At 43.5% G+C, this 57,671-nt stretch carries 53 protein-coding genes (2 of these 53 only partly in view); 5 read left to right on the plus strand and 48 right to left on the minus strand.

The features are described from left to right. From whiA to K7887_RS19370, 22 genes are all read right to left on the minus strand, one after another. Positions 1-697 carry the 5' portion of a DNA-binding protein WhiA gene (gene whiA / locus K7887_RS19265; protein ID WP_223491228.1) on the minus strand. The gene continues 248 nt to the left of window position 1, outside the view, so 697 of the gene's 945 nt are visible here — the first part of the coding sequence; its start codon is at positions 695-697; its stop codon lies off the left edge, out of view. Between the two features lie 88 nt (positions 698-785). Further along, positions 786-1,754, minus strand: a complete 969-nt coding sequence (locus K7887_RS19270; RefSeq protein WP_223491229.1) for a gluconeogenesis factor YvcK family protein — start codon at positions 1,752-1,754, stop codon at positions 786-788. Continuing rightward, complete coding sequence (gene rapZ, locus K7887_RS19275; RefSeq protein WP_148979173.1) at positions 1,754-2,644, minus strand: RNase adapter RapZ; 891 nt, start codon at positions 2,642-2,644, stop codon at positions 1,754-1,756. Before rapZ ends, K7887_RS19270 begins: the two co-directional genes overlap by 1 nt. A 27-nt stretch (positions 2,645-2,671) precedes the next feature. After that, positions 2,672-3,130: an 8-oxo-dGTP diphosphatase gene (locus tag K7887_RS19280; protein ID WP_223491230.1), complete on the minus strand. Its 459-nt coding sequence runs from the start codon at positions 3,128-3,130 to the stop codon at positions 2,672-2,674. A gap of 912 nt (positions 3,131-4,042) precedes the next feature. Beyond that, positions 4,043-4,999: a thioredoxin-disulfide reductase gene (gene trxB / locus K7887_RS19285; protein ID WP_223491231.1), complete on the minus strand. Its 957-nt coding sequence runs from the start codon at positions 4,997-4,999 to the stop codon at positions 4,043-4,045. Positions 5,000-5,189: 190 nt separating this feature from the next. Then, positions 5,190-6,617 (minus strand): tetratricopeptide repeat protein, encoded by a 1,428-nt coding sequence (locus K7887_RS19290; RefSeq protein ID WP_223491232.1) that lies wholly within the window; start codon positions 6,615-6,617, stop codon positions 5,190-5,192. Between the two features lie 144 nt (positions 6,618-6,761). Then, positions 6,762-7,436: a bifunctional phosphoribosyl-AMP cyclohydrolase/phosphoribosyl-ATP diphosphatase HisIE gene (gene hisIE / locus K7887_RS19295; protein WP_399208755.1), complete on the minus strand. Its 675-nt coding sequence runs from the start codon at positions 7,434-7,436 to the stop codon at positions 6,762-6,764. Further along, entirely contained in the window at positions 7,433-8,191 is a 759-nt protein-coding gene (gene hisF, locus K7887_RS19300; RefSeq protein ID WP_223491233.1) for an imidazole glycerol phosphate synthase subunit HisF, read from the minus strand. Before hisF ends, hisIE begins: the two co-directional genes overlap by 4 nt. Continuing rightward, the gene (hisA, locus tag K7887_RS19305) at positions 8,192-8,920 is read right to left on the minus strand and encodes a 1-(5-phosphoribosyl)-5-[(5-phosphoribosylamino)methylideneamino]imidazole-4-carboxamide isomerase (protein ID WP_223491234.1); all 729 of its coding nucleotides are present in this window, start codon (positions 8,918-8,920) and stop codon (positions 8,192-8,194) included. A gap of 1 nt (position 8,921) precedes the next feature. Then, the gene (hisH, locus tag K7887_RS19310) at positions 8,922-9,554 is read right to left on the minus strand and encodes an imidazole glycerol phosphate synthase subunit HisH (RefSeq protein WP_223491235.1); all 633 of its coding nucleotides are present in this window, start codon (positions 9,552-9,554) and stop codon (positions 8,922-8,924) included. A 3-nt stretch (positions 9,555-9,557) separates the two neighbouring features. Beyond that, positions 9,558-10,145, minus strand: coding sequence for an imidazoleglycerol-phosphate dehydratase HisB (gene hisB, locus K7887_RS19315; protein WP_223491236.1), 588 nt, complete (start codon positions 10,143-10,145; stop codon positions 9,558-9,560). Between the two features lie 12 nt (positions 10,146-10,157). Continuing rightward, positions 10,158-11,435 carry a histidinol dehydrogenase gene (gene hisD / locus K7887_RS19320; RefSeq protein ID WP_223491237.1) on the minus strand — a complete coding sequence of 426 codons (1,278 nt, stop codon included), beginning with the start codon at positions 11,433-11,435 and terminating at the stop codon, positions 10,158-10,160. 5 nt (positions 11,436-11,440) lie between these two features. Then, positions 11,441-12,070 carry an ATP phosphoribosyltransferase gene (gene hisG / locus K7887_RS19325; protein ID WP_168862829.1) on the minus strand — a complete coding sequence of 210 codons (630 nt, stop codon included), beginning with the start codon at positions 12,068-12,070 and terminating at the stop codon, positions 11,441-11,443. Next, positions 12,067-13,260 carry an ATP phosphoribosyltransferase regulatory subunit gene (locus K7887_RS19330; protein ID WP_223491238.1) on the minus strand — a complete coding sequence of 398 codons (1,194 nt, stop codon included), beginning with the start codon at positions 13,258-13,260 and terminating at the stop codon, positions 12,067-12,069. The genes hisG and K7887_RS19330 overlap by 4 nt, the downstream gene beginning before the upstream one ends. 415 nt (positions 13,261-13,675) lie before the next feature. Next, entirely contained in the window at positions 13,676-14,188 is a 513-nt protein-coding gene (locus K7887_RS19335; protein ID WP_223491239.1) for an acyltransferase, read from the minus strand. Next, on the minus strand, positions 14,181-14,831 hold the full coding sequence (ppaX, locus tag K7887_RS19340; protein ID WP_223491240.1) for a pyrophosphatase PpaX: 651 nt from the start codon (positions 14,829-14,831) through the stop codon (positions 14,181-14,183). Before ppaX ends, K7887_RS19335 begins: the two co-directional genes overlap by 8 nt. Beyond that, a complete protein-coding gene (locus K7887_RS19345; protein ID WP_223491241.1) occupies positions 14,821-15,765 on the minus strand; it encodes a nucleoside recognition domain-containing protein in 945 nt (314 codons plus the stop codon). The genes ppaX and K7887_RS19345 overlap by 11 nt, the downstream gene beginning before the upstream one ends. 56 nt (positions 15,766-15,821) lie before the next feature. Beyond that, positions 15,822-16,688: a prolipoprotein diacylglyceryl transferase gene (lgt, locus tag K7887_RS19350; RefSeq protein ID WP_223491242.1), complete on the minus strand. Its 867-nt coding sequence runs from the start codon at positions 16,686-16,688 to the stop codon at positions 15,822-15,824. Positions 16,689-16,710: 22 nt separating this feature from the next. Further along, positions 16,711-17,649, minus strand: a complete 939-nt coding sequence (gene hprK / locus K7887_RS19355; protein ID WP_060664420.1) for an HPr(Ser) kinase/phosphatase — start codon at positions 17,647-17,649, stop codon at positions 16,711-16,713. Positions 17,650-17,998: 349 nt separating this feature from the next. After that, positions 17,999-18,361, minus strand: a complete 363-nt coding sequence (locus K7887_RS19360) for a phage holin family protein (protein WP_223493708.1) — start codon at positions 18,359-18,361, stop codon at positions 17,999-18,001. Continuing rightward, on the minus strand, positions 18,358-18,558 hold the full coding sequence (locus K7887_RS19365) for a PspC domain-containing protein (RefSeq protein WP_088019498.1): 201 nt from the start codon (positions 18,556-18,558) through the stop codon (positions 18,358-18,360). The genes K7887_RS19360 and K7887_RS19365 overlap by 4 nt, the downstream gene beginning before the upstream one ends. A 1-nt stretch (position 18,559) precedes the next feature. Further along, positions 18,560-19,774 (minus strand): DUF4097 family beta strand repeat-containing protein, encoded by a 1,215-nt coding sequence (locus K7887_RS19370; protein WP_223491243.1) that lies wholly within the window; start codon positions 19,772-19,774, stop codon positions 18,560-18,562. Between the two features lie 318 nt (positions 19,775-20,092). On the opposite strand from K7887_RS19370, the gene K7887_RS19375 reads away from it, so the two are divergent. Continuing rightward, positions 20,093-20,500, plus strand: coding sequence for a hypothetical protein (locus tag K7887_RS19375; protein WP_223491244.1), 408 nt, complete (start codon positions 20,093-20,095; stop codon positions 20,498-20,500). A gap of 65 nt (positions 20,501-20,565) precedes the next feature. Here K7887_RS19375 and uvrA read toward each other — a convergent pair whose 3' ends face one another. Together uvrA and uvrB are read right to left on the minus strand one after the other, a co-directional pair. After that, a complete protein-coding gene (gene uvrA / locus K7887_RS19380) occupies positions 20,566-23,442 on the minus strand; it encodes an excinuclease ABC subunit UvrA (protein WP_223491245.1) in 2,877 nt (958 codons plus the stop codon). A 7-nt stretch (positions 23,443-23,449) separates the two neighbouring features. After that, positions 23,450-25,429 carry an excinuclease ABC subunit UvrB gene (uvrB, locus tag K7887_RS19385; protein WP_223491246.1) on the minus strand — a complete coding sequence of 660 codons (1,980 nt, stop codon included), beginning with the start codon at positions 25,427-25,429 and terminating at the stop codon, positions 23,450-23,452. 214 nt (positions 25,430-25,643) lie between these two features. On the opposite strand from uvrB, the gene K7887_RS19390 reads away from it, so the two are divergent. Next, positions 25,644-26,150, plus strand: a complete 507-nt coding sequence (locus K7887_RS19390; protein ID WP_223491247.1) for a hypothetical protein — start codon at positions 25,644-25,646, stop codon at positions 26,148-26,150. Between the two features lie 23 nt (positions 26,151-26,173). On the opposite strand, the gene K7887_RS19395 is transcribed toward K7887_RS19390, so the two are convergent. The 3 genes from K7887_RS19395 to K7887_RS19405 form a co-directional block, all read right to left on the minus strand. Next, positions 26,174-26,398, minus strand: coding sequence for a DUF2198 family protein (locus tag K7887_RS19395; RefSeq protein WP_223491248.1), 225 nt, complete (start codon positions 26,396-26,398; stop codon positions 26,174-26,176). A 54-nt stretch (positions 26,399-26,452) separates the two neighbouring features. After that, positions 26,453-26,875, minus strand: coding sequence for a hypothetical protein (locus K7887_RS19400; RefSeq protein WP_223491249.1), 423 nt, complete (start codon positions 26,873-26,875; stop codon positions 26,453-26,455). 316 nt (positions 26,876-27,191) lie between these two features. Then, positions 27,192-28,769: a peptide chain release factor 3 gene (locus K7887_RS19405; protein ID WP_223491250.1), complete on the minus strand. Its 1,578-nt coding sequence runs from the start codon at positions 28,767-28,769 to the stop codon at positions 27,192-27,194. 150 nt (positions 28,770-28,919) lie between these two features. Between K7887_RS19405 and K7887_RS19410 the strand changes: the two genes are divergently transcribed. Then, on the plus strand, positions 28,920-29,189 hold the full coding sequence (locus tag K7887_RS19410; RefSeq protein ID WP_223491251.1) for a hypothetical protein: 270 nt from the start codon (positions 28,920-28,922) through the stop codon (positions 29,187-29,189). 93 nt (positions 29,190-29,282) lie between these two features. On the opposite strand, the gene gntK is transcribed toward K7887_RS19410, so the two are convergent. The 3 genes from gntK to gnd all read right to left on the minus strand — a co-directional run bounded on the left by gntK (position 29,283) and on the right by gnd (position 33,362). Beyond that, entirely contained in the window at positions 29,283-30,821 is a 1,539-nt protein-coding gene (gntK, locus tag K7887_RS19415) for a gluconokinase (RefSeq protein WP_223493709.1), read from the minus strand. A 60-nt stretch (positions 30,822-30,881) separates the two neighbouring features. Next, positions 30,882-32,228, minus strand: a complete 1,347-nt coding sequence (locus K7887_RS19420; protein WP_223491252.1) for a GntP family permease — start codon at positions 32,226-32,228, stop codon at positions 30,882-30,884. A gap of 237 nt (positions 32,229-32,465) precedes the next feature. Continuing rightward, the gene (gnd, locus tag K7887_RS19425; RefSeq protein WP_223491253.1) at positions 32,466-33,362 is read right to left on the minus strand and encodes a phosphogluconate dehydrogenase (NAD(+)-dependent, decarboxylating); all 897 of its coding nucleotides are present in this window, start codon (positions 33,360-33,362) and stop codon (positions 32,466-32,468) included. A gap of 174 nt (positions 33,363-33,536) precedes the next feature. Here gnd and K7887_RS19430 point away from each other — a divergent pair, with 174 nt between their 5' ends. Beyond that, positions 33,537-34,394 carry a MurR/RpiR family transcriptional regulator gene (locus K7887_RS19430; RefSeq protein WP_223491254.1) on the plus strand — a complete coding sequence of 286 codons (858 nt, stop codon included), beginning with the start codon at positions 33,537-33,539 and terminating at the stop codon, positions 34,392-34,394. A gap of 56 nt (positions 34,395-34,450) precedes the next feature. Here K7887_RS19430 and K7887_RS19435 read toward each other — a convergent pair whose 3' ends face one another. The 11 genes from K7887_RS19435 to secA form a co-directional block, all read right to left on the minus strand. Beyond that, the gene (locus K7887_RS19435) at positions 34,451-35,458 is read right to left on the minus strand and encodes a DUF1646 family protein (RefSeq protein WP_223491255.1); all 1,008 of its coding nucleotides are present in this window, start codon (positions 35,456-35,458) and stop codon (positions 34,451-34,453) included. A gap of 130 nt (positions 35,459-35,588) precedes the next feature. Next, positions 35,589-36,785: a PDZ domain-containing protein gene (locus tag K7887_RS19440; protein WP_223491256.1), complete on the minus strand. Its 1,197-nt coding sequence runs from the start codon at positions 36,783-36,785 to the stop codon at positions 35,589-35,591. 90 nt (positions 36,786-36,875) lie between these two features. Further along, the gene (locus K7887_RS19445) at positions 36,876-38,354 is read right to left on the minus strand and encodes a S41 family peptidase (protein WP_223491257.1); all 1,479 of its coding nucleotides are present in this window, start codon (positions 38,352-38,354) and stop codon (positions 36,876-36,878) included. A gap of 319 nt (positions 38,355-38,673) precedes the next feature. After that, a complete protein-coding gene (locus K7887_RS19450) occupies positions 38,674-40,017 on the minus strand; it encodes a murein hydrolase activator EnvC family protein (protein ID WP_223491258.1) in 1,344 nt (447 codons plus the stop codon). A gap of 105 nt (positions 40,018-40,122) precedes the next feature. After that, positions 40,123-41,016, minus strand: a complete 894-nt coding sequence (gene ftsX / locus K7887_RS19455; RefSeq protein WP_223491259.1) for a permease-like cell division protein FtsX — start codon at positions 41,014-41,016, stop codon at positions 40,123-40,125. Next, complete coding sequence (gene ftsE / locus K7887_RS19460; protein WP_223491260.1) at positions 41,006-41,692, minus strand: cell division ATP-binding protein FtsE; 687 nt, start codon at positions 41,690-41,692, stop codon at positions 41,006-41,008. Before ftsE ends, ftsX begins: the two co-directional genes overlap by 11 nt. A 386-nt stretch (positions 41,693-42,078) precedes the next feature. Further along, on the minus strand, positions 42,079-44,490 hold the full coding sequence (locus K7887_RS19465) for a S8 family serine peptidase (protein ID WP_399208768.1): 2,412 nt from the start codon (positions 44,488-44,490) through the stop codon (positions 42,079-42,081). Positions 44,491-44,796: 306 nt separating this feature from the next. Continuing rightward, positions 44,797-45,129 carry a cytochrome c551 gene (gene cccB / locus K7887_RS19470; RefSeq protein WP_010196951.1) on the minus strand — a complete coding sequence of 111 codons (333 nt, stop codon included), beginning with the start codon at positions 45,127-45,129 and terminating at the stop codon, positions 44,797-44,799. Positions 45,130-45,189: 60 nt separating this feature from the next. After that, the gene (locus K7887_RS19475) at positions 45,190-46,059 is read right to left on the minus strand and encodes a YitT family protein (RefSeq protein WP_223491261.1); all 870 of its coding nucleotides are present in this window, start codon (positions 46,057-46,059) and stop codon (positions 45,190-45,192) included. A 372-nt stretch (positions 46,060-46,431) separates the two neighbouring features. After that, a protein-coding gene (gene prfB / locus K7887_RS19480) for a peptide chain release factor 2 (protein ID WP_223491262.1) occupies positions 46,432-47,530 on the minus strand; the annotation gives its coding sequence in 2 pieces (ribosomal slippage) (positions 46,432-47,457 and positions 47,459-47,530; 1,098 coding nt in all). 500 nt (positions 47,531-48,030) lie between these two features. Then, positions 48,031-50,544, minus strand: a complete 2,514-nt coding sequence (gene secA, locus K7887_RS19485; protein ID WP_223491263.1) for a preprotein translocase subunit SecA — start codon at positions 50,542-50,544, stop codon at positions 48,031-48,033. A gap of 245 nt (positions 50,545-50,789) precedes the next feature. Between secA and K7887_RS19490 the strand changes: the two genes are divergently transcribed. Then, positions 50,790-52,262: a cell wall-binding repeat-containing protein gene (locus K7887_RS19490; protein WP_223491264.1), complete on the plus strand. Its 1,473-nt coding sequence runs from the start codon at positions 50,790-50,792 to the stop codon at positions 52,260-52,262. Between the two features lie 49 nt (positions 52,263-52,311). Here the strand turns inward: K7887_RS19490 and K7887_RS19495 are convergent, their stop codons facing one another. From K7887_RS19495 to flaG, 7 genes are all read right to left on the minus strand, one after another. Further along, positions 52,312-53,181: a DUF6843 domain-containing protein gene (locus tag K7887_RS19495; protein ID WP_223491265.1), complete on the minus strand. Its 870-nt coding sequence runs from the start codon at positions 53,179-53,181 to the stop codon at positions 52,312-52,314. Between the two features lie 176 nt (positions 53,182-53,357). Further along, positions 53,358-53,918 (minus strand): ribosome hibernation-promoting factor, HPF/YfiA family, encoded by a 561-nt coding sequence (gene hpf, locus K7887_RS19500; protein ID WP_010196969.1) that lies wholly within the window; start codon positions 53,916-53,918, stop codon positions 53,358-53,360. Positions 53,919-54,389: 471 nt separating this feature from the next. Continuing rightward, positions 54,390-54,776: a DUF8042 domain-containing protein gene (locus tag K7887_RS19505; RefSeq protein ID WP_223491266.1), complete on the minus strand. Its 387-nt coding sequence runs from the start codon at positions 54,774-54,776 to the stop codon at positions 54,390-54,392. A 9-nt stretch (positions 54,777-54,785) separates the two neighbouring features. Continuing rightward, positions 54,786-55,139, minus strand: a complete 354-nt coding sequence (locus K7887_RS19510; protein WP_223491267.1) for a flagellar protein FliT — start codon at positions 55,137-55,139, stop codon at positions 54,786-54,788. Continuing rightward, positions 55,139-55,540: a flagellar export chaperone FliS gene (gene fliS / locus K7887_RS19515; RefSeq protein ID WP_223491268.1), complete on the minus strand. Its 402-nt coding sequence runs from the start codon at positions 55,538-55,540 to the stop codon at positions 55,139-55,141. The genes K7887_RS19510 and fliS overlap by 1 nt, the downstream gene beginning before the upstream one ends. Positions 55,541-55,559: 19 nt before the next feature. Then, positions 55,560-57,314, minus strand: coding sequence for a flagellar hook-associated protein 2 (locus tag K7887_RS19520; RefSeq protein WP_223491269.1), 1,755 nt, complete (start codon positions 57,312-57,314; stop codon positions 55,560-55,562). Between the two features lie 12 nt (positions 57,315-57,326). Further along, positions 57,327-57,671: the 3' portion of a flagellar protein FlaG gene (flaG, locus tag K7887_RS19525; RefSeq protein WP_223491270.1), read on the minus strand. It continues 3 nt past the right edge of the window; 345 of the gene's 348 nt are visible here — the last part of the coding sequence; the start codon falls outside the window, past its right edge; its stop codon occupies positions 57,327-57,329.

Genomic DNA, 57,671 nt, shown 5'->3' on the forward strand with positions numbered 1-57,671 from the left:
TATTGAGGTTGGCAGTTTCACAGTTCACAAGGCGATTGACCGAGTTACGCATATCACGCACAATCCGGATGTCCTCAAACTTCAGCAGTGCCTGATGGGCCCCGATGATGCTTAAGAATTCAGCAATCTTTTCGGCCTCTTTCAGGTATGTGATATAGCCCTTTTTCCGCTCCAATGTTTTACTGTTTAAGTGAAACATATTCATCAGTTCACACAAAGATTCGTTGTGTTCATGGTAGAGCGAAAAGATTTCAAGATGATAGGAAGACGTTTCTGGATTGTTTACAGATCCTCCAGCCAGGAATGCTCCTCGTAAATAAGATCGCTTGCAGCATTTTTTGCTGATCAGGTCTTCGGAAATATCACGAACGAACGTGAATCCATCCTTTAAGATCTTCAACTGATCCAAAATATAGTGCGCCTGCTCGGCATAACGAACGATATAGACGTTATTCTTCTTTAGTCTCATCTTCTTTCGTACAAGCAATTCGACACGCACATCATAAATCCTTTTTGTTAACGTGTAGATTCGGCGGGCAATTGCGGCATTTTCCGTTTGTATATCCAAAATCAGTTTGCGATTAGAAAAGGATAGAGAGCCGTTCATACGGATCAGCGCTGCAAGTTCAGCCTTGACGCAACAGTCTTTTGTTTCAATGGTGGTTAATTCTTTTTTTGTTTCAGAAGCGTAGGACATTGTTTTCACCTCCATTGTGAAAGTACTTGGTGTCTGCGAGGTGATGAAACCTTATCCCCTTACCACCAGCAATGATTCCGTTTGCATCCTAATTTTCGTCCAATTTTATCATGGAGTACAATAGCGCCGCTACCTTTTGGGTGTCATGACGTATCACTCCATCTTCGTATCGGATGATTTTATCATGGACGATTTCAAGTCCTAAATTAGACAAGGCGGCAATATCATATACAACAGGAGTTGCATATTCTTTTTTATAGCGAAGGGCTATTTCATCAGGAATTCCTTCTTCATTTACAAGAATGGTATCCATGAAACGGCAGCCCAAATGGTCATAGAGTGCCTTAACATGATCACTTGCCGTGTATTCGAGCGTTTCACCGGCTTGCGTCATGACATTACATATATACACTTTTTTGGCGTGCGCGTTACACACAGCTTCTCCTATTTTCGGAACAAGAAGGTTTGGCAGGATGCTGGTATAAAGACTTCCAGGGCCGACAATGATTAGATCTGCCCTTTCTATCTCTTCCACTGACTCTTGCAAAGGCTCCACTTTATCCGGGGTTAGGAACACGCGCTTTATTTTCTGCCCGTTTGCCGGGATCTTAGATTCACCCGTAACAATCGATCCATCTTCCATTTCCGCATGTAAAATAACACTTTGGTTGGCGGCAGGAAGAACTTTGCCTCGAACGTTCAACACTTTGCTCATCTCACGAATGGCATGGACAAAGTCACCTGTGATGGTCGTCATCGCTGCTAAGAGCAAGTTACCGAGTGAATGCCCTGAAAGTCCGTTGCCTGTTGCAAAACGATGCTGGAAGAGATCCTCAATCAACGGCTCCACATCTGATAAGGCGGCAAGCACGTTTCTGACATCTCCAGGCGGTGGAATATGAAGTTCATCGCGCAATCTGCCTGAGCTCCCACCGTCATCGGCAACTGTCACAACCGCGGTAATATCCACATCATAGTGCTTGAGGCCACGGAGTAAAACAGGCAGTCCGGTTCCTCCTCCTATGATGACGATTTTAGGTACTTTTTGACGTCTCATCAGTGTTTACCCTTCCGTTTCTCAATATCTCGGTGTGTTAGGAGTGTATCATACTCATCCTTGAAATGCTTGGCAAAATACTCTGCCAAGGTTACAGAACGGTGCTGCCCTCCCGTACATCCGATTGCAAGGACCAGCTGGCTCTTTCCTTCCCGCTTGTAGTAAGGAAGCATGAAAGTCAACAAATCCGTAAGCTTTTCTATAAATTTCTGTGTTTCTGTCCACTTCAACACATAGGAAGAAACCTCTTCATCAAGCCCCGTCATCGGTCTCATATGGTCAATATAATGAGGATTTGGTAAAAAGCGTACATCAAACACAAGATCTGCATCTATAGGAAGTCCATATTTAAAACCGAAGGAAACGACATTCAATTTAAAAGTCTGTTTGGAGTGTGTGGCAAATTGTTTGAGGATTTTCTCTCTAAGTTCACGTGGCTTTAAGTTGGAAGTGTCCAAAATCAGTTGGGCACGGCCTTTCAGCTCTTCTAACAACTCGCGTTCATGTTCGATCCCTTCAAGCGGCAAGCCTGATTTTGCCAATGGATGCGATCTTCTTGTTTCTTTATAACGTGTCACTAGAACAGAATCCTTGGCATCAAGGAATAAAATTTGCGGTGTCACCCATGATAATTCCGAAATATCATCTAGCGCTTCAAACAGGCTGTCAAAAAATTCACGGCCGCGTAAATCCATTACCAACGCCACTTTATTCATCTTATTGCCTGACTCCTCCATCAGCTCCAAAAACTTTGGTAGTAAAGTCGGCGGCAAATTATCGACACAGAAAAATCCGAGATCCTCTAAACTCTGAATGGCCACTGTTTTCCCGGCTCCACTCATTCCAGTGATAATAACTAATTCTACATCACTGCTCGTACCTGTACTCATGTTTCTTCCACTCCCTTTATTGTCTAATCAGTTCGGATCAAGACGGTAGGACAATAGTTCAAAATCCGGCGTATAGGTAAACGTTCCAAAAATCATGCCAGATCCTTTAATAAGGTAATCAAGAATATGAAAATCGCCAGGTGCCATTGGAAGCTTTGCGATATCTTCCTGCTTATGCCACTCGATTTTTCCTTCTTCCGATTCTTTCACATTTTGTCCGTCATACTCCGTTGCAAGGAATGTGAACATCATCCATTCGGATACGATATCCTTGCCTTCTTTTATCACAAATGTAAAAACACCCTTTAGGGCAGGATTTTTTAAGTAAATGCCAGTTTCTTCACGATATTCGCGCACGACCGTATCTTTAACTGATTCTCCGTGCTCCATTTTTCCACCAGGTGCAACCCACCATCCACGACGCGGCTTTTGCAATAGTAGCACTTGGTCATCTTTCACTAGCACACAATTTGTTACTCTTTGCATGGTTACAACCCCTTTTGAGCTTGGCTGATTGAATTTTATATCTCTAATGCTGTTTGCGGAAATCAACAACGGCGTAAAAATTAAAACTAGCCAAGTGTATCATTTTTTATTTTACAGCAAAAGCATTGAATAAGACACAGTAAAGTTCTACAAAATAGCGAACTCTGTGTCAGGATTTCTTACAGGTATCGATTCCAGTTTGGGAATAGTCACTTGTAAACGCTTTACTTTTTAAGTATATCATAGCTCTCTTGGGTATAGTAAACAAGCTGTAATGGGTGGTGGTTTGTGAGGGGGCCCTTATTGGGGAATTCGGTTCTATAGTACTTTTCCGCTTGGAGATCACTTGCTTGGGGCGTATAGAGCGAATCTATCTGACTTTTCGAATTAAAAATCCCTCGCTTCGGGCGTATAGAACGTCTCTATATGACCTTTCTTCTTAAAATCCACTTGCTTCGGGCGTATAGAACGCTTCTATTTGACCTTTCCACTTGAAAATCACTTGCTTCGGGCGTATAGAACGCTTCTATTTGACCTTTCTGCCTGAATACCACTTCCTTCGGGCGTATAGAACGCTTCTATTTGACCTTTTGACTTGAAAACCACTCGCTTCGGGCGTATAGAACGTCTCTATATGACCTTTCCACTTAAAATGCATCAGCTTCGGGTGTATAGACAAGGGCATACAGCATTCCACACGAAAAAAAGACATAAAAAAAGGACACGGGAAAAAGGGAACCCGTGTCATCCACTATATTTATAAAAGGGGGTCAATTACTATTTATATAATAACCGATTATTGTTTCAAAGCTGTTACAGATGCGTTAAGGCGCAGTTACGTTTTGGTTAAAGGAAGATTTCGACAATCCCCTTTATAGTTCGACATACCTAGCATCCCTATCCTTTAGCCCATTATTTTGCTGCGTTCGCTTTTAACTCCTCAACAAGTTCTTCTATATAATGTTGAGCACTTTGAGCAGCGATGCTTCCGTCACCTGTTGCCGTAACAATTTGGCGTAGAGTTTTCTCGCGAATATCTCCCGCTGCAAAAATACCAGGGACTTTTGTTTCCATGCGTTCGTTTGTTTCAATGTACCCCATGTCGTTTGTGATCCCAAGGTTTAAGAACGGCTTCGTTAGTGGAAGCATTCCTACATAGATGAAAACGCCGTCTGTCTTGAATTCTTGCTCTTCGCCATCTTTTGTGCTGACAAGTGTCACACTGCCAACCTTGCCGTCTTTTTCGTTAATTTCTTTAACGGTGTTGCTCCAGATGAAGTCAATTTTGTCGTTGTCAAATGCACGTTGCTGAAGGATCTTTTGCGCACGAAGCTCATCGCGACGGTGAACAATCGTCACTTTGGATGCAAAGCGAGTCAGGTAAACACCCTCTTCTACAGCAGAGTCCCCTCCACCAACAACAACTAATTCTTTATTTTTGAAAAACGCTCCGTCACATACTGCACAGTAGGAAACCCCACGTCCGCCAAGCTCTTTTTCACCAGGTACGCCGATTTTTTTGTATTCAGCTCCACTTGAAATGATAACCGTGCGACCTTTGTAAGACTTGCTTCCTGCGTTCACTGTTTTATATTCTTTTCCATCGATTACTTCTTTAACGTCACCATATGCATATTCTGCACCGAATTTCTTCGCATGCTCGAACATTTTAGTGGAAAGCTCAGGGCCTAAAATATGGTCAAATCCAGGGTAGTTTTCAACTTCCTCTGTATTTGCCATCTGCCCGCCAGGCATTCCGCGTTCAATCATCAACGTGCTCAAATTTGCACGAGATGTGTAAACTGCAGATGTCATTCCCGCAGGTCCAGCTCCGATAATAATCACATCATAAATTTTTTCTTCTGTCATGTTGCCCACTCCTTTAACTCAATTGTTGCTTTTTATGATAACCCTATTTTCATCCAATTTTAGATATATATTTACAGAATACCTTTAAAAGTATTCCCAGTTACTATCCTATATAACATGGCGGTTGTCCGTCCAATTTTTTGCTCATGGGAAAACAGCAAAAAAACCGAGCACCATCTCAGCCCGGTTTTTAAGAAAGTAGATCTTCTACTTTTTTAATATATTTTCTTAACGTGCTTGCGGAAACTTCATATGTTTCCACCAATTCTTTCTGTGTCACAGCATAGCCGTTTCCTTTGCTCCAGACATAGGCAAATGCGGCTGCCCATGCTGGTGCGTTCGTAAAAGTGACAGCTTGTTTTAATGCTCGAGCATATAAATCAAACCATTCTTTTACAATCATATCGGCTTGTTTTGTATTTAATAATGACGCAATTTCATACCCATTCACAACATTTACAGGCACATCTTTTCTATTCAATAAGGCAAACATGGCAAATTCACGGACAGTCGCCGTGACAAAGGATTGTTCCAGAACATTTTTAATCGTGGTCTTGCTTGAAGTACTTGATTGGAAAATATGAAAAAGCTGTTCTGCTTCTTCTTCCTCCACCGTTTTATCTTCTACATGATTCCAAGGCTCTGTTCCTGCCTTTTCAGGATTCATTTCAAGCACTTTTGACCATGCCTGTTCAGCAACAGTGAAACGCTCTGTTTGATAGGCTGCATTTGCCAACCAGAAATAGAACGTCCCGTCCCCTTGGAAACCATTTTTCTGCAAAGAACGCAGCCACTTGTAGGACAACTCGTGTCGACCAATCAACCCGAAAGTCGCTCCAAGTTTATAACGGTGTTCCACCAAAATAGGTGTGACCTTCTCAAGGCGGTTTGCCAGTTCGTTCATTTCCTTCACATTATTTTCATAATGGAAGAACACGAGCAAGTTACAAAGCGCATGCAGATTACCTGGGTTCTTTTCCAGAACTTCTTCCAAGACATCCCGGGCTTCTGTTAAGTTCCCTTTGTAGAAATAGGCTAATGCGAGATTATTATATGCCGACCAGAATTGTGGATACTCCTCGATAATCTCTTCGAGCAGCGCCAACGCTTCATCCAGTTCCCCTTTTTCAAGCAGGCCTCTTGCATTTTCCTGCATCACAATAAGGTGGTCCTGACCATCCACATAATCTTCCGCTTCATCTGCCTCTATTTCCAAAAGATCAATCAAATCCTCGGTGTCCTCGACAAATTCCCCGTCCGGCTCCATCGTCAAATATTCTTCGGCATGCTTTCTAGCCTCTTGAAACAATCCCAAGTAGGCATAGTTGTTGGCCAAAAAATAATGACAATCATGCATGTCCGGTGCCAAATCTTCTATAATATCTTCTAAAAGTTCATTAGAACGCTGATAGTCACCAAGTTCGGTAAGGACAATCGCCAACTGACACATAATAGATGCATCACTAGGTTTCATGGCCTCCGCACGTTGGAGCCATTTTCTTGCCTTATATAAATCCCGCTTCCGATAAGCACGGATTCCTTTTTGAAAAAAATAATCGCCATTCTGCGCAAATGGGATGATCTTCGCAACTTGTTTCACATTCGGATTTTTTCCCATTATAGCCTCCATACAAACTTACTTACCGTTCGTAGTATAACATAAGAGAGGTTGGAAAGAATAGGTGGGAAATTTTGAGGTGTGCTTTATTTGCAAATAAAAAACACTTTCCTAGTTTTAAACTAGAAAAGTGCTGAAACATCGTTATTTTCCCTGTTCATCAGACGGCTTTTTCGTATGCCGCTCCTCTAATACCGCCAACACTTCATCCAAACTCACTTCTTGCTCACGCAATAACACCATCACATGGAAAAAGAGATCGGCAACCTCCCAAGTGAGCTCTGCGCGGTCACGGTTTTTCGCCGCAATAATTACTTCTGCCGCTTCCTCGCCCACTTTCTTCAGAATCTTATCCACACCTTCTTCAAAAAGATAAGTTGTATAAGATCCCGCTGGCTTATCCACAGCACGGGAGGATATGACAGACTCTAAGCGTGATAAAATTGCCGTTGTCTCTGAAGCCGAGGCACCGACTTGACCAGCCACATCAGATTCCGTCCCCAACACCACTTCATGAAAACAAGTCTTCTCACCCGTATGACATGCCGGACCATTCGGCTCCACCAACACGAGCACCGCATCCTGATCACAGTCATAACGCATTTCTACCACACGCTGCGTATTACCGGAAGTCGCCCCCTTATGCCAAAGCTCCGCACGGGAACGGCTCCAAAACCATGTCTCCCGAGTCTCGACCGTTTTCACGAGTGACTCTCCGTTCATATATGCCAGTGTCAGCACTTCCTTCGTAGAAACATCCTGCACAATCGCTGGGACAAGCCCTTTTTCATCAAACTTCACCGCTTCTAAATTGATCATCGAACCTGCACCCCTTTCTCTTTTAAATAGCTTTTCACTTCTTTTACACTCGTTTCTTTGTAGTGAAAAATGGAGGCTGCTAATGCTGCATCAGCAGCTCCTTCTTCAAACGCATCCAGAAAATGAGAAGCTTCGCCAGCTCCACCAGAGGCGATGACAGGAACCGAGACAGCCGAACTTACCGCCTTAGTCAAAGCAAGGTTGAAGCCTTTTTTCTCTCCATCACTGTCCATGCTTGTCAGCAAAATTTCTCCGGCTCCCAATTTGACAGCTTCTTGTGCCCATTTCACCACTTCCCAATCGGTTTCCCTGCGTCCGCCATGCGTATACACTCTCCAAGAACCGAGGCTCTCGTCATACTTAGCGTCAATCGCGACAACGATGCATTGCGAGCCAAAGTAATCCGCACCTGCCTGGATCAAGTAAGGATTGAGCAAAGCCGCCGTATTCAATGAAACCTTATCCGCACCTGCACGCAACAACCTCTTCATGTCATCAATAGAGTTGATGCCGCCGCCGACTGTGAATGGAATCGCTAATTTTGCAGCAACCTGTTCAACAACATCCACCATCGTTTCACGTCCTTCATGGGAGGCAGAAATATCAAGGAACACCAGTTCATCTGCACCTTCTTCATCATAACAGGCAGCAAGCTCGACCGGGTCACCTGCATCTCGGAGCTCGACAAACTGAACCCCCTTCACAACCCGTCCTTCTTTTACATCCAGACAAGGAATGATTCGTTTCGTTAGCATTTATTTCACCTCTTCCAATGCACGAGCGAGATTGATTTTTTCCGTGTAGATGGCTTTTCCAACAATGGAACCTGTCACCCCATCGTCGGCAAATTCACGAAGTGCCAACAAATCATCCACAGAGCTCACTCCTCCAGAAGCAATAACAGAAGCACCAGTCACACGAGCAAGTTCAACCGTTGCATCAACATTCGGTCCCGATAGCATGCCGTCTGTTGCGATGTCTGTGAAAATGAATGTTTCCGCTCCTGCATCCGCCAGCTGTTTTCCAAGCACGGTAGCTTTCACAGTCGATGTTTCCACCCAACCTTCTGTTGCCACATATCCATCCTTGGCATCCAGTCCAATGGCAATTTTAGCACCATATTTCGCAAGCATCGCCTTCACAAAACCCGGATCATTTATCGCAGCACTTCCTAAAATCACTCGGTCTACACCGTTTTCCAAGTAGCGCTCCACGTCCTCTGCAGTACGGATTCCCCCGCCAATCTGGACTTTCGCCGGCAGCTCGCTTGCTACCTGTAGCACAAAACTGTCATTGACTGGTGAGCCAGCCTTGGCTCCATCAAGATCCACCATATGAATCCACTCCGCCCCTTGCTCCACAAACGTTTTCGCCATATCAAACGGGGAGTCACCGTATACCGTTTCCTTACTATAATCGCCCTGCAGCAGACGAACACATTTTCCTCCGCGCATATCGATAGCCGGATAAATGGTAAAACTCATATTATCGCTCCTCTTCCTTCACAAGGTTTACAAAGTTTTTCAAAATCGCCAAGCCGACATTGCTGCTTTTTTCCGGGTGAAACTGTGTTCCAAACACATTCCCGCGTCCCACCACAGCCGGCACCTGCACATCATATGTACTGCTTGCCAATAGCTCCGCTTCAGCAAAATCTTTTACATAGTAGGAATGTACAAAGTAAACATAATCCTCTGTCACACCTTCTAAAAGCGGAGATGCCTGTTGAAATTCAAGCTTGTTCCATCCCATATGTGGGACCTTGTACGATGCACCTTCCCCTGTAACTCCAGGAAAGCGTTCGACCTTGCCTTTTAAAAGAGACAATCCTTCTGTTACGCCGTTTTCTTCACTTTCCTCAAACAACAACTGCATGCCAAGGCAGATTCCAAGCATTTTTTTCCCCCGTGCCACTTCCTCTTTTATAAATGAATCAAGGCCTGTTTCCTGTAAAATGGACATGGCGTCACGGAACGAGCCGACACCCGGGAGGATAAGTCCTTCCGCTTCAAACAGCACATCCCGGTCATTAGAGATGACATACTCAACATCCATCCGTTCCAATGCCTTGCTGACGCTATATAAATTCCCCATTCCATAATCAATGATGCCAATCATCTTCTATAACATTCCCTTCGTCGATGGTACCCCTTTAACTCTCGGATCAATAGTGGTTGCTTCGTCCAGTGCACGGCCAAGCGCCTTAAATATCGCCTCAATAATGTGATGCGTATTCGTTCCGTAATGCACAATCACATGAAGGTTCATACGCGCCTCTAAAGCAAGCTTCCATAAAAATTCATGAACAAGCTCGGTATCAAACGTGCCGACCTTCTGGCTTGGGAATTCCGCTTTTATTTCAAGATGCGGACGGTTGCTCAGATCTACGACCACTTGTGCAAGCGCCTCATCCATTGGCACAAACGCGTTTCCGTATCGTTTTATCCCCACTTTATCCCCAAGTGCATCTTTTAACGCCTGACCAAGGCAAATTCCGATATCCTCTGTTGTGTGGTGATCATCGATATCCACATCCCCAGTTGCCTGCAAGTCCAAATTAAACTGGCCATGCTTTGTAAAAAGGTCCAGCATATGAGTCATAAACGGAACAGGCGTCTCAAGCTTTGCCGCTCCTTCTCCATCTATTGTAAAAGCAAGCTGTATTTGCGTTTCTTTCGTATTTCTTTCCAAACTAGCTGTTCGTGTCATCAGAATGTCTCCTCACTTTTCCTTGTTAGTAAATCGCGATTCCACTGCACGGGCATGCGCTTCTAAGCCCTCTAAGCGCGCGAACGCCGCAATTTTATCCACATTCTCTTTTAAAGCCTGTTCACTATACATAATCACACTGGATTTTTTCACAAATTCGTCCACAGACAATCCACTGGAAAAGCGTGCTGTCCCATTAGTAGGTAACACATGATTCGGTCCGGCAAAATAATCCCCAACAGGCTCTGAGCTGTATCTTCCCAGGAAAATAGCTCCGGCATGTTTGATATACGGTAGAAGGTTCATCGCCTCGGCTGTCATCACTTCCAAATGCTCGGGCGCCAGTTCATTTACCACACGGAGTGCTTCTTTCATTGTATCTGTTACAAAAATAGTGCCATACGCTTCAATAGACGCTCGCGCTATTGCTTCACGCGGCAATGTGGATAGTTGGTCTTCTACTTCCTGAGCGACCTGTTCCGCAAGTGATGCTGATGTGGTCACGAGCACGCTTGAGGCCCGTTCATCATGCTCAGCCTGAGACAATAAGTCGGCTGCAATCTCATTAGCCCGGGCCGTCTCATCAGCCAACACCACAATTTCACTAGGTCCGGCGATGCTGTCGATATCCACAAGTCCATATACTTCTTTTTTCGCAAGGGCAACAAAGATGTTACCAGGTCCAACGATTTTATCCACAGCCTGAATGGTCTCCGTCCCATAAGCAAGAGCCGCTACAGCTTGTGCTCCACCCACTTTATAGATTTCATCCACACCCAGGATATCCGCTGCCACCAACACTCCTGCCGGCAAAGTACCATCTGCTGAAGGCGGACTCACCATCGCAATACGCTCTACTCCCGCCGCTTGTGCCGGAATAACATTCATCAACACGGAAGACGGATAAGCCGCTTTTCCGCCGGGCACATAGACGCCGACCGCATCAAGTGCTGTTATCTGTTGGCCAAGAATGGTGCCGTCCGGTTTTGTGGATAACCACGACTGTTTGACCTGTTTTTGATGAAAATCGCGGATGTTTTCCGCTGCATTGTGGATAATGTTGATAACTTGTGGAGAAATCTGTTGATAAGCTTCTTGGATTTCTTCTGTTGTCACTTTTAATGTGGATAGCTTCGCACCATCCCATTTTTCAGTATAGGAGAACAGCGCTTGATCACCTTGTTCCTTGACCGTTTGCAGGATCTGAAGCACTGCATCACGTTGTTCTTCCGTTCCTTGGTCAATCGAACGGCGTAAAGATACCGATTCACTCACTTTTTTTATCTTCATCCTTTTTACACCTCTCCAACTACCTCTGCTAATCTATCCACAAGTTCATCTATCTGCTTGTCTTTTAACCTGTAGCTCACAGGATTGACAATCAATCGGGACGTGATATCCACAATTCTCTCAAATTCCACTAATCCATTCTCTTTAAGCGTTCGCCCTGTGGATACAATATCCACAATACGGTCCGACAACCCGATTAACGGGGCTAATTCAATTGACCCGTTTAGTTTCACAATCTCCACCTGTTCCCCTTGCTCGCGATAATAGCTTGAAGCTATTCCCGGATATTTGGTTGCAATTTTAGGAGCCACATCTTTCATTTCCGTACCGGGCAGCCCTGCAACCGCCAAGTAGCATTCACTTATTTTCAAATCAAGCACTTCATAGACATCGCGCTCTTCTTCTAGCATCACGTCTTTGCCGGCAATTCCGACATCTGCCACACCATGCTCCACATATGTGGTCACATCCATCGGCTTTGCTAAAATAAAGCGCATGTTTTCATCTGGAACATCAATAATCAGCTTTCTAGAATCCTCAAGGTCGGGAGGGATTTTATAACCCGCTTGAACAAGCAGTTGAGCCGCTTCTTCAAAAATTCTCCCTTTTGGCATCGCAATCGTCAGTACGCTCATGCTTCGTCGCTCTCCTTTCTAGCTTTTCCAAGGAAAAAGGTCACATCACTGAAAGATGCCGTGCACGCATCGACATTTTCCACACCTGCAATATCCTGAAGGATTACTTTTTCCCCTGCTTCTCTTTTAGAAGTGGCAAATGCGATGGCCTCTTCTCTTCTTTCTTGACTAAACAGAACTCCGTGTATCTTAACCTCCGCCTTCTTCACACCTTTTGCTTCTAAAAGACGGTCTAAATGGATTCCGAAACCTGTTGCCGATTTTTCACGGTTGAACTTCTCAAACAGCTTGTCGTATCTTCCGCCGTTACCAATTGGAAAGCCGATGTTTCCGGCATACGCCTCAAACACGATCCCCGTGTAATAACTCATATGACTGACAATGTTCAAATCAAGCTTCACAAAATCTGTGACACCATAAGCTTCCAACATCGTCCACAGTTGCTCAAGCTCTTGGATCGCTTTTTTACCTGCCTCTCCATCCAGCACTTCTTTTGCAAGTTCAATGTTGGACGAATCTCCTCTTAACGTTAATAAGTTCAAAAGGCGTTTTTTATCAATGGAGGACAAAGACAGGTTTTTCACATGCTCCCGATACCCCACGTAATTTTTTTCATATAAGTATCTTCTTAAGGTTGCCGCACGCTCTTCATTCCCGACTATATCGAGGAAGATCTCCTGCAAGAATCCGATATGGCCAATCGCGACAGTAAACGTCGATAACCCTGTGTTTTTAAGAAGTGCAACAAGCAATGCAATCATCTCGGCATCCGCACTGATAGAACGGTCTCCGATGCACTCCACACCAATTTGCTCAAACTCTGCCGGTCGCCCTGCTTCATTCTGCTGAGCACGAAAAACATTTGCCGAGTAGGCAAGTCGCTGCGGATAGCCTTCATTTAAAAGTCTTGAAGCCGCCACCCTCGCAATTGGTGCTGTCATGTCTGGTCTCAACACAAGTGTATGTCCTTGCTGATCGAGCAGCTTGAACAGTTGCTGATCAAGTATGGCCGATGCTTCGCCTACCGTTTCGTAGTATTCAAGTGTCGGGGTCTCCATAAACTGATAGCCCCATTGACTGATTTCTGCTGTCATGGTGTTTTTGACGTTCTGTTTTGCTTCATATAAGGAAGGAAGCGTGTCCCGCATTCCTAGTGGTTTTTCGAACATGAATAGTTTTGAATTTGACATGTGGATACCCACCTTTTAAAATAATCTGAAATCCTTTAGTTCGCTAATATGGTAACATACTAACAAAATGAAGCTTTTTGGTCAAGTGTTAACGGTCTGGGGTGTGTCTTTCTCTATTTTGGGTAAAAAAAGGCACTTTATCCTTGGACAAAGTGCTTGTAGGGTTGAAAATACTGAATTGAATTTGAATGAAGACCTCATTGGCTCAAAATTTATGCTAGACAGGTCTTCATATCGGCTATGAGGACTTCTCTGACTCAAAATTCATGCTAGTAAGGTCTTCATACAGGTTATGAAGACTTCTCTGGCTCAAAATCCTGGTTAGACAGGTCTTCATAACGGTCATGAGGACCTCTCTTGCTTAATATCCTCGCTAGACAGGTCTTCATAAACCTTTAATATGCCTTCCAGCCTGCTAAAACCTCATCCGCTCCTGCATTTCCTCTTTCGTATAGATAACCCGCATTGGGTTTCCGCCGACAAACGCGCCTTCTGGGACGTCTTTATGTACGAGGGTGCCGGCGGAGACGATGGCGCCGTCGCCGATGATGACGCCGGGAAGGATGGTCGTGTTGGCGCCGATCATGACTTCGCTGCCGATTTCCACATCGCCAAGGCGGTATTCCTTGACCAGGTATTCGTGGGCAAGGATGGTGGTGTTATAGCCAATGACCGTGTTGCGGCCGACGCTTATTTTTTCCGGAAACATGACATCAAGCATCACCATTAAGGCGAAGGAAGTCTGATCGCCTACCTTCATGCGCAAGAAGGTGCGGTAGAGCCAGTTTTTCATTCCGAGAAATGGCGTGTACCTGGCAAGCTGGATGACGGCGAAGTTTTTCACAACCTTTAAAAAAGGGACGGTTTTATAGACGTGCCATAGGGAATTCGCGCCTTCCACCGGATAGCGGGTCGTCCGTCTACTCACCCTCGGTCACTCCCACTATTGGCAGCAAATCCTGCATATGTCTCAGCATGTAATCCGGTTCAAAGGATTGTAGATATTCTACTCCTTTGATTGTCCAGCTCACTGCAGCCGTTTTTGTTCCGGCATTTTTGCCTGCTAAGATATCATGGAAGTTATCGCCGACCATGATTGCCTGTTCAGGGGTTGAGCCAAGCTGTTGCAGGGCAAGGTGGATCGGTTCAGGATCTGGTTTGGCGTTGGTAACATCATCAAGACAGACCACGACATCAAAGAACTGGTCAAGGCCTGTCAGCTTAAGCCCCATCACCACTGTTTGACGCATTTTTGTTGTCACGATTCCAAGCTTCAGACCTTTTTCATGAAGGAGCTTCACTGTTTCCACAACGCCTTCAAACTCTGTTACGTACTCATCATGTTTGGCCATATTAAAGGCACGGTAATGGGCTACCATTTCGTCCACTTTCGATTCATCCATTTTAACGAACGTATCGTATAAAGGTGGGCCGAGGAAGGTCAGTACGTCTTCGCGGCCATATTGCTCAGGATAATAATGATCTAATGTGTGAAGAAACGACTCAATAATCAAGTCGTTCGTATCTATCAAAGTTCCATCTAAATCAAAAAGCACGGTATTAATGGTCATAAGAGGCTTCCTTTCTTTTTGCAAGTTCTAGCCGTTTCCAAATGAAAGCCACTGCTATCGTGAGGAGAATGGCTGTTGTAACACGGATGGCAAGTAACGGCCAAACAGGGATGCCGAGCGGAATGAAAATTAATGTATCCTCCACCACTGCATGACAAGCTACGAGAAAAATAAAGGCAAGTGTCAAATCCTTCTTACTTACATTATCCTCTTTTACCGCCTGAATCATAACTCCTGCCCCATATGCAAGACCAATCACCAGACCGGCAGCCATCGTAGTAGAGGTGTTCTCTTTCATTCCAAGCGCACGGGTGAACGGTCTCATCCACTTCGAGAATACAGCCAACCAGCCAAGTTCCTTCATATATTGCACGAGAATCATAAGCGGAATAACGATAATCGCAAGTTGAAAGATACCCATCAATCCGCGCTGGGTGGCATCAAGAATAATAGGAAAAAAGCCAGTCACAGCCGCTTCGGATTTTGCGACCATCCCATACTGGGCGAGCTCGCCGCCACCTTTCCAAACCAGGTTGATGATAATTCCAGCAGAGAAAGCTAGGCCCAGTCGGACAGCTAGAATCACCCAAATCTTCAATCCTACTTTTGCCGCTACGGTCGACTCTACTAAAAGATTATGGGAAAACGAAAGCATCACCGCTAAAATAAAGACCTCTTTTACGGTAAGGTCTAAGGTGAGGATGGCACCGATTCCAGCATAGAGATTCAGGAAATTCCCGATCACAAGCGGAATGGCCGCTTCACCTGACAGGCCAAAAATCCCCATGATCGGCGCAATTGCGTTGATAAGATACTGCAAGACTGGTGTATGTTGAAGGATACCGACAAGGAGCGTGACTGGGAAAATAACTTTCCCCAGTGTCCACGTCGTCCCAAGCCCCACCATCAGCCCGCGTTTAAATGTTTGCATCATGAAGCTCCTCCCCCTTTGAAGTAGCCGCTCCATTTTTTATCTGTTGGAGGCTTTTCTTATTTAGTCGCTTCAGGTGTATTTTTCTTGGAGTCCATATAGCGCTCTTTGTTTTCTGGATCCAAGTAACGTCTGTTGGCCATGCCCAGTACACGGCGCACAATGATAAGTCCGATGGCAAGGACAATTAGACCAATGGAAATAACTTGTGCAATTCTTAAAGTCTCGGTCAGCATCAAGCTGTCCGTACGCATTCCTTCGATAAAGAAGCGTCCGACGGAATACCAAATCACGTAACTTAAGAAGAGTTCCCCGCGTCTTAGGTTTACTTTTCTCAGTAAAAGAAGCAATCCGACACCTACAAAATTCCAGATGGACTCATAAAGGAAAGTTGGGTGATAGTATGTACCGTTAATGTACATTTGGTTGATGATGAAATCCGGTAAGTAAAGTCCTTCCAAGAAAGCTCTTGTCACTTCTCCACCATGGGCTTCCTGGTTCATGAAATTTCCCCAGCGTCCAATCGCCTGACCAAGAAGGATACTTGGTGCACCAATATCGGCAAGCTTCCAGAACGAAATTCCTCGTATTCTTGCAAAAATAACCCCAGTGGTGATGGCTCCAATCAGTCCACCATGAATCGCCAGGCCACCTTCCCATATCTTCAAAATATCACCTGGATTTTGTGAATAATGATCCCACTGAAACGCTACATAATACAGCCTTGCACATAGAATCGCTATCGGGATGGCAAACAAGACAAGATCGACAAATACATCTTTGTTAAGCCCCCGTCTTTCCGACTCCCTTGTGGCCAGCCATAAACCAAGCAGGGCTCCTGTTCCAATGATTGCCCCATACCAGTAAACCGTTATTGGCCAACTGATCATGACTGGATTTAACGGCTCAATGTTTCCTAACAACATATTCCCCACACTCCATTATTTTTTAAATGTCTTCATGCTCGTTTTCATTATTTATGACACCTGACAAACGGTTGGAGAACTGTTCGGCAGCATTCATGCCCATTCTCTTCAAGCGGAAATTCATCGCTGCCACTTCAATGATAACAGCCAAATTTCGCCCAGGACGAACAGGAACCGTCAAGCGTGTGACTTCAGAATCAATAATCTTCATCTTCTCTTCATCCAACCCAACGCGGTCATACTGCTTGTTTTTATCCCAAAGCTCAAGATTAATGACAAGCGTGATACGTTTGTAGCTGCGTACTGCTCCCGCTCCGAAAAGGGTCATCACGTTGATGATACCTAGACCCCTGATTTCAAGCAGATGTTCAATCAGTTCCGGAGAGTTCCCGATAAGTGTATCCGTATCTTCCTGCCTGATTTCGACGCAATCATCTGCCACAAGACGGTGTCCTCTTTTTACAAGCTCAAGCGCCGTTTCACTTTTCCCAACGCCGCTTTTCCCAGTGATAAGCACGCCAACTCCATAAATGTCGACAAGAACGCCATGTACGGCTGTTGTCGGTGCAAGCTTTCCTTCAAGATAATTTGTCAGATGGGAGGAAAGCCTCGTCGTTTTCATCGGTGAGCGCATTAGTGGCACACTTTCGTACTCTGCTGCTTCCACGAGTTCAGGAGGAACTTCCATGTCCCTTGAAACAATGATTCCCGGAGTGATGTCCGTACAGAGCTGACTCATACGCTCTCTCTTTTCCTTTGGCGTAAGCCTTTCAAAGAAAGACAACTCCGTTTTTCCAAGCAACTGGATTCGCTCTGCCGGATAGTAGGTAAAATAACCGGCCATCTCTATACCAGGTCGGGAGATATCACTTGTCGCAATCGGACGATTCACGCCCTCTTCCCCACCAATCAATTCAAAATTAAACTTCTCAATCAGATCCTTTGTCCGAACCTTTGGCACAGCCAAAACCTCCTTAAGTATGGAAACACCCTGATGTTGTCTTGCAAAATGAGTGTCATGCTTCCTATGTAAAAACAACCTTTTCTCATTTTAGCACTATTTGACTTTTTTATTAAGTGGGAGGTTTGGAGGAGGGGAATTTAGTGGGAGCTTGGAATATCATAGCTGTTGATTGGAGCAAAAGGCGAAGACTCCAGCGGGGGAAGAAGCGACAATGTTGAGACCCCGCAACGAAGTGAGGAGGCTCAAGGTCGCCCCGCGGAAAGCGAAGCCATTTGCGGAGATCAACAGCGGTTTCAAACGGAATTTTAAAAACGCGAACCCGGATAAGCCAGGTTCGCGTTTCATGTTAATTCTTTTTTTGCAAAGGCTCGACAATCGCCTTCTGGATTAGCAAATTCAATATCGATATAACGATTGCTGCCAAAATAGCCGTTCCAAAACCATCAATATTGAACGAATCCCCCATCAAGAAAGCCGTCAACATCAGTGTGATGGCATTGATAACAAACAAGAATAACCCAAGACTAAGCAACGTGACAGGCAATGTCAAAATGACCAAGATTGGTTTCACAATAGTATTCAACACTGCCAAAATCAAACTTGCAATGATCGCAGCTCCGACACCGCTCAGCTGGAACGAGTCAAAATAGCCTGCAACCACAATCAATATTAATGCATTGACGAGAATACTGATAGCCCATCTCATCAGCGGATCTCTGTTTCTTCGTTAGGAAGTAGAAATGTTAAAACAAAGTACGTAACAATCAAAGGCATTACTCCTGTCGGGAATAAAAGTATGACAAAAATAACACGCAACAGATTGGAATCTACTCCTAAATATTTCCCTAGACCTCCAAGCACACCCGCAAGCTTGCGGTCGTTCTTGGAACGGATAAGACGTTTCATATTACTTCACCTCATATGGTTTGATTAAAATAGAACCTGTATTTGTTTCGGCAAAGATGTATGTGAGCGGTGCATCTTCTTTTTTCGCCTTAAAGTGAAGTGCCTTTTGCACCACTTCATTTTTCTCCTCCACAACATCCATCCCTGGAACCTCGCATGTAAAGCTTCCAAGATTCGTTTTCAACTCAGCTTCCACTGCGTTTTCCGTTGGAATGAACAGGTCCACACTGCCTGTTTTTGTTTTTGCCATAATGGAACGTGCGGCAGATCCAGTCAACTCACCGACCACATTCCCATTAAAGCTCTGAACATCGAGCTTTTCGATATCTCCGCGAACTTTCAACATGCCGTTGATCGTTTCCGCTTCGATTTCTTTCGCGTCGCAATCTGTCAACTTAATATGACCGTTTGCCGTTTCCGCTTCAATGTAATCGCTCGTTAGGTTCTCCCATGTTAACGAGCCATTCGCCGATTTCATTTTCATCGACTTTACATGTAAACCTTCCCCTGATATCGGTCCATTAAACATGCGGATATTCAAGCTGTCATATTTCTCTTCTGGAACATAAACCGTAGCATTCACTTTTATATGCTTCTTTTGGACAGAAAAACGCAGTTTCCCAGCTTCAATGGAAAATAGAACTTCACTCAAGAAAGCTTTGCGCGCGTCATCTTGTGAGTTTTCTTCATAAACTTTCGCCTCACACTCTATCTTCACATCGTTCTCTTTCCAAGGAACCACCTTGACAGCGCCATTCGCAACATCCAGGTCGATATGCTGCAAATGCACATCTGACTGCTGGAAAATATGTTGAATGGAGATAGAAGGACCAAAGTTGAAATCCAAGTCCAAATCTTTAATCTTCTGCAGCGCACTTCCTACGAAATCTAAGATGTTATTTTTAAAAGAGGATGCCTGCTTGCTGTAGGAATCGAATTTGGATTTATCAAAAGAACTGGATCCGCTCCCTGATGAACCAGCTGAGCCATTTTTTGAATTAGAATTAGAGAAAACTTTGGTGGATAGAGCCTTAAAAATATTATCCTCTGCTTCCTGAGAACCTTTAGCATCCTTCGCAAGCTCAGAAACAATTTCATCCTGTCGCAAATTCTTCTCTTCACTATTCTTCTCCAAACTCTCCAATAAAATAATCGCCTCTTCCGCTGTCAGCTTCCCTTCCTCCACCAACTTCAAAATACGCTTACGCTCTTCCATACATAACATCCTCCCTTTATATAACCTTTTATATTACCCTTAACCTCAATAGAACATTTCCTTAGATTTATCTATACTACCTCTACGACTAAACAAACCCAAAAGTTTCACTTTCTGCTTATACACTTATTTTCTCATAAAAATTTCGAAAAGGGGTCAGACCCCGGCAGGATTTTTGAAACCCATGTCGTACGCCTCAAGTCTTATTAGTTTGTTGCGCGTTGTGATTCCATTTGGATTCTTTGAGTCTCCTTCACTGTAAATGGTATAATGGTTGTAGTTTCTGGGTATAGATTGTGTGGAAGGAGTGAAATGGATATGGATTTTATTATGGATCATTTGTTGACTATCATTATTGTGCTGGTCGTTTTGTTTGTGGTGATTCCTTTCTTGAAAAGCATTTTATCTAAACTTGTTATGATTGGACTGATACTTACCGGTTTGATTTTCTTTGGCGTACTGGGTCCCGATTTCACTGAGTCTTCTTCTAATTATGTGGAAAATACCATCCGTCCAGTTGTGACGAATGAAATAGATAAAGCAGACTTTCATTATGATGAAGCGTCAAAAGAGTACAAGATTCAAAGTGCCTCTTTTCACTTGAGCGGAAAACTAAACGAAAATACTGGCGAAATTCGTTTCAAGGACAAAACCTATGAGATGGATGTTCGATTCTTACAAGATATTATTGAAAAGAAAGTTCAAGAACAAGAGACAAACCAATAGCAATACAAAAAAAGGATGGTTGCCAAATTGGCATTTACCATCCTTTTTTTATTTAAACCGCAAAGTCATCCTTTGCTGACTGCTTCCACTTTCTTTACTTTCTGATCCATTCTATCGCGGTCACGCAGTAAAACAGGTCGGAGGTATTGCCCCGTATAGGAAGCTTCTACTTCAATGATCTCTTCTGGTGTGCCAGTCGCAATGATACTGCCGCCTTTGTCTCCACCTTCAGGACCAAGGTCCACCATGTAATCCACTGCTTTAATAACATCTAAGTTATGTTCAATAACCAGCACGGTATCGCCATTCTCCACTAATCGTTGCAACACCTTCAACAGTCTCGAAATATCATCCACATGCAAGCCTGTTGTCGGTTCGTCCAAGATATAAAGGGAACGACCTGTAGATCTGCGGTGCAATTCTGAAGCAAGTTTGACACGTTGCGCTTCTCCACCGGATAGAGTGGTTGCAGGCTGGCCAAGTGTAATATAACCTAAGCCAACATCGTAAATGGTTTGCAGCTTCCGCTTGATCTTCGGAATGTTTTCAAAGAAACTCACCGCATCTTCAACAGTCATTTTCAAAATATCATCTATATTTTTTCCTTTATACTGCACTTCAAGCGTTTCACGGTTATAACGTTTACCATGACACACTTCACATGGCACATACACATCAGGAAGGAAATGCATTTCAATCTTGATAATTCCATCCCCGCGACATGCCTCACAACGGCCGCCTTTCACATTGAAAGAAAAACGACCTTTCTTATATCCGCGAACTTTCGCTTCATTAGTAGAAGCAAATACATCACGGATGTCGTCAAATACCCCTGTGTAGGTCGCCGGGTTAGAACGCGGCGTTCTTCCAATCGGAGACTGATCGATATCAATTACCTTATCAAGATGGTCAATCCCTCGGATCTCTTTGTGCTGGCCAGGTTTTGTCTTCGCATTATGCAAACGCTGCGCAAGGGCCTTATGCAAAATATCATTGATTAACGTACTTTTCCCTGATCCTGAAACCCCTGTTACTGCCACAAAACATCCAAGCGGTATTTTGACATTCACATTACTCAAGTTGTTTTCGTTTGCACCGATCACTTCAATGAAACGGTCCTTTACGACTTTTCGTTCTGTCGGTAGTGGAATGAACTTCTTGCCTGATAAATATTGACCGGTCAAAGAGCTCTCATCATTCATTACTTCCTCAGGTGTACCAGCAGAAATCACCTGACCTCCATGAACACCAGCTCCAGGTCCGATATCAAGCAAATAGTCCGCTGCCATCATCGTGTCTTCGTCATGCTCGACGACAATTAACGTGTTTCCGATGTCGCGCATATTTTTTAATGTTTGAATAAGGCGGTCATTATCTCGCTGATGAAGTCCGATGGATGGCTCATCTAGAATATACAGAACCCCTGTTAATCGTGAGCCGATTTGGGTTGCGAGACGAATCCGTTGCGCCTCGCCACCAGAAAGCGTTCCGGCAGAACGGCTCATCGTCAAATAATCAAGCCCGACATTATTCAAGAAACCAAGGCGTTCTTCAATTTCACGTAATATCATATGGGCAATCTTTCTTTCTTTTTCCGTCAGCTCAAGGCTATCAAAGAAGTCCAATGCTTCGACGATAGAAAAGTTAGTCACATTTCCGATATGCCTATTGTTGATAAGCACCGATAAGCTTTCTAACTTCAGACGGTTCCCCTTACAAGCAGGACATGGCTGCTGCGCCATATACTTTTCCATTTGTTCACGGATGTAGTCGGAGCTCGTCTCCTTGTAGCGTCTTTCCACATTGGGGATAACTCCCTCAAATATGATGTAGTTTTCCCGCACTTGTCCAAAGTCGTTTTCGTAACGGAAGTAAACCTCTTCTTTTCCACTGCCATAAAGGACCTTATCCAACAGATTCTTGGGGATATCTTTTACTGGGACATCCATGTCAATGCCGTAGTGATTACACACAGCTTGCAGCATTTGTGGATAATATTGTGAACTTGTCGGTTCCCAAGGTGCAAGCGCGTGCTCTTTTAGGCTGAGGTTCTTGTTGGGCATCACCAAATCAATGTCCACTTCGAGCTTTGTCCCCAATCCATCGCATTTTTGACATGCTCCGTATGGACTGTTAAAGGAGAACATTCTTGGTTCTAATTCACCAATAGAGAACCCGCATTGTGGACAAGCATGATGCTCGCTGAAGAGAAGTTCCTCTTCCCCAATTAAGTCCACAATCACTTTCCCTTCCCCAAGTCTGATAGCAGATTCCAATGAATCTGACAGACGGGTTTCAACTCCTTCTTTTACCACAATGCGGTCTATAACTACTTCAATGGAATGCTTTTTGTTCTTTTCCAACTCAATATCATCGGAGATTTCCATCATTTCACCGTTCACACGTACGCGCACATATCCTTGCTTTTTAATATCTTCCAGTGTTTTCACATGTGTGCCTTTACGGCCTTGAATCACCGGCGCAAGAATTTGGAGTTTGGTTCGTTCAGGGTATTCCATGATTCGGTCTACCATTTGTTCAATTGTTTGGGAGGAGATCTCTATGCCATGTTTCGGACATGTGGGCCTGCCTACCCGTGCAAAAAGAAGACGGAGATAATCATAGATTTCTGTTACCGTTCCAACGGTAGAACGCGGGTTACGGCTTGTCGTCTTCTGATCGATGGAGATGGCAGGTGACAGCCCTTCAATCGCATCCACATCCGGTTTGTCCATCTGCCCAAGGAATTGGCGCGCATAGGCAGAAAGGGACTCCACATATCGGCGCTGTCCTTCCGCATAGATGGTGTCAAAGGCAAGAGAGGATTTCCCCGATCCTGACAGCCCTGTTAACACCACTAATTTATCGCGGGGAATCGTTACATCTATGTTTTTTAAGTTATGGGCTCTGGCCCCTTTTACAACAATTTTATCCATTGCCATCCTTATGTCATCCTTCCGCTTTGAGCTCCAAGATGAGGTCACGAAGCTCGGCTGCACGTTCGAAATCGAGCGCTTTTGCCGCATCTTTCATTTCCTGCTCCATGCTTTCTATGAGCTTTTCTCTTTCTTTCTTGTTCTTCGGTCTGAGTGTCCGTACTTTGCCCTCGTAATCGCCATCTTCCTCGGCTACGAAAGTGGCACGGATAAGTTCCGGAACTTTTTTCTTGATGGTTGTCGGCGTGATGCCATGCTCCAGGTTATAAGCCTCCTGGATTTCACGGCGACGCTTTGTTTCATTTAACGCGATATCCATGGATTTCGTTATTTTATCTGCATACATGATGACTTTACCGTTCGAGTTACGTGCCGCACGTCCGATGGTTTGAATCAAGGACCGTTCAGAACGGAGGAAGCCTTCCTTGTCTGCGTCTAAAATAGTAACAAGGGATACTTCCGGGATGTCGAGACCTTCCCTCAATAGGTTGATCCCAATCAGAACATCATGTTTCCCCATCCTCAATTCTCTTATTATCTCAATCCGGTCAAGCGTCTTGATTTCAGAATGCAGATACGCAACTTTAATACCCAGCTCTTTTAAGTAAGCGGTGAGATCCTCGGACATTTTCTTCGTCAAGGTAGTGACAAGAACCCTTTCATCCTTCTCCACCCTTTTATGGATTTCACCGATCAGGTCGTCAATCTGGCCTTTAATCGGTCTCACTTCAATAATTGGATCAAGCAGTCCGGTCGGTCGGATGATCTGCTCGACCATTTTTGGTGTATGCTCCAGCTCGTATGGTCCTGGTGTAGCAGAAACGTAAACAAGCTGGGCTGTTTTCTTTTCAAATTCCTCAAACCTTAATGGACGGTTGTCCTTTGCTGACGGCAGGCGGAAACCATGGTCTACTAGAACTTGTTTTCTTGCCTGGTCTCCATTGAACATCCCTCTGATTTGTGGAAGCGTAACGTGTGACTCGTCAATTACCAACAAGAAATCTTCCGGGAAGAAGTCCATTAGTGTGTAGGGAGTCGATCCTGCAGGACGTAGTGTCAGGTGACGGGAGTAGTTCTCGATTCCCGAACAAAAGCCCATTTCCGCCATCATTTCCAAGTCATATCGGGTTCGCTGTTCCAGTCGCTGAGCTTCAAGCAGTTTGCCAGCCTCGCGAAGTTCTTCCAGTCGCTCTTCCAGTTCTGCCTGAATGTTGACAATGGCTTTTTTCATCTTCTCTTCACGGGTTACGAAGTGGGATGCCGGGAAAATGGAGACATGGTTCCTGTCTCCAAGAATCTCCCCTGTTAGTGCATCCACTTCTCGTATGCGGTCGATCTCGTCTCCGAAGAATTCCACACGAATACAGTGTTCGTCACGGGATGCCGGGAAAATCTCCACCACATCGCCACGAACCCGGAAGGTACCGCGCTTGAAGTCAATGTCATTCCTGCTGTATTGGATGTCTACTAAGTCGCGTAGCAAAACATTCCGTTCTTTTTCCATACCTGTTCTTAAGCTGACAACAAGGTCACGGTATTCTTCCGGTGAACCCAAGCCATAAATACATGACACACTGGCGATGATGATCACGTCGTTTCGCTCAAAAAGGGAAGCCGTTGCCGAGTGGCGAAGCTTATCAATTTCATCATTGATACTTGCGTCTTTTTCTATGAATGTATCGGTGGAAGGTACATACGCTTCCGGTTGATAGTAATCATAATAACTAACAAAATACTCAACTGCGTTGTTTGGGAAAAACTCCTTAAACTCACTATATAATTGCCCTGCCAACGTTTTGTTGTGGGCGATAATTAAAGTTGGTTTGTTTACTGCCTGAATTACATTGGAGACAGTAAACGTCTTACCGGTACCCGTTGCACCAAGAAGCGTCTGATGCTTTTTCCCGTTTTTAAGGCCTTCCACAATCTCCGCGATCGCGGTCGGCTGATCTCCATCCGGCTTATATCCAGAAACTAACTCAAACTGTTCCATCCACAAAAAGCCTCCATTTCCGTTCATCTAACCTCTACCAATATTCTACCACAATACATGCCCAAAACAACAAAAATACGAACTGATATTCGCTTTTTTATAAAAATGAGCCTTTTTTCTCTATACCCGTCTATGTTGCGTTTTAAGAGTGTTTTCTATATTCTTATCATTATCATGTATTTGGAATCGGAAACTAGTTTTGAGGAGATTAATGATGAAAAAGTTTTTTGGCAGTAAAATGCTCTGCTTAGCTGGGCTGATTTTATTAATGACAGGCTGTTCGTTCAACGATATTCCCGAAGATACGATAGACTTTCCTTATCTAGATGAACGTGCATTGGAAAATCCCGAGGAAGAACTAACTTACAGTGAAGTGGATGGCGAGTATGTGCATGATTTTATCAAAGCGAATAAAGATAAAGCCATTAGGTGGACTGCAACGGTGACGCGTGTAGAAAACAATTCAACATATGAGCTGCAGGAGCCGCTTCTCCCAGCCATCCTGGTTACTTTTGCAGATGAGCTTGAATCTCCACCGCGAGTTGGCGACGTTCTTACCTTTACAGGTGTTCTCACCGGATATGGAGAGACCTTCGGAAAAGACCCGCTTTGGGTAGTAAGACCCGCCAGTCTGGCGTCGACGACCTCAGAAGAACAAGAAGCATTGACCGCCTATCAACAAGCAGCACAACAAGCAAAAGAGGGAGCAGACCTTCCGTAACTCGGAAATGCCGCTCCCTCTTTTTATTTGAATTTCCCTACCATTTTCTTCGCATACAAAAATCCGATCGCTAAGGAAAGGACATCCACTAAAATAACATACCATTCGTTCCCATGTCCTTTAAAAATGGAAACTAAAATGAGTGCTGCCGCCAAACCTGTACCCACGTAAAGGTTATAGGTCACTCTTGTGAAAAGGACCACGAGCAGCGCAGGGATAATCAACGCTAAAACCAGCTTTACTAACAATCTGAAAACCTCTTTTCTATCTCATCCGAAAATCTTCTAATGTTAGTATAACACTCATTCCACTTCCACAGCTATCTCTGTCACGCTTCTCAATTTCTTCTGTTTATTAGCCAACTGAATTTTATTTACAAATGTAATGAGCGACTGCGTGTCTTTATCGTTTTCAATTAAAAATTCTACTAAATATGTATATCTTCTCTTTTTTACATTTGCCTGAACGCCAAGTATCTTGGCTTTAAACTCAAGCAATTGGTTGGCAACCTTGAATTTCAACCCCAATAGCACATTACTATTTTGCGGAATCTCCACCCGGCTGATAAACCTCATTTTTTCCATATTAAGCTCTTCCATGTAAACTTTCGTACTGCCCGTCGACACCTCACGGCCGTTCACTTGTAAAATGGTCATTCCACCGACTACGTAGTGTCTTGTTCTATATAAACCTAGCCAAATTAACTTATCCTCTTGATCCCCCACAAAACTGCCCCCTAAATCCGTGCTTTTGTTATTATATCGGCCGGGGAACCAATTTTTTTTAGGGTTTCCTTTCATTTGTAGCCATTTAATTAACTAGTCGAGGGATGTAGACATTCTCAACCCGAAAACTTATTTGAAATTGTCTTCATCCAGCTCATGAAGACACTTTTAACCAAAAAACTTCTGCGGGATTGTCTTCATCCCACTTATGAAGACATTTTCAACAAAAAAACTTCCGCGAAAGTGTCTTCATCCAACAAAAAAGCCCAGAACACCCTTCCTTTAAAGGTATTCTGAGCTTCTTATAAAATAAATCTTAATCCTCTTCCGCCATAATATCAATCAAGCCGACCTTCGGATTTTTATCTTGGAACCAGCGTAACGAGAAGTCGTTATCAAACAAGGCAACATACTGATCGTTGCGGTCTTTCACCAAAATGTTACGGGAATCGAACAACGAAGTATCGACGTCTTGGCTCTCCAACCAACGCGGAATTTTCGAGCCGATCATATTGTAGACGACTTCCACGTTATACTCGCCTTTCATCCGGTACTCAAATACGTCCAATTGAAGCTGACCAACCGCTCCTAGGATATATGCTTCCGTACCGTATTGACGGAACAATTGGATGGCACCCTCCTGTACAAGTTGGGTAATACCTTTTCCGAATTGCTTCCCTTTCATAACGTTTTTCGCTTCTACTTTAACGAAAAGCTCCGGAGCAAACGTCGGGATTTCATCGAACTCAACCTTTTGATTGCCACCGCTGAACAGAGAATCCCCAATTTGATACACACCCGGATCATAAATTCCGATGATATCACCAGGATACGCATGATCCACCGTTTCACGGTCAGATGCCAAGAATTGTTGGGACTGAGTCAATTTAATGGACTTTCCAGTTCTGCTAACTGTTACTGTCATTCCACGCTCGAACACACCGGAACAGATGCGCAAGAAAGCAAGACGGTCACGGTGAGCAGGGTTCATATTCGCCTGGATTTTGAAAATAAATCCGGAGAACTCTGCAGATTTAGGCTCAACCGTACCCTCTTCTGTCTGACGCGGCTGCGGCTCACTTGCAAGATCCAAGAACGTACGGAAAAACATTTCCACACCAAAGTTGGAGATCGCACTTCCGAAGAATACTGGAGTCTGTAAACCATTCTTCACCTTGTTGATGTCAAAGTCATTCCCGGCCTCTTCTAACAGCTCAAAGTCCTCTTTTGCTTGGATAAAAGTTGGGTGAGTAGAGATCTCCTCCACAGCATCCAGTTCCTTAAACGGAATGCGATCCTCTTCATCTTTTCCTTGATAACGGATGAACACTTCATTGTAACGGTCGTAAACACCTAAGAAGCGTTTCCCCATTCCAACCGGCCAGTTCATCGCATAAGACTCGATGCCAAGTACTTCTTCGATCTCTTCCAAAAGCGCAAGCGGCTCTTTACCTTCACGGTCCAATTTGTTGATGAATGTGAAAATCGGAATACCACGCATACGACAAACCTTGAAAAGCTTGATAGTCTGCGGCTCGACCCCTTTTGTACAGTCAATGATCATCACGGCACTATCCACGGCAGTCAACGTACGATACGTATCTTCACTGAAATCTTCGTGTCCTGGGGTATCAAGAATATTGATATGCTTATCCATATACTCAAAACTCATAACACTTGATGTTACTGAAATTCCACGTTTCTTTTCAATTTCCATCCAGTCAGATGTTGCAAATTTTCCAGACTTCTTCCCTTTTACCGTACCTGCCGAACGAATAACGTTACCGAATAAAAGAAGTTTCTCCGTCAAGGTCGTTTTCCCGGCATCCGGGTGGGATATAATCGCAAAGGTTCTGCGGCGGTCTATCTCTTTATTTAAAAGTTCATTTTTCACAGTTTCCGTACCTACCTCTCAAAAATTACACAATAGTGCTATTATAACAGAAATCAGCTTGAGAAAAATATAGCAATCCAACGAAAACCTATTTCCATTATTCCTATTCTCGGTTATACTCTTTGTAAATATATGTTAGGAGTGATCATTTTGGCAAAAAGTAAAGCAAAAAAGCTGCGTGACAAGCAAGCCCGCGAAGGCAGGCGCAACCCAGAAAATGGCCGCGGTATCTATGCCCTTGCAAATCTTACAACCAAAACAACCAAGTCGAAAAAAGAAAAATTGAATCAGCTGTACAAAAAAGAACGACAATCTCGCTATGGCAGTGACCGGGAGAATGTCGTTCTTTATTTTTATATTCCATTGACGCCGCTGTTGATTTCCGCGCCAGGCTTCGCTTTCCGCGGGGCGTGTGCTTGATCCTCCTCGCTGCGCTGTGGGGTCTCAAGCTACCGCTACCTCCCGCCGGAGTCTCAGCCTTTCGCTCCAATCAACAGCTTTAGAATCTATTCATCATTTCCTCTGCTGAAACGCTACCACCGCATCAAACTCTTGCTCATACAAACGGCTCAATCGAATGAACAACGGCGTCAGCTCTTTATAGACTTCCACTTCCGCTTGGTCAGGAACATACCCATTCGTCGTCCCCACCATCTCGTTCATCACATCAAACGAGTCAATCTCACCAAGTGCATACAAGCCAAGAACCGCAGCACCAAGGCAAGAACTTTCTACGCTTTCCGGGATACTTACTTCCTGATTGAAGATGTTAGAAAGCATCTGGCACCATACTTCAGAACGGGCAAATCCGCCTGTTGCATGAATCTTTTCAGGAATTCCGATAATCTCTTCCAATGCCAATAAGACAGTATAGAGATTAAGATTGATGCCTTCCAATACCGCGCGCATCATGTGCTCTCTTTTATGGTGGATGCCAAGACCGTAAAAGGATCCGCGTGCATTTCCGTTCCACAACGGTGCACGTTCACCTGTCAGGTAAGGGTGGAAAAGGACACCTTCTGCCCCAGGCTTTACTTGTGAAATTTTAGCTGTCATCACATCATATGGATCGACTCCGTGTGCTTTCGCCTCTTCCACTTCTGCTTGGCAAAATTCATCACGAAGCCAGCGCATAATCATGCCTCCATTGTTGACCGGACCGCCAATGACCCAATGGTCTTCTGTCAATGCATAGCAGAACGTTCTACCCTTTGGATCGGTTACCGGTTTGTCCGCAACGGTACGGATTGCCCCGCTTGTTCCGATGGTCAATGCCACCACGCCTGGCTGTACTGCGTTTACCCCAAGGTTGGAAAGCACGCCGTCGTTTGCCCCAATCACAAATTTCACATCAGCAAGCAAGCCCAATTTTACCGCCCACTCTGGTTGCAATCCTGTGATGATTTCTGTTGTCGGCACAAGGCGGGACAACTTGCCAGGAGTTACACCGGCAACTCCAAGTGCGCCCGCGTCCCAATCCAATCTTTCCAGATTTAGCATTCCAGTTGCAGACGCAATCGAATGATCCACTACATACTTTCCAAACAACTTGTAAAACACATATTCTTTTATGGAGATGAATTTAGATGCTTTTTCAAAAATGGCAGGGTGTTCGTTTCGCAACCAAACTAACTTAGCCAGAGGGGACATCGGGTGGATCGGTGTTCCTGTTCTCCGATAAATCTCGTGGCCGTCCCATTCATTCTTAATTTTCTTTGCCCATTTCTCACTGCGTTGGTCCGCCCAAGTGATGCTTTTCGTCAAGGGAATTCCTGCTTCATCCACTGCAATCAGACTGTGCATCGCCGCACTGAAGCTGACATGGGAAAGGACTGTGGTATCGATGCCACCTTTTAGAATAGTTTCTCTAATGGAAACAGCCACCGCTTCGAGAATTTCGTCGGGATCCTGTTCAGCCGCTCCCATTTCAGGAGTGTACAAAGGATATTCCACGGCATGTTGGCTTTCTACTTTTCCGTCCTTCGTAAAAAGAACCGCCTTTGTGCTTGTTGTTCCTATATCAACGCCTAGCATGTATGTTGTCATGGTGATGTCCTCCTTGATTCAAAATCACAACGGGCCAAGGAAATAGCTCCTTGACCCTACTTTAACTTATCCTATAAATATACCAAGAATTACTGCTACTGCAAAACCTACAAGTCCGATGATGGTTTCCATAACCGTCCAAGATTTTAACGTATCTTTTACATCAAGGCCGAAGTATCTGTTTACCAACCAGAAACCAGAATCGTTTACGTGCGATAGAACCGTTGCACCGGAAGCAATCGAGATAACGATCAGACCTAGTACCGGACCTTCAAGACCCATGATACCGATTAGCGGTGTGATCAGTCCTGCTGCTGTTACCATCGAAACTGTTGCGGAACCTTGTGCCACACGAACTGCCGCTGCAATCAAGAACGCAAGAACGATTGGAGGCAATGCAGATCCTGCCATCATTTCACCAAGAACATCACCAACACCAGAGTCGATTAGTACTTGCTTGAAGACTCCACCGGCACCAGTTACAAGGATGATGATACCTGCTGGCTCAAGCGCTTTAGTCGCAATATCTTGTACATCTTGTTTCGTATATCCGCGCTTCGTTCCAAGGAAGTAGAACGTCAATAATGTTGCAATCGTCAACGCTACGAACGGGTGACCGACAAATGTCGTAATCTCTCGAACGATGTGACCTTCTTCAAAAATAACCGTTGAAAACGTATTCACTAAAATCAATACTAAAGGTACTAAAATGATAGAAGCAATAAGTCCGAATCCTGGTAGATCCTTGTCATATACCTTGTCTTCATCAATTTCCATATATTTTGGTACAACAACGTGAATTTTCTTACCAATATATTTACCAAACACCGGTCCCGCTAAAATCATTGCCGGAATACCTGCGATAACACCAAATAGGATAACCCATCCAAGGTCTGCGCCGATTAAGTCAGCTACTGCGATTGGTCCCGGAGTTGGCGGGATAAAGCTGTGCGTTACAGCAAGACCAGCTAGCAATGGAATACCGTAGTGTAAAAGGGACTTTCCTGTTTTTTTCGCCAAGCCATAAACGATTGGCACTAAAATGATGAATCCTACATCAAAGAATACCGGGATTGCTACTAAGAAACCTGTGATACCAAGTGCCCACTGGGACTTATCTTCACCGAATTTCTTCATTAACGTTTGAGCAAGTCTTTCTGCTCCACCTGACACTTCTAGCATTTTACCAAACATGGCACCAAGTCCGACTACGACTGCAACGAACCCGAGGGTGCCTCCCATTCCGTTTTGTACGGATGCGGTAACTTCATTTAGCGGCATGCCTGATGCGATACCTACTAGTAAGCTGACTAGCAGCAGGGCTACGAATGCGTGTAGTTTGGTGCGGATGACTAGGAATAGTAGGACGAATATTGCTGCTGCTGCGATTAGGATTAGCATGGATCCTGACATGTTTTGTTCCTCCTTTTTGAATACCTTTATTAGAAAATTTATGTGGTTACGTTAACTTCCTGATGACTTGCGTTCCAGGTGTTCGCTTTCCGCTGGACGTGTGCTTGAGCCTCCTCGGCTTCGCCTGCGGGGTCTCAAGCTACCGTTATCCCCCGCTGGAGTCTCACACCTTGCACTTCAGTCATCAGGGGGGATTTCCATTAAATATAACGTCTCTCGTAAACTACTTAAATTAATTCAGTTCTTCTCTACTGCATGTCCGCCGAATTCGTTGCGGAGGGCGGCTACTACTTTTCCGGAGAATGTGTCTGGCTCTAGTGAGCGGTAGCGCATCATTAGGGATAGGGCGATGACTGGTGCTGCGGCTTGGAGGTCGAGGGCTGTCTCTACTGTCCATTTACCCTCACCGGATGAATGCATAACGCCCTTGATTCCTTCTAATCTCGCATCTTTGCTGAATGCATTTTCTGTGAGTTCCATCAACCATGAGCGTACGACAGATCCGTTGTTCCAAACTCTCGCAACTTTTTCATAGTCAAAATCGAAATCACTTTTTTCTAGGATGTCGAAGCCTTCAGCAATCGCTTGCATCATGCCGTACTCCACACCATTGTGGACCATTTTCAAGAAGTGACCGCTGCCGGATTTTCCAGCATATAAGTAGCCGTTTTCTACACAAATATCTTGGAATAATGTTTCAACGTGTTTGAACGCTTCTTCATTTCCGCCGACCATTGTGCAAGCTCCGTTGCGAGCCCCTTCCATTCCGCCGCTTGTCCCTACATCCAAGTAGTGGACTCCTTTTGCGGCAAGCTCTTCCGCACGCTTTAACGTATCTTTGTAGTTGGAGTTTCCGCCATCGATGATGATGTCTCCCTCTGTTACGAAACTAGTAATCTCTGAGAGCACATTTTCTGTGATCTCACCAGCCGGCACCATCATCCATACCACTTTCGGTGATTCCAGTTTACCTAATGCTTCCTCGATGGAGTAAGCACCGATTGCACCAGCCTGTTCGCTTTTGACAACGTTTTCATTATCAACATCAAAAGCAACTACTTCATGCTTGTTATCTATTAAGTTTAATGTAAGGTTATAACCCATCTTGCCTAATCCTATCATTGCTAGTTTCATAAAAATTGAAACTCCCTTCTTCAGTCAAAACTATTAAATAGAAAAATATTTTTTGTCTTGTTCCTATTATGAAAAAAAATTCCCCAAAATGCAAGCGTTATCAAAAAATAGTTTCTTTTTTTTTGAAACCTCTTTATGATAGATAGTAGATTACTATTTCTGGAGGGTCGCACCATGAACAGACAAGAATCGCAATACTGCATGATGCGCATACGTTCCCACTATCCACAATTCAGGGGGAAGGAGCAAGTCATCGCGGACTATATCCTCAATAATCCACAAAAAATTGTCCACAGCACCATCAACCAGGTTGCCGATGATCTCGGTGTAGCCGACTCCACCGTATTCCGTTTTTGCCAGCGAATCGGCTTTAAAGGCTATCAGGCGATGAAGATTGCACTCGCAACGGAAATTGTGGAGCCTATTCAAGATATTCATGAAAATATCATGGAACATGACAGCGAAAAAACGATCGCGGAAAAAGTTTTCCGATCCAATATAAAAACGCTTGAAGATACGTTAAAAATCCTAGATGATCAAGCTTTTCACCAGGTGATCAGCGCCATTCTCGGGGCCCGGAAGGTTGAGTTGTTCGGAAGTGGAGGATCCAATGTCATCGCCATGGACGCCTATCATAAACTTATTCGCACAGGTATTTCGGTGAACGTTCAGTCTGACACTCACATGCAGCTTATGTCTGCCAGTCAACTGACAGATGAAGACGTGGCCATCATCATTTCTCATACTGGTGCATCCAAGGATATGATGCACATTCTTGAAGTGGTGAAAGCAAGTGGAGTGAAGACAATCGGCATCACCAACTTTGCAAAGTCTCCGTTGAGTCAAGGAGTGGACATCGCACTGTACACGATGTCTGAAGAGACCGATTACAGATCAGAAGCATTGGCCTCCCGAATCGCTCAGCTTGCCATGATTGATGCCATTTATGTGAATGTGCTCATGGCGAAGAAGGATGAGGGAAAAGAGGCACTGCAAAAGGTTCGTGCGGCGATATCAGTGAAGCGAGTTTAGGCTTCACACAAAAAAACACGGAAGTCATCAAAGTGACTTTCGTGTTTTTTTCAGTACTATATGACAATAAAATAATAAATCACCATCGCACCAAGTCCAACAGGAACCCCATGCCTTGCCCACTCTTTACTTGTAATCCCAAGCTTTCCCGCAGCGATGATATTGGGAATATTCCCAGGCACCAACATTCCCCCACTTATCATGAGACCAAGCAAAATCACCCGGATGACTGCCGGATCCAGTTCGGCACTGATTTCTGCAGCCGCAAGTGTCGCATTATCCAAGATGGCAGATGACATATTGAACCAGTACAAAACAGAAGGATCCATTCCTAAAAAGTAGGTAGAGACAAATGGTTCAAATCCCGCACCAAGAAAAGTCAATCCCATTACAAAGAAGTAGATTTTCAAGCCGCGAAGAAAAATTTCTTCATAGCTTTCCCTGTCCTTCACACTCCGCACCATTTCGTTAGCTCCTGGTGCTTTCACCATGAAGGCAGCAAGCAAGCCGAACAAGAATAAAGATAAGAGGACATCCTTGCCAATCAACCTGAATAGGTAAAAGAAATCCCCGTTCAACTTACTGATTGTCACGATGGATAATGGCTCCCCAATCGGCGTCAGCGCTGCACCAAGTCCTATGGAAAAACAAGCAAGGACTGTAAGCCTTATTTGCTCTCTTTTTTCAAGATCAAGCCCTACCACGATGAATACTAATAGGAGCGCAGCGATAATTGCTGTAATGACACTAGAAATTAATCCAAGAAACACAACAAGTAAAAAGATAAATAACTTAAATGGGATTTTATTTTTCAAAAAGCGAAGAATTCGGCTAAATGGCATCTGCAACCATCTGAAAACCAGTCCCGCCATTAGGACTGCAAGCGAAATTAAGATTGGATCGGTTGCGGCGATGAAGAACAGCTGTTCATTGTATACTCCACTTACCATACTAGCAAGTATCCCCATGCTTAACAGGAAAACTTCCATATTATCTTCTATTTTTTTGACAAGTAAAGGTCCCAATAAAACGACCAGAAAAATCGATATCAATCCGAAATCCATTTTTCACACTCCCGCTGTCTGTAGAAATTCTTTAGATAACGGTTCATGTATATGCAGTTATTGGACAAACATTCCTGTGTAAACAAAGAAGAGACATGCGCTCACATAGGCCATGTCTCTTTAAAAATAACTATACAGCTTCCGTCTGCTTCCACTTCTTCCCGACTTGTACGAACAGTAATCCCAATTCATGGTGGTCACCTTCGTATAAGGCAGTTTGGGCAAAACGGGCTTCACCGTTTGCATCCACGACTTGCAGTTTGCAAAAAGCCCTGTTTTGTTGAAGTGCTTCGTAAAAATTCGAAACGGTATTTACCGGTATATTGTTTACTTTTGTAATTACTTCTCCAATTTGGAGGTTCATTTTCTCAGCCGGACTATCCGGAATCACCCCAAGAATGACCAATCCTTTGTCACGTTGAACAAAGATCGGCTGGTGCTTCTCGTCCTCTGTTTTGGCCCTATAATTCAGCCATTCCCTACCTACTACAGCAAAGACTGCTGCAAGGATGGAGGCATTTTCCCACCATAAGCTGCCAACTCCAGTCAATACTACCACTACGGCAAGCAGAACCAATTGTCTACCTACAATCGGGATCGCATCTAGCGGTAAGCTTGCTTTTAGTCGTTGATAATAACCCATACTGAATGGAACAAGCCACAAGGAAAGAGTTTGATCTCCCAATTGCAGGACAGGCCACCATTCAAAGCTTGTCTCGATTCCTCCAGCACCAACAGGCACGAATAAGAATAACGGAAGAATCCATACTCTCTGGACAACATGTGTACCTACCGGCAGCCCACGCTTACTTTTCTGAAGCTGTGGAGAGGTCTGGACGGGTGCCTGCTTCCAGACAAACATTCCTTCAGCAACCATGATTATCCCCATCAGTATGGCAAGTGTCGGCAAATGTGTTGCTTCAACAGATTCAGCCAAGCGCTGAAAAATGGTGACACCAGTCTCCAATTTTGGAACAAGCACAACTGCCAAAATAGTAAACCCGAATATGTAGGCAGTAGAAAGCCATCTCGGCTTAATGAAGAGGGTAAAAATGATGCTAAAGAAACTAAGGATTACGATCGTTCCAAAAGGAATGATCACTCCCAAACCAATTGTCAGCACAGATAAAGCGAGTCCAACCAAAAGACTCTTGGAGGCCTTTTGAAACTCCGTCAGGCCGTATTCCACTCGTATATGAAAGTCATGGCGTTCTCTTTTGACGCGAAAATACCCCAATACTACTGCAACGGCTAAGGTTACATAAAGGACAGGGTGGATGAAAAGGCGTCCCACTCCTATCAGCAATTCCCAAAACCATGAATCCATCACCCGATCACCGCCTAAACATACAAACTTTCCTTTTATTTTACCACAAAAAAGTCAGCTCCCACCATAGCGGGAGCTGACTGTGATAATTTATTTCAGCAATGTTTTGATTGCCTCTTTCAGTTGTACGTCGTTCTCTTTCGCGCGTACCGCTTCAAGGAGTTGTGCTTGCAGCTGTTCTGCTGTCTGTGTGTCAACTTTTCCAGATGTGGATAAGTCATTTTCAGCTTGGAAAGACTTCACGGCATCTTCCGTTTCCTTGCTGAAATAACCATCTTCACGTCCTGGATCAAAGCCAAGTCCTTTCAACATCACTTGTACATTCTTTACTTTTTCACTATTTGTATCAAGGGCCAGCTCTTCATCTTCTTCCATGTTGATTGGATTCGCATAGAAGTAGTCCGGCTGTTTGACAGGTACTGTCGGCTCCACACCATCGTTATGAATCCAGTTCCCATCAGGTGTTAACCACTTATAAAGAGTCAGCTTCAGGTTACTGCCATCACCAAGTTCTAATGCTTGCTGAACAGTTCCTTTACCGAAAGAAGCATCCCCTACCACTTCATAGTTGCCTGCTTCTTTTAACGCACCTGCTAAAATTTCTGAAGCAGACGCACTTCCTTTATCAATCAAGGTCACGATTTCATATGGTTTTTTCTCAGTCAAAGAGGAGAAGAAACGCTGTTTTTCCCCATCACGCTGTTCAATTTGCACATACGGCTTTTCCTTTGTTACAAGCTCAGCAGCAATAATCTGAACTTGATCTAAAAGGCCACCTGGGTTACCGCGGACATCGACTACCAAGCCATCAATGTTCTGCTCTTCCAGTGCTGCCAACCGCTCTTGAAAGTCTTTCCCGGTATCTTGTGAGAAGGAAGTAATCTGGATGTACCCAACTTTCTTTCCATCTTGTTCGATTGTTTCAGAATACACCGTTTCAATCGGAATCGTATCGCGTGTCACGTCTACATTGAACGGTTCCTGCACGCCGGGACGCTGAATTTCAAGTGTCACAACAGTCCCTTTTTCCCCACGGATTTTAAGTACTGCCTCGTATAAATCCAAGCCTTCTATGTCTTCGTCATCTACTTTGAGGATTTGGTCATTTGGTTGCAGTCCAGCCTTTTCAGCAGGGGATCCTCGGAATGGAGACACAATGGTCACCTTACCGTTCTGCATGCCGACTTCTGCCCCTATTCCTTCAAAAGATGATTCGAGTGACTGTGTAAATTGCTCTGCCGTATCTTTATCCATATACACGGAGTATGGATCCTCCAATGTATTGACCATCCCTTGTATGGCGCCTTGTATAAGTTTTTCTGATTCAGTTTCCTCCACATAGCGAGAAGAAATAAGTTCATATGCCTGTTGAATTTTTTCCATCTGTGCCGCCGTTTGTTTCGGCGATTCCTGCGGTGCAGCTTGCTCTGTGTTATCAGTGAGAGGATTTTGCACGGAAGGTACCGCTGCAGCTGGTCCATGGCCGAACCACTGTAATCCTGCATACATTCCTGCCGCTCCAACTAGAACTGATACAACCATTAATACTGTAACAATTTTGCGATTCATGAAAGCTCCTCCTCATCCTATACCCCGTACCGAACGATAGATATGACGCAATTGTACCATAGCCGGCGTTGGTTGAAAATTATTAAAACTTATGTAAGTGGCTAAGGTGCGGGGGACGTTCTTAGAAAGCCTGTCCCACTTGCCAATATTCCTCGTTCCTGAAGCAAAAGGCATCACACAGGGAGTGTAATGCCTTTTATAGTGTAAGTATATGTGATGAGCGGGGATATTATGTGAAGGAATCTGGAAAAGTAAAGGAGAGCACAAAAAAACACAACCCCGCCGTCTAGACTAACGGCGAGATTGTGTTGGTTATAAATTAAAAGTTGATATAAGATGCAGGGTTCACTGCGTTGGATTTTGATCCATTCCAAGAACCTTTGTGCAATTCAAAGTGCAAGTGAGGTCCAGTTGAGAATCCAGTGTTCCCCATGTTACCGATGAATTGACCTTTAGATACGGATTGACCTGCACTTACTCCTAAACTTTCCAAGTGAGCATAAACAGTTGTCCATGTTTGACCATCAATGTAATGCGTGATGAAAACTACATTCCCATAAGAGCTGGAGTAGTAAGCTTGGAATACTGTACCGCTTCCTGCTGCTACTACAGGTACATTTCCGCTTCTACCGTTTTTCCCAACATCGATACCATAGTGCTGGGAGCCCCAACGAGTACCGAAGCCAGAAGTTACACTACCAGTTGTCGGTCTTGTCCAAGATCCGGATGAAACTGGTGGTGGCGGTGAAGAAACTTGAGTTGGTGGTGGTGCCGGCTTACCTGCAGCTTTTGCAGCTGCAGCTGCAGCCTCTTGTTCTTTACGTTGTTGCTCTTCCAGGCGTTTTCTTTCCGCCTCTTGTTTTGCGCGTTCCTCTGCTTCGCGTTTAGCGCGCTCTTCCGCAGCTTTAATTTCAGCACGGATTGCTTTTTCTTGAGAAGCTAATACTTCTGCTTCATTTTCAAGTTCATGAATTTCATGCATTGTTTCTTTTTCTTTTTTCTTCAATTCAGCAAGTAGCTTATCTTTTTCTGCTATCTGACCTTTTAATTGAACTTCCATATTCTCTAAATCAACTAGTTGTTGTTCCAATGAAGCCAGTTGCTCACGCATTTCTAGTTGTTTTGCTTCAAGTTCTTTCATGTCATTTTGATGAGCTTGTAGAATATCACGATCGGCTTGAACAATTGTTGCTACCGCACCAACGCGGTCCAGAAAATCTCCAAAGCTTTGTGCACCTAATAATACGTCTAAGTAGTTCACGGCTCCTCCACCCTGTTGGAAGGAACGAGCGCGATCTTCTAGAAGCTCATTTCTTTTAGCAATACGCTCTTTAAGTACTTCTATTTCTTCTTTAAGTTTTTCAATATCTTTACGAGTTGTATCTATTTCTTCTTTTTTACCACTGATTTTATTTTTTGTTTCTGCAACAGCTTTATCAAGGCGTTCTACTTCTGCTCTTATCTCCGCTTGCTCAGCCTGCAGCTCACTAACCTCATTTTTCTTTTCAGTTCTTGTAGATTCATTTGATGATTGTTGATCCTTTACTTCGTTAAGCTTTTGTTGCATTTCGTTCGCAAAAGCTTTTTCAGATAGTCCCGAAGCGAAGAATCCGGAAAAGCCAATGACTGCAGCAATAGCGATTGTACCAATCTTTCTTCTCATCCCTTACTTCCCCCTAAACTCTTATGTACCCTGACAGGAACAAATTGGTTGTTCCAATCAGGTTTTCTGTATTTTCTAAGCGGGTAATACAATTATAGTAATCTCTTACACTCGTAGGAATTTCCGAACGGACATCATGCTTCCCCACATACCGATAAACGCACCAATTGCAATTAAGATTCCAATGACTTGGAATGCGAATGGGTAAAACGGAAGCAACTGAATAAATGTACCTTGAATTCTTGGTTGAACAAGATCTATTAAATAATAGTAGGATGTTAGGATAATCCCAATCGGTACGAATGAACCGAGAATTCCTAACCACAATCCTTCTAAAAAGAACGGCCAACGGATGAATCCGTTTGTTGCTCCAACCAATTTCATAATTTCAATTTCTTTTCTTCGTGCAAATATGGTGATTTTGATCGTGTTGGATATGAGGAACATTGCCGTAAATACTAGTCCAAGAATAAGGGCCAGTCCAACGTTTCTCGCAATCTCAAACACTTTAAACAATCTTTCCACCGTTTCTGCACCATAGATAACTTTATGTGTAAATTCCAGCTCGTCAATTTTCTTGGCTGCTGTAATGGTTTCTTGTGGTGTTGCTGTCTTAATAATGAAAACATCATATAGCGGATTGTTTTGTTCAAACAGCTCAAATGCTCCGCCGTCTTCTCCAAAACTATCTACCAATCCTTTTAACTCTTCTTCTTTGGATGAAAAGTCGACTGTTTCCACTTCAGGTAAGTTTTGTATCTGCTGTTTTAAAACTTCTTGATCTTCCTTATTGGCTGTAAGGTCAATATGAACCCGAATTTCTACATCACTTTCAATTTCCGATGCGACATTGTTCAAGTTCATCATTAGTACAAGGAATACTCCAACTAATAGGAGAGTAACCGTCACAGCACTGACAGATGCAAATGTCATCCATCCGTTACGAGCTAAGCTTTTAAAACTTTCCTTAAAGTGTCGCAGTAGAGTTCTAGGCTTCATAACCGTAGTCCCCCTCTGCTTGGTCACGCGCTATCTTCCCATTTTCAATTGCAATTACACGCTTCTTAATGGTGTTTACAATCTCACGGTTGTGCGTGGCCATTACTATCGTCGTACCTTTTTCGTTGATTTCTTCAAATATGTTCATGATTTCCCATGAGGTGTCAGGATCAAGGTTACCTGTCGGCTCATCGGCAATCATTACTTTTGGTTTATTCACTATCGAGCGCGCGATGGAAATACGTTGCTGCTCTCCACCTGAAAGTTCGTTTGGAAGATGACGTGCCTTATGCTTTAGCTTGACAAGATCAAGTACTTCCATAACACGTTTTTTGATATTTTTCGGACTTTCTTCTATTACTTCTAAGGCAAATGCTACATTTTCATAAACTGTCAACTGAGGTAAAAGCTTGAAATCCTGAAATACTACTCCGATGTTTCTGCGAAGTAAGGGAACCTTGCTTTCCTTCAGCTTTGAAAGATTTACTCCGTCTATTACAATATTTCCGCTTGTGGGCTTTTCTTCCCTGTACATCATTTTGATGAACGTGGATTTACCAGCACCACTTGGACCTACTACATAGACAAATTCGCCTGCTTTAATTCTTATATTAATACCATCTACAGCTTGTACGCCGTTTGGATATTTTTTATAGACGTCTTGCATTTCAATCATTTAATCACCTATTTGGGTCAAAGATTTGAATCATTGCATTCCTTCTCACTACAAAAAAAGAGATAGAAATATTCATTAAGCAATTGCGGAAGGTCGATAAGACTAGTACATGAAATTTGCAATATGTATATTTATCTAAAATTTCCGCATAAATTCACTTTATTATTATATCATCTATTTCGACAAAATAAGAGTTTTTATTATTACAGTTTCTTTTCAAATCCAAGTCATCGTTGGTAACAAAGGGATTTTTTTCCTAAAAGTAGAAAGATGTCGAATGTAATTTGTCGTTTTTTATGGAGAAAGAGAAAAAAACACCTTCGGGGGTCAGACCCCCGAAGGTGTTTTTGATGTTTTGTAGAATACTATAAGGTTATCAATAAATGTTATTGAATGGTTAGTGGATCAGCTGCTAGAATGGCTCGTGAGCTATTTCCTTTTTTGGCGTATACTGCTACACGGTAAGTACCTGCTGGAAGTTCTGTTCCATCAATTAACTTTCCATCCCAGTCATGGTAGTTGTACCCCTTACCAAGGTCAGAAGCAGTTAAAGCAGTTCCAATCTCTACACTCATATCTGCTGAAAATACCCAAACTTCCAATTCTTCCGCTCCACCAGGAAGGTAAGAGTAGAATTCAAATTTGTTATCTCCCATTGGAGTAAATCCAAAGTGAGTAACACGAGGGTAGTCCGGCTCGCCTATAAATAGAATAGTAGGAACTTGGATTTCCGTGTCTCCTTCTGTTACCACTAAGTGGCCTTCATAGTAACCAGGCTCAAGCTTAGAAGCATCTACTTGTACGTTCACATTTACCTTTTGTGTTTTTCCAGGGTTTACTTTCAAGTTCTTGCTTGTCGTTACCTTCACATGTTTTCCTACTTCATTTTTGAAAGAGAATTCCATGTTGTATTTTTTTGTTTTGTTTGAAAGGTTTTGAATCTCGAATTTTTGTTTTTCTACTTGCTTGCCTTTCTTCTTATCAAATACACCGAAAGAGTAGCTGCCAGGGTTCACAAGTGTTTCTGCTTGTAATGCATCAACCACACGTATGCTTCCCGCCCCTTGAGAGTTATGGGCATATTCTTTATCAGTTACCGGATCAATCAATTTTTCTGCCGTGTTCATAAGTGCAGATTTCACTTCGTACACGCCCCACTCAGGGTTCGCTTGTAGGATTACCGCTGCTGCTCCTGCTACGTGCGGAGATGCCATGCTTGTACCCTGTTTTGCACCGTAACCGTGTGGATTAGCAGGGTCAAAAGTAGGTACTGTACTCACAATGTTTACACCAGGTGCAGAAACGTCTGGCTTGATCATCCAAGTGTCTACTACTGGACCTCGGGAAGAGAATCCTGCCATAGTTTCGCCGACTCTTTCTGAAAATGCAATATCAAAGCTTACTGTTACATCATCTACTTTTGCTAATAATGCCTGTCCATCTGCTTGATTCAACATAATAGTCGGTACAGCCATACCAGGAATTAATGGCATGTCTCCAGCTACGTTATTATAAAGAACCGCTCCAACAGCTCCTGCTTTCTTAGCTTCCGTTGCTTTATCAACAAATGCGATACCAGCTCCGCGGCTGATTAAAGCAACTTTCCCTGTTAAATCTTTTCCAGCGAAATCAGCAGGTGCCCCAAATCCAACATCTACTAATTCAAAGTCTTGATCATTCAGTTCAAGTAATGCTTCCTCAGATGGGAATCCTTGTACCGCAGAAGATTCATAAGATACACCGTCAGAAGTTGTTGTTGTTGCTGTAAATACGTTGTAAGGAAGCTGAGTAGCTCCTACAGAAATTGCTTCACGGGAAGTTCCCGGAGAACCAACTGTCCAGTTGTTTGGACCAGCGTTACCATTTGAAGTTACTGCTACTACTCCTTCAGCCATCGCTTGATCAAGAGCAATGGAAGTTGCCCAGTCAGGAGCGTTTAGTGAGTTTCCTAAAGATAAGTTCATTACATCAGCACCATCAAGAACTGCGCGCTCAATAGCTGCTACTACGTTTTCAGTGGACCCGCTTCCGCCAGGACCAAGAACACGGTATGCAAGTAATGTAGCGTCTGGAGCTACACCTTTAATTTGACCATTTGCTGCCACTGTTCCAGCAACATGGGAACCATGTGTTGTAGCCGCTCCACGAGGGTCACCTGTAGGCGTTTCTTGTGGATCTGCATCGTTATCAACAAAATCCCATCCTAAGTACTCACCGAAGTTTGGTGCCAAATCAGGATGTGTGTAATCTACACCAGTATCAATGACTGCTACTGTTACACCTTCACCTGTAAATCCAAGGTCCCAAGCTTCGTTAGAACCGATGAATGGCGCGGAATCAACCATTGCCGGGCTGAATTCCTCTTCGGAAACAACCTCAGTAGTTGTGTATTCCACGTTCGGATATACCGCTTTTACACCAGGAGTCGCTAATAGACTAGGAATCTCGTTTGCTGGAATCTCAAGGGAGAAACCGGAGAATACATGGTCATACTCACGCTCTACTTTGTTTTTGGAAGTACGTGCTGCCACTTCCTTCTTTACTTTATCACGAGCACTTTTCAGATTCTGCTTAGACTGCTTTTTCCCTTTGTGCTTTGCTTCAACGATTGATTCTTCCTTTAATTCGACAATAACTTTAACTGCTTTCGAGGATGATAAATCAAAATCTCCTTGTAAAGTTGCTAACTCAAGGTTTTCATTCCCTGTGTTAGCAGAAACGCCATTTGTAGTAAAAGTACTGAAAACAAGTACCAGTACTAGCAAAGGCATGAATGCTGCGACTAATTTCTGCTTCAAATCATCCCACTCCCCTTTTATTGTATCTTACGTCTTATGTAAAAAATTCTAGACAAATACTTAAGTACCAATTACTTACGTTTGTCCAAAATCTTTACAAACCAAATTATATTTCAAAAATTTAAATTTTCAATATCCTTTAACGTATTAAACGAACAATTCCGACAATTCAGTTATAAAGAACCGACAAAATCCCACAAATACCCAACAAAAACACGCTGAATAGACTACTTTACACTCCAGAAAAATAGGTAATTAAGAACATAAAAAAGAACCCTCCATTATTTAGGAGAGTTCCGTTTGTTTTTATTTATGCTGTGCCAACCATTCAGCTAATACCGTTGCATCTTCTTCTGGCACAAGACCGGCCGGCATGTTTCCTTGACCGTTGTTGATGATGCTTTCAATTTCTTCTTGACTGTATTTGCTTCCTACTTTTTGTAGGTTTGGACCACTTGCGCCCTCCATGTTGTTACCATGACAGCCAATACAGCTTTGATACAATTGCTGCGCTTCTTCATTTTCCACCATAGTGAATTCGCCACCGCCGGATGTTTCCTGCTCTTCGTCACCGCCGCCACATGCTGCAAGCGTTAATAAAGAAGATCCGAGAACAAAAGCCATAAAATACTTTTTCATAGGTAGGTCCCCCAATTTTGAGATGTAATAATTACCAAGATTGTTTTTATTATATCCTATTTACTCTCTTTTAAAACCCTCACCTAACACTTCAGATGCGTTAGTTACGACCACAAATGCAGAAGGGTCAATGGTCCGGACTACTTGTTTCAATTTTGTGAATTCCGTCTGATCGACCACACACATCAGAACAGGCAATTCATTTTCCGTGTAGCCCCCGTAAGCAGCAAGCTTCGTTACTCCACGGTCGATTTTTGTAAGGATGGCACCCTTGACTTCCTCTTCCTTCTTGGTAATGATGATGGCCATCTTGGAATACCCTAGGCCCACTTGTACGAAGTCAATGGTTTTGGAGGTGACGAATAGCCCAATGAGGGCGTACATTCCAAGCTCCAAATCAAATACTACTGCGGCCGAGATAACAATTAGCCCGTCAATCATCGCGACACATGCCCCAAGCGTCAGCCCCGTATATTTATGGATGATTTGTGCAGCAAGGTCTGTTCCACCTGTTGAGGCGCGACCACGGAAAACCAGCCCGAGGCCAAGTCCGACACCAATTCCTCCAAACAATGATCCAAGCAACGGATCCTGTGTTGCCGGAGTAACATTACTCGTCCAAAGCACAATTAAAGGCAGTGTAATCGTGCCGACTAATGTCTTTAAACCGAACTGCTTTCCAAGTAGAATCACCCCTGCTAAAAAGAGCGGAATGTTAAAGCATAATTGCACGATACCTGGCTCCCAGTCCAAGAGCGCTTTCAGTATGGTACTGATTCCACTTACCCCACCGGAAGCAACCTGGTTCGGCAGTAAGAACAGGTTAAACGCCAGTGCCACAATCGCAGACCCCAACACCACATATGTATATTCTTTCACCCGTTGATACACGGGATTCACTTGATACCCATTTCTATTTTTACGACTCAAATTTAAGCCCCCCAGAATCTTTCTAAAATACACACAACGAGCAAGAGTATAGCATGCGATTATAAGGGTGTAAATGGCATTGGTATAACGTGGTAAAGCGTTAATGGAAGTCTATATAAACTACGACCGTTCCTTTCCGCTACAGTCACTCGCTTTCCACGGGACGATGCTTGAGCCTCCTCACTTCGTTGCGGGGTCTCAACCTACCGTTACCTCCCGTAGGAGTCGAGTGACTTTCGCTCCAATCCACTCATTTGTCTGTAGAAAGACTACTTTTTTTAGATTGTCCTTCAATTATCACAGTATACTTCCCCTAATTGAATGCAAAAACACCCCCAGCCGACAAAGGGCCAGAGGTGCTACCATTATCTCTTAAAGTTTCGATCTTAAATAAGCATCAATAAACGGATCCAAATCGCCGTCCATAACTGCTTGTGTATTGCCGACCTCCGTGTTTGTACGGTGGTCTTTTACCATGGAGTAAGGATGGAACACATAGGAACGGATCTGGGAACCCCAGCCGATTTCCTTCTGCTCGCCGCGGATCTCATCCAGTTCCGCCTGCTGCTCATCCAGCTTCTTTTGATAAAGCTTAGCTTGCAACATTTTCATCGCGCGCTCACGGTTTTTAATCTGGGAACGCTCTGTTTGACATGTTACAACCACATTGGTCGGGATATGCGTTATACGAACCGCGGAATCGGTCGTATTGATATGCTGTCCACCCGCTCCACTTGCACGGTACGTATCAATTTTCAGATCCTCCGTACGAATATCGATCTCAATGTTATCGTCAAACTCCGGCATAACCTCACAAGAAACAAAGCTTGTGTGACGGCGGCCAGATGAATCGAACGGAGATATACGCACAAGACGGTGTACCCCTTTTTCCGCCTTCAAATAACCATAAGCATTGTGACCTTTAATCAATAATGTCACACTCTTGATTCCCGCTTCGTCTCCTGGCAGATAATCAAGCGTCTCCACTTTAAAGCCTTTACGTTCAGCCCAACGAGTGTACATACGCAACAGCAAGGAACCCCAATCCTGTGACTCCGTACCGCCAGCACCAGGATGCAGCTCAAGAATCGCATTGTTCTTGTCATGCTCACCGCTCAACAATAATTGAAGTTCAAACTTGTTGAAATCCTCTGCTACTGTTTTCACTTCACTGCCTAGCTCTGCTTGCAGCTCCGCATCTGGCTCTTCTTTTACCAATTCATATGTCAGCTGCAGGTTTTCATAGTTCTCACTCAACTCATGAAACTGTCCTACAGGCTCTTTCAAAGCGTTCGCTTCGTTGATGACGACCTGCGCTGCATTCTGGTTGTTCCAGAATTCCGGGTTGGACATCTCATTATCAAGCTCGGCAATACGACGTTCTTTGGCCTCTAAGTCAAAGAGACCCCCTAAACTCGACTAATCGCTTAGCCATCTTTTCTAACTCGTGACGAATTTCTACTAATTCCATTTATTTCACCTCATAAAATTTTCACTAACACGGATTTAACCCTCATTAAACGAACAGGGCAACTAATAGTCTATATTATCGTATTTCACAAAAATAAAAAAGTACCTGAGTGATTGTGCTCAAAAGAAGGAGCCAGAATAACAGGGTAACGCGATTATTTCCTTTGCTAAAATAGCTATTTCAAAAGTTAATCCGAAACGCGACCGCTGGACCCATTCGAAGGGCTCATTTTCTATTTTCGGTTATTCAAACGTTGGTTTAAAAAGAACTATATTAAAGTAGTAAAAACACCGAAAAACCGCCTTTTTTCACCTTATCCTACAATAGCTATTTCAAAAGTTAATCCCAATCAGAACGGCTGTATCTATTGGGATCCCTGTATTTCTGTTTCCGCTTATTCAAACGTTGGTTTAAAAAGAACTATTTCAGAAAATATATACATCCTCTATTTACATGGAAAAAGTGAGGCCGATTAAGCCCCACTCTCCCCAAAACCACCATTAGTTTTTTCCGCAGCAGTTTTTATATTTCTTTCCGCTTCCGCAGATGCAAGCATCATTACGGCCAACGTCCATTACTTTTTTTACTGGTTTTTTCTTTGGAGGCTCTCCGCCGCTCTCTTTAGGAACAACCGCTTGGCCTTTTGCCACTTCTTCACGTTGCAGGTTGTTGCGGATTTGTGCCTTCATGACATACTTCGCTACATCTTCTTCGATAGAAGCAATCATCGTTTCAAACATCGCAAAACCTTCGAATTGATACTCACGAAGCGGATCAATCTGACCGTATGCACGCAAGTGAATACCTTGACGCAACTGATCCATAGCATCGATATGATCCATCCACTTGCTGTCCACCGCACGAAGAACGATAACTTTCTCGAACTCACGCATTTGTTCCGGTGTAAGCTCCTGTTCCTTTTCATCATAGCGAGCTTTTACTTTCACGACGATAAGCTCGGACATTTCTTCCGGCTCTTTACCGCGAAGGTCGTTAAGTGTAACTGCGCCTTCCTCTAAAAGGTTCGCATCTACATAATCAATAATTCCTTGCAGGTTCCAATCTTCCGGAACTTCCTCATTTGGAGTATAAAGGCCTACTTGACGCTCAATTGTGGAAACAAGCATTCTTTCCACCACTTCACGCAAGTTTTCGGAATCCAACACTTCAAAACGCTGCTTGTAAATGACTTCACGCTGTTGACGAAGAACATCGTCATATTGCAATAGCTGTTTACGTGCATCAAAGTTGTTACCCTCCACACGTTTCTGCGCTGATTCCACCGCACGGGAAACCATTTTACTTTGGATTGGCTGCGTATCATCCATACCCAAACGCTCCATCATTGTTTTCATATTGTCAGAGCCAAAGCGGCGCATCAGTTCATCTTCCATGGAAAGATAGAATTGCGTCACACCTGGGTCTCCTTGACGTCCGGAACGACCACGAAGCTGGTTATCAATACGACGGGACTCATGACGCTCTGTACCGATTACAGCAAGACCGCCCACCTCTATCACGCCTTCTCCAAGCTTGATGTCTGTACCACGACCGGCCATGTTCGTTGCGATCGTTACAGAACCCTTTTGACCAGCTCCAAGGATAATATCCGCTTCACGAGCATGGTTTTTCGCATTCAACACGTCATGCTTAATGCCGCGTTTTGTAAGAAGTTTAGAGATAACCTCAGACGTCTCGATTGCGACCGTACCAACAAGCACAGGTTGTCCAATTTTGTTACGTTCTGCGATATCATCCGCCACCGCATTGAATTTGCCTTCAATCGTTTTGAAAATAAGATCTGCACGGTCATCACGCACGATATCTTTGTTTGTCGGGATGGCAATAACGCTCATATTATAAATGTTACGGAACTCCTCTTCCTCTGTTTTCGCTGTACCAGTCATCCCGGCAAGCTTTTCGTACATACGGAAGTAGTTCTGGAACGTGATCGTTGCAAGAGTCATGCTCTCATTTTGGATATCCAAGCCTTCTTTTGCCTCGATTGCTTGGTGAAGTCCGTCAGAATAGCGGCGGCCTTTCATCAAACGACCTGTAAATTGGTCAACGATGACTACCTCGCCTTCCTGCACGACATAATCTACATCATGATGCATTGTTACATGAGCTTTCAATGCCTGGTTGATATGATGATTCAACGTAACATTACCCACATCAAACAGATTCTCGATGCCAAATGCTTTCTCCGACTTCGTAATTCCGTCTTCTGTCAACTGCACACCTTTTGTTTTCACATCATATGTGTAATCAACATCTTTCACCAATGTACGTGCAAATGCGTTTGCTTGGATATACAATGCTGCAGACTTCTGGGCGCTACCAGAAATAATCAATGGCGTTCGCGCTTCATCGATTAAAATGGAGTCAACTTCATCGATGACGGCATAATGAAGCGGACGCTGTACCATCTGCTCTTTGTACAACACCATGTTGTCACGCAGATAATCAAATCCGAACTCATTGTTTGTACCATAGGTGATATCCGCTTTATACGCTTCAATTTTCTCATCACGGGACAGTCCGTTCAGGTTCAATCCGACAGTAAGGCCAAGGAACTCATAAAGCTGACCCATTTCTGTTGCGTCACGGCTTGCCAAGTATTCATTGACCGTTACAACATGGACGCCTTTTCCAGTGATCGCGTTCAGGTAAACAGGCATCGTTGCCGTTAACGTTTTACCTTCCCCCGTTTTCATCTCGGAAATGTTTCCTTCATGTAAGGATACGCCCCCCATGAGCTGTACTTTATAAGGATAAAGTCCGAGTACACGCTTAGACGCCTCGCGAACGATCGCAAAAGCCTCAACCATCATGTCCTCAAGCTTCTCACCTTTTTGATAACGCCCTTGGAATTCAGCCGTTTTCTCTTTTAGCTGCTCATCCGTAAGCCTTGCCACATCAGCACTAAGGGAATCTATCTGATCCGCCATTTTTTCCAGACGTTTCAATTGACGCTTATTCATATCAAACACTTTATTTAATAAACCAAGCATACAAACGCTCCTCTGTAACTATAGTCTTATAGCCTAAATAATATATAAATTTTAACACTTATTGGGGGTGGGTACAACTTATTACCGGATTTACGACAACGTTTTCCATTTCTCGAAATTTGTCAAGAAGATTTCTGTCGAAACAACAAATATATTTTTCGCAATTGGCTATTCCATTTTTAGTAAAATGGCCCTATAATCATTCTGTCACAACAAAATTTTTGACAAAATCGGAGGAACAAAGCGTGTTAAAAAGTAAATTTTTTGTCGTTGTCCTAGCTTTTATTTTTGTACTATCTTCACTTGCTACACCTGTTGCAAATGCCTCTGGCTCATTTTTTAAAGATACAAATCTTGAACAAGCAGTAATGGACAGTCTTGAAGTGGACGAACTAGATGAGAACAGTTTCGCAGACTTCATTGAGCTATACGGTTCTGATTATGGAATCGATAGTTTAGAAGGTTTAGAGAAATATGGTACAAACCTTGTCACTTTATTTTTGGATAGCAACAACATCTCTGATTTATCTCCATTATCCAACTTGACTCAAATAGAATACCTAGATCTTTCCTATAATAATATTTCCAACATCAAACCTCTTAGCGGGTTAAAAGATTCTTTCTTATCACTTGGATATAACAACATCTCTGATATTTCTATTTTCAATGGTTGGACATCAGCATGGTTGGACCTTTCAGGTAACAACATTTCTGATATCACACCATTGAAAAACTTAACAGAAGGTGTCGTTTTCATAACGGAAAATCCATTGAACGATAAATCATTAGAATTAATTAAACAACTTGAAAAAAATGAAAATCTTATGATCATTCATGACGGCTCTAAATTTGCTGAACGCCTTTCTGGTCAATCTAGATTTGAAACAGCTGTTGAGATCTCCATGACAGGTTGGTATGAAGCAGATACAGTAGTACTTGCAAACGGATTGAACTTTCCTGATGCACTTGCTGGAGGACCATTGGCATATGCAATGGATGCACCAATCCTATTAACTCGCCCTGAAACATTACATGCAGCAACAAAAGAAGAAATCCTTCGTTTGGGAGCAAGGAAAGTAGTCATTCTAGGCGGAAAAGCAGCAGTATCGGAAAAAGTTGAAAATCAACTTAAAGCACTAGACATCAAGATTGATAGAATAAACGGTGCTGACCGTTACGAAACAGCTAAAAAAATTGCTGACCGTTTAGGGTCACAACATGACGAAGTTGTAGTAGTGAGCGGTAAGAACTTCCCAGATGCATTATCCATCGCACCTTATGCAGCGATGAATGAATTACCAATCCTACTGGTAGCACCTGACAAAGTCCCTGCTTCCACTAAAACAGTACTAAGCAAAGCTACTAAAACTCTTGTTATCGGTGGGCACGCTGCAATTGGAAAATCTCTTGAAAAAGAATTTCCTAACCACACTCGAATCTCTGGTGCGAACCGCTACGAAACTGCAGCAAATGTTATGGAAAAATTAGAAATGGATCCTATGCATGTATTTGTTGCAAACGGCAGAGGATTTGCAGATGCTTTAACTGGTTCTGTACTAGCAGGTTACTACGGTTCCCCACTTCTATTGGTTAACCCAGACGAAGCACCAGAAGCGACGATGATGGCTGTAGAAGAATACAACATCAACAACTTTACTATTTTAGGTGGAGAAGCTTCTGTACCTGAATTTGTAGTAGATCAATTGCTACGTGACTAATAGATAGATGCAAAAAAGCACTGCAAATGCGCAGTGCTTTTTCTTTTTTCTAATAATATCCCCAATACTTTAATACTTCCCTCGTCTGGGCGTCAAACCGCTCCTTCCCAGACCTCTGAAAATCTTGACCACAACTCGAATTTGTTACTTGAAAAACTCCATATGCCACACCCATACTCGAACTACTACCAGATCCATAATGAATACAGGAATCTTCAATTTCCGACCTATTTCCTAGTTCATCCACATAAAAATATTTATCCGTTACCCTTCCAGACCTCCATTCACTAGATGTCTGGTAGATGGCATACTCCTCGATACCTGAACCTTTTAAGGTTGGAAGTTCCTCCACACGTAGAGGTATCATGAAGAACTCGTCCTCTTTTGCGATACTTTCTTCATTTGGCACATTATATAAAACAACAATAGAGCCCTCATACCCCTCCGGAATTAAATAAATGTTATTCGTCTCCACCAAGTGAGAAGTTGTCTGAACATGCACACCCCAAATCGCCAAAGCAGCAAACGGAATAACACTTAGTAACTTCAAGAAATGAAGCTTCTTATTTCTGTCGTTTGGTGTATCCTTGACAACCTTGATTCCCTCATCAATAAGATAGAATAATACAGCACAAATAATTGAAAAGAATGCAAGCCCTTCTATCACGACCCCTGCTATGTAAGCTAAAAACACATATATAAAACCTGCAACAAAAACCCTGCTCTTCGCTAAACTTTTGGTTAGGAATTCAGATATAAACGAAACTGGTATACCATATATAAAATTCCCGAATAAGGCAAAAATCAGAACAAGTAAAATAAACCCTTTCTGTTCTGAATCCCATGAGCTCATAAGTAATAGACCTAGCGATAAAATAATACTTGAAAACAATGCTGCCACTAATTTTCTCAATAACATTCTTTCTCTCCCCTTTTCCAAGAGAACCATTATCCTCCAATACTCTTCCAGAATATCTTATCACACGGGGACGTGATAAACCGTTATTTTCCGACAAATACCTGCATCATTTCCCAAGAAATTACGACAAAAAAAGAGGCCCACATAGGACCCCTTTAATTTAAAGTATTCACTTTCTAATAAGACTCAATCAATCCATATTTCCCATCGTTACGCTTGTATACGACGTTGGTTTCATTAGTCGCTGCGTTTAAGAATACGAAGAAGTTATGGCCTAGCAAGTTCATCTGTAGGATCGCTTCCTCACTGTCCATCGGCTTCAGGTTGTAACGCTTCGTACGAACCAAGTCTGCTTCGTCCTCATCATCTTCCACTGCCACATGGGCTGGAGCGCCATTATCGATCACTTCGTTAAATAAGTATTTAGGTGAACCTGTATCGCGAAGCTTACGGTTGACCTTTGTTTTATGTTTTCGTATTTGTCGCTCTAGTTTATCTACGACAAGGTCTATCGCTGCATAGAGATCATCGTGACTTTCTTCTGCACGTAATACTAGGCCTGTCATAGGAATGGTCACTTCAATTTTTTGTTGGTTGTTGTAGACTTTCAGATTCACTTTGCATTCTGCATTGTCTGTGGAATCAAAATAGCGTTCAATCTTTCCGATCTTATTCTCTACATAATCTCGGATTGCTGGAGTTACCTCAATGTTTTCACCGCGTACGTTGTACTTCATAAACGAACTCCTCCTTTTGTTCCTGCTTGGATTTTCCTTGCATCCAAACAATCTGCCTACGTTTCCTTCCTTTTTATGTGGGAAGGTTAAGCTTGCATTAAGCTTATGTAAACATATTTCTACAATACCCAACAGAATTCCTGCCTAAACGTAAAAGAATTGTTAAGAATTTGTGAATGGTTTTGGATTGGCTTGTTCTTGTGGGGTGAAACAAGTATATGCGTGGAGATGGGAAAACTTTCATGTATTTTTAGTTACTACTTTCAACTTCCTGTTTCCTTTCGTTCCAGATGTTCGCTTTCCGAGGGGCGGTGCTTGAGCCTCCTCACTGCGTTGCGGGGTCTCAAGTCTACCACTATCTCCTTCGGAGTCTCACGTCTTGCACTTCAGTCAACAGGAGCGAATTGCAAACTCAAGTGTTCCCTCTTTTATAAGGAGAAAAATAAAAACCCTCCAAAAATTTATGGAGAGTTAGTGGGCGATGTGTGGGAGGATATGGTGTTGAATTTCGTTTTTCCAGTTTTCATATACTGGTTTGATATAGGTTTTCAATGCTTCTTTTTCAGGTGCGGTATTTTGTTCGAAATGCCCGATTTGTTCGAGTTCATCTACAAGTTCACCAAATTGGGCAATAATCTGAAGAGCCTCTTCGTTTTTTTCAAAAAGAAGAACTAGGTTTACGTGCGCTTCTGCAATTTTACCGATAGCCTCGTAGCTGTCTAGCACAACCTGATGAGTTACAGGTGCGGAGGCATTTTGGTTTTCGTCACTCAAATAGTCGAAAGCTTCTTCCACGGTCTCAAGCAGAGCATTATATTTCTTCAATAATAAAAATTCACCTTCTGTCAAATCAGCCATCCTGTACACCTAGTTTCTTTTGTCATAATACATTCCGTCTGCTGTTGGAGAGCTATATGCTTGTCCATATGCCTTCGCAGTCTTTTTGGATTGCTGGATTTGCGCCCACTCCTGCTTCAGCTGTTTATGGAAACTTTCAAGCTTGGGCGTTACCTGTTGGCTTGCAAGCGCAACCTTTTTCCCGAGCGCCATTTCTGTTTCTGAAAAGGGTGGCGCAAGTCGCTGAAGTAAGGAGTCTCTGACCTGCAACACCTTATCTATCTCTTCCAAGAAAGAGTCCCGGTTATCCTCGGAAGGTAATGGCCCATCCAGCAGCGTCAAAAGATGGTTAGTGACTTTATCCAGGTTTTCCACGACGTTCATTACGCCTGTCCACCTTGAGCAAATGCTTGCTGGCGGTTTGCCTGGATTACCTGCTTCCAGGCATCACGGAACTCCATCATAAGTCCTTCCACTTCGTCTAGGATAGAAGGATCATTCTTAAGGTTTGCTTCAATCAGGCGACGGTTCATATAATCATACATTGTCATCATCGACTTCCCTACATCATGACTAGTATCCAATGTAACCATCAGTTCCTGAACAATTTTCTGAGCTTTAATCAGGTTCGTGTTTTTCATTTCAATTTCTCTATCTTCCATTCCCTTTTTGGCAAGTTTCATAAACTTGATAGCCCCATTATAAAGCATCAACGTCAACTCACCAGGCGTAGCGGTGTTGACGGAATTTTGCTGATAGGCTTGGTAGGGGTTTTTCATTGCCATAGTTGTTCACTCCTTGTTATCAGCCACTGAAAAATTGACTCATTAATTGCGTGGATTGTTGGTTTGATTGTCCGATAGCTTTTTCCATCGCGGTAAATTGGCGCCAGTAGCGTTCTTCGACTGTTTGCATTCTGCGTTCGAATGCGGAGATGCGTTGGTCGACGTTTAATAGTTCACGGCCGATGGTGAATTGTTGGGCGGTACGGCTTGCGTTGCCGGCGCGTGCTTCTATTCCAGATATGGTGGATTCCGCTGCATCACGTAACTTCCGGGCTATCCCCAGTCCTGTGCCGTTTTCACCGTTTGAGGTGAACATCTGCATTACTGAATTTGGGTCATTAGCAATGGCCGATTTCAGCTTATCCTCATCAATAATAAGCTTTCCTTTGTCCCGATAATTCGAGCTTGTTGTTATCCCGAGCTGAGCAAGTTGATCATATTGTCCAGTTAATCCTGAAACGTTCTCATACAAAGCCGATCTCATTTTGCCTAATCCGGAAGATAAGATGGAATCATTTCGGAGCAACCCACTTCTTGCCTTCTCTTCCCACTGTTCAATCTGTTTTTCCGACAATGCTTCTTTTTCTTCATCCGATAACGGTTTGTAATCGCGATAGACAGGTTCACCAGTCTTGCCGTTGATTTTTTCAATCAGTTCATTGTATTTAGTGATATAGTCCTTTATTGCATTGAAGGTCTGATCGGTGTCGTTCGCGACGTTAATGTTCGCTGACTCACCTGGTGCCATATTTTCTTTTAGATTAAAAGTCACACCGTTAATAGTGAAAGTGTTAGAATTACGCTGAGTGGTCACTCCGTTAATTGTAACAGATGCAGCCGTACCACCATTCTCATTGCTTTGATCAAGATTCATGACACCTGTTAAAAACGCCCCTTGAAATTCAATTTCTCTGCCAGCATCATTGAAATTACCGGCCTCCCTTTTACTTAAGACTAAACCACCGTTATATTCATCATAAAACGCAGTAAGTCCAATGGAAGAGGCGTTTATTTTGGAAACCATTTCGTCCATCGTAGTGTCTGCATGGAAATTAAACTCGTTATCCTGCGCTTCCCCTGCCTGGTTGTAGGTTGTGATGGAAAAACGATAATTAGCAGGCACTTCCACCACTGCCCCATCATCTAAGGTGTTATTAAAAACGATCTCGCCTGTCGTTTCATTGTAATATGCTTGATTTTTTCCGGTTTCAAACTGGTCTGCACTGTCCACCATCGTATAGGTAATCATTTCATCTGCACTATTTTTCACTTTAACTAAGGACATATCGTCTCTGTCAAGTCCAGTCCCAACTTGAATACGATCTGTAGCTCCAGTTAAAGTGGTGGCAGGAACGATTGGTGTGAGCAAATCATAATTTGCAATTTCTCCCCTTTGCTCCCATAGACTTTTTGTGGTATCAAGCTTGTTTGTACCCTCCATCATGGAAGAGGTAGAGCTATTTGTGGCTACTGTTGCAACCTGAGCATCTGTAATAGTATAGGAAACATTCGCTGCAGATGTAGTAGCTGTAGCCGAAACCTTGTTGTTTGTAGAAGTTACCTGTTTTTGCGAGTAGGTACGTTGCAATGTCATATCAAAAGAAAGATTACGGAAATCGTTCAATAATCTATTTGTCTCGCGGTAGTCATCCCGCTTCCACTCCAACAGTTGCTTCTGCTGTGTCAGTTTATTCATTGGCATACGCTGGGCTTTCATTAGGTCACTGACCATCTGATTAATATCCAACCCACTTTGAAATCCGGTTAATCGCATATTTTTCACCGCCTATATCTTTTTATCAACGAACAACCCCATATACTCGGTCATCGCCGCATACATATCTAAAAACTTCTTGGAAGGAATCTCCCTTATAACCTCATCAGTGGCAGCATCCACCACTGTCACATAATACTCATTCAAATCATCATGTAGCTCAAACCGTACAGATACATTCATCGGCTTCATAAAATCGTTCATTCCGTCGACGATTGTTTCCATCTGTTTTCTGATCTGTTCAGGATTAGCCTGCTTTGTTTGATCAATTGATACATCGACTTTAGTTGAAACTGTTCCTTGATTTTGTGCTCTAGTTGCGGGATCTATGATGACGCCTCCAATTGGCGAAATGTG

This window comes from Sutcliffiella horikoshii, assembly GCF_019931755.1.
GTDB classification, from domain to species: domain Bacteria; phylum Bacillota; class Bacilli; order Bacillales; family Bacillaceae_I; genus Sutcliffiella_A; species Sutcliffiella_A horikoshii_E.

Excerpts from the sequence above, each read along its gene's own strand:
- K7887_RS19270 (WP_223491229.1), bottom strand. The coding sequence starts at position 1,754 with ATGAGACGTCAAAAAGTACCTAAAATCGTCATCATAGGAGGAGGAACC.
- rapZ (WP_148979173.1), bottom strand. The coding sequence starts at position 2,644 with ATGAGTACAGGTACGAGCAGTGATGTAGAATTAGTTATTATCACTGGA.
- K7887_RS19280 (WP_223491230.1), bottom strand. The coding sequence starts at position 3,130 with ATGCAAAGAGTAACAAATTGTGTGCTAGTGAAAGATGACCAAGTGCTA.
- trxB (WP_223491231.1), bottom strand. The coding sequence starts at position 4,999 with ATGACAGAAGAAAAAATTTATGATGTGATTATTATCGGAGCTGGACCT.
- K7887_RS19290 (WP_223491232.1), bottom strand. The coding sequence starts at position 6,617 with ATGGGAAAAAATCCGAATGTGAAACAAGTTGCGAAGATCATCCCATTT.
- hisIE (WP_399208755.1), bottom strand. The coding sequence starts at position 7,436 with ATGATCAATTTAGAAGCGGTGAAGTTTGATGAAAAAGGGCTTGTCCCA.
- hisF (WP_223491233.1), bottom strand. The coding sequence starts at position 8,191 with ATGCTAACGAAACGAATCATTCCTTGTCTGGATGTAAAAGAAGGACGG.
- hisA (WP_223491234.1), bottom strand. The coding sequence starts at position 8,920 with ATGAGTTTTACCATTTATCCGGCTATCGATATGCGCGGAGGAAAATGT.
- hisH (WP_223491235.1), bottom strand. The coding sequence starts at position 9,554 with ATGATTGGCATCATTGATTATGGAATGGGGAATTTATATAGCGTCAGC.
- hisB (WP_223491236.1), bottom strand. The coding sequence starts at position 10,145 with ATGACACGAACAGCTAGTTTGGAAAGAAATACGAAAGAAACGCAAATA.
- hisD (WP_223491237.1), bottom strand. The coding sequence starts at position 11,435 with ATGAAGATAAAAAAAGTGAGTGAATCGGTATCTTTACGCCGTTCGATT.
- hisG (WP_168862829.1), bottom strand. The coding sequence starts at position 12,070 with ATGAGCGTACTGACGATTGCGATGCCAAAAGGGAGAATTTTTGAAGAA.
- K7887_RS19330 (WP_223491238.1), bottom strand. The coding sequence starts at position 13,260 with ATGTCAAATTCAAAACTATTCATGTTCGAAAAACCACTAGGAATGCGG.
- ppaX (WP_223491240.1), bottom strand. The coding sequence starts at position 14,831 with ATGACCATTAATACCGTGCTTTTTGATTTAGATGGAACTTTGATAGAT.
- K7887_RS19345 (WP_223491241.1), bottom strand. The coding sequence starts at position 15,765 with ATGATGCAAACATTTAAACGCGGGCTGATGGTGGGGCTTGGGACGACG.
- lgt (WP_223491242.1), bottom strand. The coding sequence starts at position 16,688 with ATGTTGTTAGGAAACATTGAGCCGTTAAATCCAGTCATGATCAGTTGG.
- K7887_RS19365 (WP_088019498.1), bottom strand. The coding sequence starts at position 18,558 with ATGAAACGTCTTATCCGTTCCAAGAACGACCGCAAGCTTGCGGGTGTG.
- K7887_RS19370 (WP_223491243.1), bottom strand. The coding sequence starts at position 19,774 with ATGGAAGAGCGTAAGCGTATTTTGAAGTTGGTGGAGGAAGGGAAGCTG.
- K7887_RS19375 (WP_223491244.1), top strand. The coding sequence starts at position 20,093 with ATGGATTTTATTATGGATCATTTGTTGACTATCATTATTGTGCTGGTC.
- uvrA (WP_223491245.1), bottom strand. The coding sequence starts at position 23,442 with ATGGCAATGGATAAAATTGTTGTAAAAGGGGCCAGAGCCCATAACTTA.
- uvrB (WP_223491246.1), bottom strand. The coding sequence starts at position 25,429 with ATGGAACAGTTTGAGTTAGTTTCTGGATATAAGCCGGATGGAGATCAG.
- K7887_RS19390 (WP_223491247.1), top strand. The coding sequence starts at position 25,644 with ATGAAAAAGTTTTTTGGCAGTAAAATGCTCTGCTTAGCTGGGCTGATT.
- K7887_RS19420 (WP_223491252.1), bottom strand. The coding sequence starts at position 32,228 with ATGTCAGGATCCATGCTAATCCTAATCGCAGCAGCAGCAATATTCGTC.
- gnd (WP_223491253.1), bottom strand. The coding sequence starts at position 33,362 with ATGAAACTAGCAATGATAGGATTAGGCAAGATGGGTTATAACCTTACA.
- K7887_RS19430 (WP_223491254.1), top strand. The coding sequence starts at position 33,537 with ATGAACAGACAAGAATCGCAATACTGCATGATGCGCATACGTTCCCAC.
- K7887_RS19435 (WP_223491255.1), bottom strand. The coding sequence starts at position 35,458 with ATGGATTTCGGATTGATATCGATTTTTCTGGTCGTTTTATTGGGACCT.
- K7887_RS19440 (WP_223491256.1), bottom strand. The coding sequence starts at position 36,785 with ATGGATTCATGGTTTTGGGAATTGCTGATAGGAGTGGGACGCCTTTTC.
- K7887_RS19445 (WP_223491257.1), bottom strand. The coding sequence starts at position 38,354 with ATGAATCGCAAAATTGTTACAGTATTAATGGTTGTATCAGTTCTAGTT.
- K7887_RS19450 (WP_223491258.1), bottom strand. The coding sequence starts at position 40,017 with ATGAGAAGAAAGATTGGTACAATCGCTATTGCTGCAGTCATTGGCTTT.
- ftsX (WP_223491259.1), bottom strand. The coding sequence starts at position 41,016 with ATGAAGCCTAGAACTCTACTGCGACACTTTAAGGAAAGTTTTAAAAGC.
- ftsE (WP_223491260.1), bottom strand. The coding sequence starts at position 41,692 with ATGATTGAAATGCAAGACGTCTATAAAAAATATCCAAACGGCGTACAA.
- cccB (WP_010196951.1), bottom strand. The coding sequence starts at position 45,129 with ATGAAAAAGTATTTTATGGCTTTTGTTCTCGGATCTTCTTTATTAACG.
- secA (WP_223491263.1), bottom strand. The coding sequence starts at position 50,544 with ATGCTTGGTTTATTAAATAAAGTGTTTGATATGAATAAGCGTCAATTG.
- K7887_RS19495 (WP_223491265.1), bottom strand. The coding sequence starts at position 53,181 with ATGTTATTGAGAAAATTAGTGGCAGCATTGTTTTCAAGTATTATTTTA.
- hpf (WP_010196969.1), bottom strand. The coding sequence starts at position 53,918 with ATGAAGTACAACGTACGCGGTGAAAACATTGAGGTAACTCCAGCAATC.
- K7887_RS19505 (WP_223491266.1), bottom strand. The coding sequence starts at position 54,776 with ATGGCTGATTTGACAGAAGGTGAATTTTTATTATTGAAGAAATATAAT.
- K7887_RS19510 (WP_223491267.1), bottom strand. The coding sequence starts at position 55,139 with ATGAACGTCGTGGAAAACCTGGATAAAGTCACTAACCATCTTTTGACG.
- fliS (WP_223491268.1), bottom strand. The coding sequence starts at position 55,540 with ATGGCAATGAAAAACCCCTACCAAGCCTATCAGCAAAATTCCGTCAAC.
- K7887_RS19520 (WP_223491269.1), bottom strand. The coding sequence starts at position 57,314 with ATGCGATTAACCGGATTTCAAAGTGGGTTGGATATTAATCAGATGGTC.